Consider the following 57,671-nt stretch of genomic DNA (forward strand, 5'->3'; position numbering starts at 1 on the left):
AAAGATTTTCTCTTTTTTGATCTGCTGTTCCTTTCGGTAAAATTATATGTTTACCAATAGGCACATAAGCCCTCTCTTCATTAATATATTTATTTTCAACGGTAAAGCCATTTTCAATATCCCCAGAATAAGTTACTAAAAAGGCATCATTGGTTATTTCAATTCTTCCGTCTTTTTCACCAATTTCTTTAACTGTATACTTACTTACACTTGAATTTTCTGTATCTTCTATTTGTCCAAAGGAAGCGGTCCACTCATTAGCATCGTTAAGTGTAACTACCTTTCCAGTAGCTTTCCCATCTTTGTATAATTCTACTTCTACTTTTTCTTCAACACTATCTATTTCAGTGCCATCAGTATTTTTCCATATTTTTTTTACAGGAATAGATATTTTTTTATCTTCAGCTTTTTTTAATTTATTATAAAACGCACAACGGGATGGTAATGACTGAGCTTGCCTTACAGATGTGGTATCGTATCCCATATACTCCTTTAAATCTTCTCCAGTAAAACTTTTGAAAATTTCAAATAGATTATCTTGTCTATTTTGAGCATTGTCTTCTCTATCCAATTTTTCATATGATTCTGCGCAGTTCCAATATGTTTGATAAGTGCCATCATTTTCAATGGTTGTTTTTACATAGTAATATCTTTCATTGTATTGATCATCTACAATGTCTGAATACTCACTTGGAAGTTCTGTTACTCTAAATAAATAATCCTCAGTATAGCCATCAATCTCTTCTAATATTTTATCTTCCAAATAGAACTCAGCATAACCATATCCAGAAAATAAATATTGTCTAGCTAAAGTATATGCTCGACTGATTTCCTGATTGTTTAAATCATCTAGACTTGTTACTTCCCTATCTAGATAGTAAGACAAATCATCATAAAAATCTTGTTTATTAGTTTTAACCAAATTCTCTACTGTTAATGTGATGTAATCATATGTTTTGATAACCGTATCTTTATCTTTTAGTTCTTCAAGTTTATACTTAAACGTCCAACTATCTGGTTGATCATTCATCAAATCTAAAAGATTCTCTTTTTCTTTCTCTGGACTCACTGTAGGAAGAATAATCATCTTACCGAATGGAATTTTTGCATAGGACACAATCCCTTTTGAAACTTTATTAGTAACTACAAAGCCATTTTTTGCATCTCCTTCGTAAATTACTCTATACCTGTTGTCATTTATTAAAACAGAGTGCTTACTTTCTCCAATTTCCTTTACTGAATATTCTGCAAGTTCATCATTTGTTCCCGAAACATCAAACACGCCTATCCAGTTATTTTCTTTAGTTTATTTTAATTTTTCACCAGTCGTTACGCCATTCTTATATAGTTCTACTTCTATTTTTTCTTCTGGTGCATCTATTTCAAATCCTTTTTCATTTTTCCAAATCTTTTTTACACTAATACTGCTTTCTTTATATGTCGGAGACTTTAACTTTGCTATATTCGATTCATTAAGCTTATTTTTATGTAGTGTGCTACCTTCGATAGCAATACTACCTTTTACATCTGTTTTATCCTCTGCTAGGCTTGTAAATACTACCTTTAGAGTACCCCCTCCCAATTCAGAATTAAGGTTATTTACTTGTGCTTTTGCAACTTGCACTCCATCAAGAGTACGTACTGCAAAGTTGCTTTTTGATGCCTTAAAACCTTTAGGAAGAGTGACATTAAAATAGTCTCCTTCTTTAATATCTGCTCCATATTCACTGGCATCCCAGTCTATTTCTAGTCTACAGTCCTTATCTTCCTCAATTTTCTCATTAAGATCAATGGTATTACCTTTTCGATCTTTGACTTCTATCCTACTAACTCTTGTTTTTGTTAACTCATTTGCTCCCTGTGCAAATGCATCTCCAATTGGTACAATTGTACCTAACAACATTAAACAAGCTAAAAAAAATGCTGTTATTTTTTTACATTTTAACATTATTTCCTCCTTTTCTTTCTTTTCCTCAGCGACATCCTATATACAAAGAAGTTCTTTTCCAAAGAAAGAGAACCTATATACATCAAATGGTACCACTTTTCAAGATTTTTTTCCACTTTTTGTGCGTTTTTACATCAGTTTCACAAGACACTATTTTTGGTTTACATAGTTAGAAAAGTTAACTATAATACTTTGTGATATCTTAAATCATTAAATTAGATTGAGTAAATAAAAAAAGGCCCTGTCATACATAATTGTCTGCACTGACCCCCAAAAGTTGGACCAAGAAATCCAACCTTTGGGGGTCTTTTAATGGCAAAATACAGTTATGAATTGAAGAAGAAAATCGTCGAAGAATACCTGTCCGGGAAGACAAGCTATCCCGTCTTAGAAAATAAGTATCAAATCGGCGAATCGCAGATCAGACGCTGGGTGAACAATTACAAACAATTTGGCGATGAAGGCTTAATGCGCTCTAGAAATAATCGTGCGTACAGTGTAGAGTTTAAGTTAGAAGCCATCACACGCTACGAAACGAGCGACCGCAATCAAGCACCAAATCCTTCAAAGTCGAGTGAAGATCTTGATGCTTCCACACGGGAGGCATTGGAAAATCGCATCAAAGAATTAGAAGCGGAGAACGAAATACTCACCATTCAAAAGATGTTCTGGGAGCAGCTAAGGAGTTTGGCGAGGGAAGAAAAAACGAACAAAAGGCGAAGATCGTCGCCAAACTCCGAGAACAATTCCAACTAACCGAGATCCTCGCCGCCATCAACTTTCCAAAATCCACTTTCATGTATTGGCAGAAAAAGTGGAACGAAGAAGATAAGGACCAAGCCTTGAAAGACGAGATCCTGGCCATACGGCGCGAACACAAAGACTACGGCTATCGAAGGATCCATCTGGAGCTGAAGAACCGGGGATGGGCGATCAACAAAAAGAAAGTTCAACGGCTGGTTCAGGTCATGGGCCTTCAAGTCCGCGCCTACGGCAGGAAATACAAGAAGTACAACTCCTACAAAGGCGTTGTCGGTAAAATCAAGAAGAATCGCATCAACCGCCGCTTCAACACCTCCATCCCCTACCAAAAAATTACCACCGACACCACGGAATTCAAATACTACGTCGAAGATAAAGCAGGGAAACTTCAAACAAAGAAACTCTACCTCGATCCGTACATGGACATGTACAATCTGGAAATCATCAGCTACGTCCTCTCCGATCAGCCCAACGGCGTCACCATGCTACAAGGCTTAGAAGAAGCCATCGAACGAACCAGCGGCTGCCCCTACCGCCGCACCTTCCACTCCGATCGCGGGTGGGGCTACCAAATGACCGCCTATCAAGCCATGCTGAAAGAACACCACATCTTCCAAAGCATGTCGAGAAAAGGCAACTGCTACGACAACGCACCCATGGAAAACTTCTTCAGCATCCTGAAAAGAGAAATCTACGACGGATATGTTTACCGAAGTCGGGGAGAACTCGTCCGGACCATCGAGTGCTTTATCCGCTACTACAACAACGATCGAATCAAAGAAAAGTTAGGAGGCCTGAGTCCGAAACAATACCGTGAACGCATGCAATCCGCATAGAACGAATGTTATGTAAAACAAAATCGAGCAAGCTAAATGCTTACTCGATTTTGTCCAACTTTATGGGGTCACTCTAGGCAGCCCTCGCTTTTTTGTTGCAAGAAATCCACCCGCTTCATGTCCGATCGCCAGTTGTTTTTCCCCTTCACAAAAATTTCCGCAAAAAAAGGGTAGGCCGAAGCCTACCCGATTTTGTATGACAGAAGCTCTTGAAAGCCTCAATTTGAATAGATTAGTCGTATTTGTAGAAGCCTTCGCCGCTCTTACGACCCAATTTGCCGCCGCGAACCATTTTGCGCAGAAGAACGTGTGCGCGGTATTTGCTGTCGTGGTAGTCGTTGTAGAGAACGTCCATAATGGCGAGGCAAACGTCCAAGCCGATTAAGTCAGCTAAAGCCAAGGGGCCCATGGGGTGGTTTGCGCCTAATTTCATGGCGGTGTCCACGTCTTCAACGGAAGCGACGCCGTCGCCGACGATGCCGATACCTTCGTTGATCATGGGGATCAAGATGCGGTTTACGACGAAGCCGGGAGCTTCTTCGACTTCGACCGGAGTCTTGCCGATTTCGTTGGTTAAGTCGATGATGGTCTTCTTGGTTTCTTCGTCGGTGTGCAGACCGCAGATGATTTCAACTAATTTCATTGCGGGAACCGGGTTGAAGAAGTGCATGCCGATAACTTTTGCGGGACGGTTGGTCACTGCAGCGATGTCGGTGATGCTCAAGGAAGAGGTGTTGGTTGCGAGGATGGTCTTTGCGTCGCAAAGTTCGTCGCATTGTCTGAAGTAGTCTTTTTTAACTTCGGGATCTTCCGAAGCGGCTTCAATAACGATGTCGCAGTCGGAAAGGTCTTTAAATTCTTCCACGATGGAGATGCGTTTCATGGCAGCGTCCATGTCTTCTTGCGTCATGCGTTCTTTCGAAACATTCTTCGCGTAAGCTTTTTCTACCTTGCCCATGATCTTTGCGATCTTTTCGTCGGTAAGGTTTCTACTCTTGATGACGACTTCGTGGAAACGTGCGGCAACTTGAACGATGCCAAGACCCATAGTACCCGAACCGATAACTCCGATTTTCATAAGAATTCCTCCTGTTCTCTATTTAAAGATTGTTTATTTACCTGTAAATTCCGGAGCCCGTTTGCCCAGGAATGCGCCCATGCCTTCTTTTTGATCTTCGGTGGCGAAGCAGAGAGCAAAGGCCGATTTTTCAATGTCCATACCCGTTTGAATGTCCGCTTGCAGACCGTCTACAATAGCGCCCTTGGCGTAGGATACGGCGCGAGCACCCTTGGATGCGATGGTTTCGGCGAGTTTCATCGCTTCGTTCATCAATTCTTCCGGTGCGACCACGGCGTTGACCAAGCCGATTTCATAGGCGCGGTCGGCCTTAATGTTTTTGGCCGTGTAGATCAATTCTTTCGCGATGCCGACGCCGACGGTTCTCGGCAGGCGTTGGGTGCCGCCGAAGCCCGGGGTGATCCCGAGGCCCACTTCCGGTTGGCCGAAGACGGCTTTTTCGGAAGCGATGCGAATGTCGCAGGCGAGGGACAGTTCACAGCCGCCGCCCAGGGCGAAGCCGTTTACTGCAGCGATAACGGGCTTGGAAAGCCGTTCGATTAACATAAAGGTATCCATGCCGAGTTTTGCAAATGCGTGGGCTTCTGCCGCATTAAGCGGTTGCATTTCAGAAATATCGGCGCCGGCGACAAAGGCCTTGCCTTCGCCGGTGAGAATCACGACGGCTACTTCATCGTCCGTTTCCAGGGCGCTAAAGCAGCGGTTTAATTCGGTTAATACCTCGGTGTTCAGGGCGTTTAAGCTCTTGGGCTTATTGACCTTGACCGTGGCAATGGCGTTTTGTTTTTCGACAATCAGATATTGAAAGTCCACTATGGCACTTCCTTTCAGTTAATCCCGATTAGCGTTCGACGGTAAGTGCGGTACCCATACCTCCGCCGATACAGAGGGTAGCGAGACCCTTCTTGGCGTCGCGACGTTTCATTTCGTATAAGAGGGTGGTGAGGATACGTGCACCGGAAGCTCCGATGGGGTGACCGATGGCGATTGCCCCGCCGTTGACATTGGTTTTTTCCATGTCGAGGCCTAAGGTCTTAGCAACTGCGCCTGCTTGTGCTGCGAAAGCTTCGTTTGCTTCAACGAGGTCGAGTTCGGAGAATTCCCAGCCGGCTTTTTCCATTGCTTTTCTGGAAGAGGGGATCGGGCCGGTACCCATGATCTTGGGATCGACGCCTGCGGATGCGTAGCTGGCGATCTTAGCCATGGGCTCAACGCCTAATTCTTTGGCTTTTTCTTCGCTCATAACGATAACCATGGCAGCGCCGTCGTTGATACCGGATGCGTTGGCTGCGGTAACGGTACCGTCTTTAATGAATGCGGGCTTCATGCCGCTGATGCTTTCTTTGGTTACGCCGTCGCGGATGTATTCGTCTTTGTCGACGACGGTAACTTTGCCCTTGCGGCCTTTAACTTCTACCGGAACGATTTCTTCGTCGAAGATGCCTTCTGCACGGGCCTTGCTTGCACGTTGTTGGCTGACTGCGGCGATTTCGTCTTGATCGTCTCTGGTGACGTCGTATTCTTTCGATACATTTTCAGCGGTAACGCCCATGTGGTAGTCGTTGAATGCATCCCACAGACCGTCTTTAATCATTTCGTCGACGAGTTTCTTTTCGCCCATGCGAGCGCCCCAGCGAGCGTCGTTTAAGATGAAGGGTGCGCAGCTCATGGATTCGGTACCGCCGGCCAATACGATATCGGCGTCGCCTGCTTTAATGATTTGTGCTGCGAGGGATACGGCACGTAAACCGGAACCGCAAACCTTGTTGATGGTCATTGCCGGCGTGGTTTCGGGCAGACCTGCGTGAAGGATTACTTGACGAGCCACGTTTTGGCCGAGACCTGCTTGAAGTACGTTGCCGATGATGGCTTCATCGACATCTTCTGCTTTGATGCCTGCGCGTGCGATGGCTTCTTTTGCTGCAACAACGCCCAAATCGACGGCACTTACGCTTTTGAATGCGCCCCCGAAGGAACCCACGGGTGTTCTTGCTGCACTTGCGATGACGACATTTTTCATTATATAGCCTCCCTTATAGATATGTTCTGCTTGCTCGGTTGTTTTGCAATTGTTTTCCAACTTCTATCTGCATTATAAAATATAAATACAGGCGCGTCAATAGATTTGGTGAAAATTTGTTAATTATCTTTCAAGAAAATATTCGAGCAAGTCCCATGAATTAGGGATAATTATTTTTTACACAATCAGAAACGGGACTTTTACCCCCTCTTAACCGCGACTCGTTATGTTTTTTACATATCTTCCGGCTTGCGGGAAAATGATTTGCACCGCTTTCATGGTGTTTCATCCGCAAAAAAAAGAGAGGCGCCGATGCTCTCTCTTTTCTTAAAATCTCGGGCCTTGACTCGGCCGTTTTTTGTGCGCTTTTTCGAAAAGCTCCGGGCCCCTCCGCCGATCTTGACAGGCCTCCTTGGAAGGAGTAAAATACAGTTTACTTATGCGGGTGTAGCTCAGTGGCAGAGCCTCGGCTTCCCAAGCCGATCGCGAGGGTTCGATTCCCTTCACCCGCTCCACGGCCTTTGGGCCGTTTTTTTATTGCCTAAGCGGGAAATTCCATAAGGGAGTAGACGGGCACGGGCATTTTGTCCCGGCCGTTTAATCCGTCGAGCTCGATCAAAACCAAGCAGCCGATGACATCGGCGCCGGCGTTTTTACATATTTCCACCGCCGCGCTTCCCGTGCCGCCGGTGGCCAAGAGATCGTCGACGATGAGTACCTTCTCTCCTTTTTCGATGGCATCCACGTGCATTTCCACCGTGTCGGAGCCGTATTCCAATTCGTATTCGGCGGAGTGAGTGTCCGCGGGAAGCTTGCCAGGCTTTCGGATGGGCACAAAGCCCACGCCGAGATCGTAGGCCAGTGGCGCGCCCAAGATAAATCCCCGTGCTTCGATGCCCACCACTTTGTCGATGGCTTCATCCTTCACCAAATCCTTCATGGCGTCGATGGCTTCGCGAAAGGCCTCGCCGTCTTTTAAAAGGGTGGTAATGTCCCGAAAGGTAATGCCTTCTTTCGGGTAGTCTTTTATGCTTCTGATTTTCTCTTTAAAATCCATAGTCGCCTCTCTTTCTTTTCTATTCATTTATACCCCAAAACTGGGTATAGGACAAGTAAGGAGGGGACTATGGAGCAATTATCCCAATTACAGAAAAACTACTACCGCCTCTTGGCCGAGAAGTACCCGTCTCGAGACCGGGTCCTGGCCGAGGCACTCTTACTTGAAAGCGGTCTGAACCTGCCGAAGCCCACGGAGCATTTCGTCAGCGATCTCCACGGGGAGTACCGGGCCTTTACCCACGTGATTCGAAACGCATCGGGGGTGCTGCGCCGCTACATCGACGAACTTTTCCCGGAAAAATCCGAAGCAGACAGAAAGCGTCTGGCCACGATTTTGTATTACCCGGAAGAAAAGCTGAAGCTTTTAAAAGAAGCCATGGCGCCTGAGGACTACGACGCCCTTTTAAAGACCACCCTGGCCGATCTCATTCTCGTGGCGAAGCGGGTGGCGGCGAAGTACGACCACGATCAAATCGAGGCCACTTTCCCGGTCGACCGAAAGAAGATTTTGAATCTCCTTTTATTAGAAGAGGCCGGGCTGCGCCACAAGGCGGGCTATGTGAAGACCCTCCACGAAAAAATCGTGGCCTACGGCGAAGGGGAAATCTACATTCGCGACTTGGCGGATCTTTCCGTACGCTACGCCGTAGACACCCTTCACGTCATCGGCGACATTTACGACCGAGGCGAGGAGGCGGAAAAGATCATGGACTACCTCATGGCCTCGCCGAAGGTGGACATTCAATGGGGCAATCACGACATCGCCTGGATCGGCGCCTGCGCCGGGAATTTCGCCCTCATCGCCAATGTGATTCGCATCGCCTTGCGCTACAATGTGCTTCACACCATCGAAGACGGCTACGGCATCAATCTCATGCCTCTGGTGCGCTACGCGAGAAAATACAAGGCCACGGCGCCCTTCTATCCGAAAAATCCCGATCCCCACGAGGCCCAAAACGAAAGCTTGGCGAAGCTCCACAAGGCCATGGCCGTGTTGCAATTTAAGGCGGAAGGCCAGCTCATCGCCAAACATCCGGAATACGGCATGGACGGTATGCGCCTCTTGCACCGCATGGACCTCGAGGCGGGCACAGTGGAAGTGGGCGGAAAAACCTATCCCCTTTTGGACACGGATTTTCCCACGGTGGATCCCGCCGATCCCTACGCCTTTACGGAAGAGGAAAAACAGGTGGCGGCCCGTCTCACGGAAAGCTTCACCAACGGGGAGCGGCTGCGGAAGCACATTCGCTTTCTGATCGAATCGGGAAGCATGTACTTGATCCGAAACGACAATCTCCTCTTCCACGGCTGTCTGCCCACAGACGAGGCGGGCAACTTTGCCCCCACGTCCGTCTTAGGAAAGCCCCTGGCCGGCCGGGAGCTCTTGGATGCTTTCGATACCGCCGTACGGGACAGCTTCTTCGCCCGAGGCGAAAAGCAAAAAGCGGCGGCGGATCTCATGTTTTACTTGTGGTGCGGCGAAGCCTCGCCCCTTTTCGGCAAAGAGCGGATCACCACCTTCGAGCGCTACTTTATTGCCGACGAAGCCACCCACAAGGAAGAGAAGAATCCTTACTACCGCCTGAGAGAAGAGGCGGATTTCGCGGAAAAAATCCTCCGCGCCTTTCACATCGACCCGGACCGGGGCAAAATCATTAACGGCCACACCCCGGTGAAGCGCATGAAAGGCGAAGAGCCCGTGAAGGCCGAGGGGAAGGTCCTCGTCATCGACGGCGGCTTCGCCCACGCCTACCGAAAGACCACGGGCACGGCGGGCTACACTTTAATCTCCAATTCCTACGGCATCCTCCTCGCCACGCACAGCCCCATGAAAGACGAAGAGCGCCGCATTACCGACGACATCGATGTTACTTCCTCCTTGGCCTTCGTCACGGAATACGAGGAAAGACGCCTTGTGAAAGATACCGACGGCGGAAAAAAAGGGTTGGAAACCATTAAAGAGCTCACAACCCTGGCAAAACTTTACGAAACCGGCGAAATCAAGACACAAAAATAAGGCCCCGCGAGGCCTTATTTTATTGCGCGTAAATTCAATTTAATCTCTGTACGCCCGCACGTGATAGGTTTTTCCCCGGCTCTTAATGCCGTCTAATTGCTCGATGGCGGTTTTGGCAGCTTTTTTCGGCACTTCGATCACGGTGTGGTGGTCGCGAATTAAGATATTGCCCACCACGTCGGCGCCGAGGTCTGTTTCTTTTTTAAAGATGGCGAGGATGGCTTTGGGAGTGATGCCGTCTTTTCTGCCTTTGTCCATGTAGAGTTTGGCGTTATTGGAGAAGCGCTTTTTGTTGCCCTTGCCCTTTTTCTCTTTGCCCTTGCGGTCTTTTCTCAGGCCCCGTGCGCGGAATTTCTTGCCGTAGTCCACCTCATCCAATGCGTCGTGTTTTTTCGACTGGGTGCTGTCGTCTAAAAGCTTTAAGAGGGCGGCGGAAATTTCCACGGCGCCGTATTCCAGGCGGAGCATGCTTTCCACCATGGGCTTGTACTCGGAAAGGTCCGCATCGGCGTCCAAGATCTCGGCCACTTTGCCTTCCAAGTTTTCCCGCTTGTTTACGTCCATTTGCTCCATGGTGGGCAGTTCCATGTAGGCGAGGTCGGCCTTGGTGTAGCGGACGATGTCTTCCAGCTTGTAGATGTCCCGGCCCACGATAAAGGAGAAGGACAGGCCCTTGCGCCCGGCCCGCGCCGTGCGGCCGATGCGGTGCACATAGTATTCCTCGTCTTGGGGCAGGTCGTAGTTCACCACCATGTCCACGTCGCCCACGTCGATCCCCCGCGCCGCCACGTCCGTAGCCACGAGCATGTCGATGGAGGAATTTCTGAAGCGCTTCATGACGGCGTCCCGTTGGTTTTGCTTCAAATCCCCGTGGAGGCCGTCCACGGCGTAGCCGCGGGATGCCATTTCGCTGACCAGGGCGTCCACCCGCTTTTTCGTGTTGCAGAAGACGATGGCCAGGGTGGGGTCGTAAATATCCACGAGGCGGCTTAAAATTTCCGGCTTCATGGATGCCTTCATTTCCAAATAGTATTGCTCGATGTTTTCCACGGTGAGCTGTTTGTGCTTGATGCGAATGATCTCCGGATCCCGCTGGAATTTACGGGAGAAATCCATAATGTCTTTTTCCATGGTGGCGGAGAAGAAACAGGTCTGGCGAGTTTCCGGCGTTTCGTCTAAAATGGTGCGCATATCGTCGCGAAAGCCCATGTCGAACATTTCGTCGGCCTCATCCAAAATGGCCACGGCGAGGTCGTCGAAGCGCAGGGTTTTTCGGCGCATGTGGTCCATGACCCGCCCCGGCGTGCCCACGACGATTTGCACGCCGCCTTTTAAGGCGCGGATTTGCCGATCGATGCTGGTGCCGCCGTAGACGGGGAGAATTTTCACGCCTTTTTTGTAGGCGCCTAAATTGGCCAGCTCGTTGGCCACTTGCAGACACAGCTCACGGGTGGGGCAGAGCACCAGGCCTTGAAGGGGGCCCTTTTTTTCTACCCGCTCCAGCATGGGAATGCCGTAGGCGGCGGTTTTGCCCGTGCCCGTTTGGGCCTGGGCGATCACGTCTTTGCCTTCTAAGAGAGGCGCCATGCTCTCGGCCTGAATGGGGGATGCTTCCTCAAAGCCCATGGCCTCGATGCCTTTTAAAATGGCTTCCGACAGATTAAATTCATTAAATTTCAAACGTTCCTCCTCGTTTCAAAAAAAAAGCAGTCCCGCGGACCACTCAGTTTGCTTATCTGATTATTTCACTTCTTTCCATTATGGGAGATGGGGCGGACAATTGCAAGGCTTTCGGCAAAAGAATTAATGTTTAAGTATCGGTAAAGATTTTTTAAAAGGCGAAAAAACTCCCCGCAATTTTTTGCCTTATGCTAAACTTAAAGTAGACTGCTTTGGATAAAAACAAGGCGTGAAAGGAGTTTCGGGATTGAAAGATAAAAATGCCATTGAAAAATTTGTGGACCGCGCCATGGAAGACGACGACTTTCAGGACGTGGCCGATGTCATAGAAAAAAGCGTGGAAAGCGCCATCCATTACTCGAAAATGGGCGCCGGCGCCCTGATGCGGGGGGTGAAAAAGGGCTTCGGTCCGAAGGAGCCTGTGCGCCTTCCCGTAAACCGGGATCCCGCCAAGGTAAAGCAGAAAGTGACGGCGCCGAACACCTGGTTCTGGCTGAGAAATGCAGCCGGACTTTCGGCCTTGAGCTCCTTTGTTTGCGCCCTCATGGTCTTTATCGACGACATCGCCTATGGTGTCTTCTCCTCCGACACCATTGCCGCGTTCCTCTTTCTTATGATCTCGGCTGTGGTATTCGCCGCAGGCACCGTCGTCAGCCAGCGCAATATGATTTTGGCGCGGGATTTCTTCCGCATTCGCCGGGAGATTCAGGACCAATCGGTCCTCGCCACAGAAGACCTGGTCACGGCGCTGAATAAACCTCAACAAACGGTGGCCGCCGAAATCAATCACATGATCCGAAAAGACTACCTGCCCCAGGCCCGCCTGGTGGAAGGAGGCGATCTGCTCCTCATCGATCACGCCGCCTACAAGGCCTACAAGGACAATTACATGGGCCGCACCATTCCCGTGAAGGAAAATGTGCCGGAAATCGAAGAGACGGAGGCGCCTACGGACGACGATCGGGCCACCGCCATGGAGGATTACGAAAAGACGCTAAAAGAGCAGCGGGACCGCACCGGCGACGGCGTCCTGAAGGACAAGATTTCCGCCCTCTTGAAGCTTTTGGATGCCATTCGCCATGCGGTGAACACGGATCCCGGCCGGGTGGAAAGCTTAAACAAATTTGTGGACTACTACACCCCCACCACCATTAAGCTCATCGAGCGGTATCTCCAGTTTGAATCCTCCTCGGTGATTACCGAGGCCATTCGAAAGACCATGGACGATATTTTGCGCTCCCTGGACAAAGTCATCGACGGCTACGAAAAATTATTGGACACTTTGTATAAAGACGACCTCTTGGACCTCAATGCCGAGATGGACGTCATGGAAACGGTGATGAAGCAAGACGGACTCATCGAAGAATCGGAAGGAGACGAATTCCATGAGTGATGAAATCAAATTGACCCTGGACGGCACCACGGACGCGGACATCGAATCGGAACTGACCTTGGAACCCAAGGAAGTGGAGGCCCAAGTAAAGCTTTCTGCGGCGGAGCAAAAGCAGGTGGATGAATTTGCCAAGACCATCGACCTGACCAATTCCTCGGTGATCCTTCAATACGGCGTGGGGGCACAGAAAAAGATTTCGAACTTTTCCGAGAAAACCCTAAACTCCGTGCGCACGAAAGATCTCGGCGAAGTGGGGGGGCTCCTTTCCCAAGTGGTGACGGAGCTGAAGAGCTTTGAAGACGAAGACGAAAAGGGCCTGAAGGGCTTTTTGAAGCGCTCCACCAACAAGGTGACCGCCATGAAGGCCAAGTACGACAAGGCGGAAAAAAATGTGGACGACATCGCCCGGGTGCTTGAAGGCCATCAAATCACCTTGATGAAAGATATCTCCATGTTGGATCAAATGTATGATCTTAACGAAAAGTATTTTAAAGAACTTTCCATGTACATTCTCGCCGGCAACAAAAAGCTGGAAGACGTCAGAAATCGCGAGCTCCCCGCCCTTATGGCATCGGCCACGGAGGGAAGCCTGGAAGCCCAAAAAGCCAACGACCTGCAAAACATGGCCAATCGCTTCGAAAAAAAGATCCACGATTTGGAACTGACCCGCATGGTGAGCCTCCAGATGGCGCCGCAAATCCGCATGGTACAGGCATCGAACACGGTCATGGCGGAAAAAATTCAATCCACGGTGGTCAACACCATTCCCATTTGGAAAAACCAAATGGTTTTAGCCCTCGGCGTGCATCATTCCGAGCAAGCCGCCGAAGCCCAAAAGAAAGTGGCGGATCTCACCAATCAGCTCCTGAAGAAAAACGCCGAAACTCTGCGCCAAAGCACGGTGAACGTGGCAAGAGAAAGCGAGCGGGGCATCGTGGATGTGGACACCATTCGCTACACCAACGAGCAGCTGATCTCCGCGCTGGATGAGGTGCGTAAGATTCAAATCGAAGGCCACGAAAACAGAGAAAAGGCCAAGCGGGAACTGGAAGCACTGGAAGCGGATCTCAAGCACCGCCTCTTACCCCAAAACAATTAACAAAAAAGACTCCACATGCATTGACCCCCAAAAGTCGGACAGCAAATCCAACCTTTGGGGGTCTTTTTGTTGGGCAAATTTATTTGTATGGAATTACCAAAAATCCTTTGTCTTTTCGTAAATGATCTTTCCCACTTGCACCGCGAGAATGGCGCAGGCGAGGTAAAACAAGAGATTCAGCGGATAGATTCTTACATAGTAGACGGGATTGGCGAAACAACTTCCGTCCTGACGAAAATCCAGCTCTTGATAAACCGGCGTTAAGAGAAAGCAGATTAAAAACAAGAGGACATCCATGGCAAGGATAATCTCGCGCCTCGTAAAAAGTTTTTTCTGTCCTCTGCGGCCATGATCCACGGTTCCTTCCCCCGTCAAATCATCCATGGTCACGTCAAAAAACGTGCAAAGCTTCAGCAGATTGCTCGTGTCGGGCACGGCCAAATCCTGTTCCCATTTCGATATGGCTTGACGGGACACATGAATGGAACCTGCCAATTCTTCTTGGGAAATGCCCCGCTCTTTTCTAAGGGAGTAAATCCTTTCTCCTATTGTCATGGTTCCTCCTTTCTTTTCCCTTGTATTTTGCCGTTATTTTATCTTTTTCGCCGCCCATTTTCTATCTATTTCAGTTGGCAATGAGGCAACCGGACTTTCCAATTCAATGTTTCTCTCTGAATCGAAGGATTTTTCATCCGATTATTCGCTGAATATAGGAAATGGGGCCGCCCCCACGGGAACTTGTTCTTCGACTGATTGAGTTAGTTACCTGGATCCCTTCGCCTTGTCGTAAATAATCTTTCCCACTTGCGCCACGAAAATAATGCAGGCGAAGGCGAGGAGAATGTTTAGGGGGAAGTGTTGTAAGTATTCCCTCGAATCAGTAAGGTATTGGCCATACACCTTGCAGTCCACCCACTGAAAGAGAGGCGCCAGGAGAAAACACAAGAGGAACAAAACCCCGTCCAGGATAAAAATAATCTCCGCCTTTGAAAAGCGGTCCTGCTTCACAGGTCCCGCCTCTTCCCTGCCCTCGAGGTAGGCCGTGGTCGTGTGAAAATAGCCGCAAAGCTTTAAGAGCTCGCCCCGACTCGGCACCTGCGTGCCCTGTTCCCATTCCCGCAAATCATCTGCGGGCACCTCAATGGCTTCCGCCAAGGTTTCTAAGGACATGCCCTTTTCTTTTCGTAAATTCGCGATACGTTCGCCTAATGTCATTCGCGCCTCCTTTTTGCATTTTATTTAATATATTTTATCAAAATCTGCGCCCTTACGCCATGTTCTCCGCAAAAAAACGGCTCTATGCTATCCATTGAGGAGTTTACTCCTTAGGGCGACCCATAAAGTTGGACTTAATCGAGCAAGCAAAAATACTACTTTTAATAACATGAAGATGGAATTGAAAAATTATCGACCTTTTTATTTGACGCGAAGAACCCATCTCGGTATGGAAATCCTGGCGTTGAATGGTATGCCTACACATAGCTCCAAAGCAAAACGACCGGCTATTATCTAAGTTTTTTAAAGATTGCTGCCGGACGGGCAAATTATGATCGATGTTTGGGTATCACATCATTGAATGAATCTCACCAAGCTGAGTTACGAGCAATTCAAATCAGATAAGGAGATTAGACATGAAAAGCAAAATGATTCGCTTCGCCCTATATGTTACCGCACTATGTCTTATTCTATCGGATCCTGTATGGGCTTATAGGGGAAGCCGTGACCCTATGAAAGAGCCATGGTATACCCCTGCAGTGAACTACCGTTTTCGTAAGGGCTGCTTGGGAGAAGAGGTGGCCGAGGACCTAAACAACTTGCAAAAGCAGGTGACCTGGTCTGACCTGGCCGAGACCTTGTCTAAGCTGGACAAGAATTATTCTGATGCCAACTACCAAACTGACTTATCTTCCGGTCCGGTGGCTTGGGCCAAGGACCTCGCCATAATGGACCGGAATTTAGGAGGGGATGATGAAGTCACCCGACTTGACGGAGCTAGGGCGCTTGCTACTTTCCTAAAGAAATCCTGCGCCAAAAGCCAAGCCCCTTTGAGTAGCACAGGCTTTTCGGATTTTTCCGACATTCCCCGGGTCGACCGGGAAGCTGTCCTCTTTGTAAAGGCTAATGGATTGATGAAGGGCCATGCTGACGGGCACTTTGGAGGAAATGAGCCCCTGCTTGTCTGCCAGCTGGTCCAAATTCTCTACAATGGGAGAGAGCTTTTTTCAGATATTCGGCTGGACAAGCTCTTTTTATTGGACCCGGCCCGGGTAGATTCTATTGAAATCCAAGATGGAACTACCGGAGATGTAAAGGTCATTAGGGAAAGGGACCAAGTCGCCAAGCTGGTAAAGCTCCTTAACAGCTTCCGGTTTCATAAGGCAGAATTTTCAGACCGCGACGGCTGGACTTGCCGGATGAAATTATATTCTTCTTCCGGCTTGGAGACAGATTTTACCTTGTCTGTCGACAGCGTGACCCTTGACCGGACCCGGTATCTATCGAATGACCCTCATTTTTCCACCATCGTTAAGTAACCGGATCCTGCACAAGGGGCTTAAGAAACGGCACTCCCTAAGGCATAGAGTCTCTCTCTTTCCTATGGGATAATCCTTGTGCTGTGCCTTCAACTGATATAATGACCTTGAACACGTCATCTTTCCTATTTTCGGAGGTCGCCCATGAAGCCCGCATTCAAAGACTTACTTATCGACATCATCCTGTTGTTTCTCGTCACAACCATCGCCCTGGTTCTTTCCTTTGCATTTACCGTCACGGACATGACGCCCGATCTGCTCTTGCTCTTTTTTCAAGAGAAAACCGTCGTCCTTTATAATTTTCTTCCGCTTTTTCTCATAGCCCTGTTTTTCTACTTTGCCCTGGGAAAAATCCGATCAAGCGCCGCCGCCCTCTTTCTTCTCGTCGCCCTTATGGGCGTGGTGCAGGCATCGAAGCTCCACTACCGCTACGAAAATTTTAAATTCGCCGACTTGGCCACGGCGAGAGAAGGCGCAAAAATGGTGGCCAATCAATTCAGCCCGGTGTTGCCGCCCTATTTTGTTCCCTCCGTCGTCTTGATGGTTCTTATCGTCGCTTTTCTGATTTGGCTGAAGCGCCCCCGCCTTCATCTTTCCTATCGCCTCGCGGGGGCGCCGGGGAATTAAGCGGCTATTTAAATCGTTGCCGCACCCCCTACATCCTGTGGGCCAATCGCGCCTTAAAAGAAAAGATGCAGAAGCCCTTCCTCGGCGAAGGGCCCGATTTGTCGCCCCAATATTTAATGAATTATACCTTCCGGTACCTGGGCTGGACGGGCCCGAAATACATGCAGATTATGGAAGAGAAGCTGCCAGAGGTCACCGTGGTCAACGATCAGGTGATTAAAAACGAAGGGCGCTACCTTTTTTCGAAAGACGAGGAATTTGACGCCGTTCAACAGTTTGTAAAATCCCTGGATTACTACAACAACAAACATTTTTATTATTTCGGACAATAAAAAACAGACCCTTTCGGATCTGTCAGGCGAATCGAGGAAGGCTTGCCTCCCTCGATTTTTAATGGATTTTCACTCTCTTTTTATATTTTACATAAACATTCCCATAATAGCCCGAGCAATAATCACCACGACAAAGGTCGGAAGCATATTGGCCACCGGCACCTTTTTTATATCCATAAGCCCCAGGCCGATGGCGAAGACCATGATTCCTCCGGCGGAAGTGAGATCCGCCACCAGAGCGTCTGAAATGTAGGGGGCAATGGCGTGGGCAAAGAGCACCATGGTCCCTTGGTAGATGAAAAGGGGCAGGGCGGAAAAACCGACCCCCATGCCCAAGGCCGCCGCCATCACCAGGGCGGTAAGACCGTCCAACACACTTTTAATAAGCAGCGTGTCATTGTTTCCGGAAACGCCCGCCTGAAGAGAGCCTACGATGGCCATGGCACCTACACAGAAGAGTAGACTCGCCTGAATGGCCGCCGTCATGGGCCCGCCGTTTTCCGTGCCGGCCTTTTCGAAGCGCTTGTCGATTTTTTCGCCGAAGCGGGCCAAGCCGCCGTCGATATCCAATGCAGCGCCGATGCCTGTCCCCAGGGCCATCGACAGAATCACCACGATAAATTGATCCGCCTTCATGCCCATTTGAATCCCCATAATCGACGCACACAACGCCAGCGCAGTCATGACCTGGGTCTGTACTTTATCGGAAATTCGCTGTCCTACGTAAACGCCGATTAGAGACAAAATAAACACAGCTCCTGAATTGGCCAATACGCCGATCATGTTTCCCTCCTTCGCTGGTCCATAAATAACAACTGCTGAATGTAGCCGGCGTCTTCGCCGAAGCGCTCAATGGCGTAATCCGACGCGGCCTCTCTGCTTTTAAATTCGCCGAAGCGTTTCATGGCACGTGCGATCCACACGTCCACGGGAAAGGCGTCTTTTTTTCCGTAGCCGAAGAGCAAAATGCAATCCGCCACTTTGGGCCCCACCCCGGGAAGCTGCATCAGATACTTCTTGGCTTCATTATACGCTAATTCATAGGGCCAGTGTAAGTCGAATTCTCCCGCGGCCACCATGTGGGCCACCTCGATTAAATACTTATCCCGATAGCCCGCTCCGAGGGCGCGCAGCGCATCCGAAGAAAGGTCCGCCATCACTTCCGGTGCCGGCAAGCTGTAAGCTACAAGGCCATGGGCCTCCGCCAGTTTGTTTCCGTAGTTTTTCGAAAGATCCAAGACGGTCTTTCGAATGCGAAAGAGATTGTTGTTGGAAGAGAGGATAAAGCCTACGACGGCTTCCCAGGGATCCTGCTTTAAAATCCGAAGGGATAAATAGGGCGCGAGATCCTTTAAATCCTCGGCGCTTCGCACCAGCTCGGCGGCTCGGGCGTAATCGTGGCCCTCGTCGAAAAAAATCTCGGCGGCGGCCCTGTCTCCTGAAATGCACTCCCCTGCTTTGAGAAAAAAGGCGTCTTTTCCGTTTACGGCACAGATCCTATCTTTCTCCTCTTCCCAATGGTGAAACTGCCCGCTTTTTATGGTCATCACCGGATCGAACACGTGCTCCTCCTTCCAAAAAAATAAGAGCGAGGCATTTGCCCGCTCGTAAATCCTACCGGCCTAGCGATCCCGCTCCGTTAAGTAATAGCTCAATGTCAAGAGGCTGTCCGTGAGACGAATATTTTCCACGATGACCCCTTCCGGCGCCTCCAAATCTTCCGGCGCGAAGTTCCAAATGCCGCGAATGCCCGCTTCAACCAGGCGATCGGCAATGGCTTGAGCCCCTTCTTTCGGCACGGTTAAAATGGCCACTTCCACTTCTTCATGGTCCTTCATAAACTGTTCCAATTCGTCGACGGAACGAACCACTTGATTGCCCACGGTGGAGCCGATAACCCGCTCGTCTCGGTCGAACATGGCGACGATTTCAAAGCCGCTGTCCAAAAAGCCCTTGTAATTGCAAATGACCGTCCCCAAGCGACCGGCGCCGATTAATATGGTTTTGTAAATGGTCGGAATGCCCAATATGTTTTCCAATTCGGACTTTAATACGGCCACCTTGTATCCGTAGCCCTGTTGGCCGAAGCCGCCGAAATTATTTAAATCCTGACGAATTTGTGACGCCGTAAATCCCGTTAACTCACTTAATTCTTGGGAAGAAATACGGTCTTCGCCTCGATCATCCAATTCGATTAAATATCTATAATATTTCGGAAGCCTTCTTATGACGGTTTCTGAAACTTTTCCTTTACGTATAGCCAAATTTATCACCTTTCACTGTCTCTATTCGGAAGAGTGTTATGAATTTATCTAACTCTAAGGACTAGTATACAAAAAAAACCATCAATTGAAAAGCTTTTTCCGCTATTTCGCCGACTTTTTCTCCCCGCCCTTTTCTGCTATGATATTTTTAGCAAGGAGGAGAGGCATTTGGCAATCGTATCGGCACAAGGCTTAGAAAAGACGTTTTACATCGACCCCATATTAAAGGACGTGGGATTTTTAATCGAAGCGGGAGAAAAAATCGGGCTCATCGGAAACAACGGCAGCGGCAAAACCACCCTTATGGCCATGTTGGCCGGGGAGCTCACCCCGGACGGGGGAAGCATTTCCACCACCAAGGACTTGGAGGTGGGCTATTTGGCCCAACACGTGGCCGTCACCGAAGGGGCCAGCATTTACGACGAGTGCATGGCGTCGTTTCAGGCGGTGATCGAGCTTGAAGAAAGGCTCCGCGCCATGGAAATGGAAATGGCCCATCTCGAGGGCGAGGCCCTGGAAGAACACATCGCCCGCTACCAGGTGTTGGTGGATCGCTACGAAAAAAGCGGCGGCTACAGCCGGGAGAGTGCCGTCACCGGCGCCCTTCGGGGCCTGGGCTTTTCCGAAGAGGAAATGGCGATGCCGGCGGAAAATCTCTCCGGGGGCCAAAAATCCCGCCTGGCCCTGGCCAAGCTCCTTCTCCACGAGCCGGATCTCCTCCTTTTGGATGAGCCCACCAACCACCTGGACATGGATTCCATCGCCTGGCTGGAAAAGTTTTTAAAGGCCTTTAAGGGCGCCGTGGTCGTTATCAGCCACGACCGCTACTTCTTAGACGCCATTGTGGATCGCATTCTCTATTTAAGAGACGGTGTGGTGAAAAGCTATCAGGGAGATTACACCAATTTCGTGCGCCGCAGGCAGGAAGAGGAAGAGCAGATGCGCCACGCCTATGTGATGCAGCAGAAGGAAATTAAGCGCCAAGAGGAAATGATCAAGCGCTTCGCCTCCTGGAACCGGGAAAAAAGCGTGCGGGCCGCGAGAAGCAAGCAGAAACAATTGGACAAGATGGAGCGGCTGGAAGATGTGAAGGGCGAAAAAAACCTGCTCCTTTCTTTCGCGCCGGCCACGGAAAGCGGCCGCGATGTGCTCCACGCGGAGCATCTCTCGAAATCCTTTCCCACGAAGCAACTCTTCGACGACGTCACTTTCCCCATTTACAAAGGGGAGCGGGTGGGGCTCATCGGGCCCAACGGCATCGGAAAAAGTACCCTGTTTAAAATCATCATGAACGAAATCGCCCCCACATCCGGCGAGGTGCAATTGGGAAAAGGCGTTACCATCGCCTATTTCGATCAGGAAATGAAGACCCTGGACGCAAATAAAACCGTGGCGGAAGAGCTCTGGGACCGCTATCCGAAGCTGGACCGCTTTCAAATTCACGCCTACCTGGCCCGCTTCCTCTTTACCGGCGACGATTTGGACAAACGCATCGGCGATCTCTCCGGCGGGGAAAAGGGGCGGCTGTCTCTTTTAATCATTATGCTCTCAGGCGCCAATTTCCTCCTCTTGGACGAGCCCACCAACCACCTGGACATCGAGAGCAAGGAATCCTTGGAGGCGGCTTTGAAGGACTACACGGGCACCATTCTTACCATTAGCCACGACCGCTACTTCCTGGATCGAGTGGCGACAAAGATCGTCTGCCTTTCCGAGGAGGGCACCTTTATGGTGGACGGAGACTACACCTACTTCCTGAAGAAATGGGAAGATGCCCACACCGTGGAGGAAGAGGAAGAAGAGATCACGAAGACGCAAATCGTGAAGGAAAAGAAAAAATCCCGAGAGGAACAAAAGGAAGCCCGCCGGCGAAAAAAAGCCTTGCGGGATACGGAGGCCGAGATTCACGCCCTGGAGGCGGAGATCGAATCCATGGATGAAACCCTGGCGGATCCCGCCACCTACGAAGACCATCGGGCGGCGTTGGAGCTTTCTCAAAAGCGGGATGCCACCCAAGAAAAATTGGACGCCCTCTACGACGAGTGGTTCGCCCTTTCGGCGGAAGAAGAGTAAAAACGGCACCGACGTGTCGTTTTTTTATTGGAAGAAACGCCCTGAATTCTCCTCGAAGATTTCGCCGGCGCAATGGATGCCCGCCGATTCATAGACAAAGGGAAATAAAGGCGGTGCATCCGCCCTCAAGGCAAGAATTTAACGCGGGGAAAAGAAAAAAGGAAAAAAACGCCTTCCCTTTATTAAGCTTCCCTTTCTTCCCCTTTTTGTCTCGTTCTCATTTTCAGTCTCTCTTTATTTTCATATTTTGTTTTTTTAATCCACATGTTCTTCACAGTATACACAGATCTGTCCACAGCTCATGGCCCTTATTCACCGAATTTAAAAAAGTTATCCACCTTATCCACAGGCTTATACACGTTTTCCCGAATCCCCTCGCGTCGATCGCCGCAATCTCTAAGATCCGTCTATTTGTCGGGGATTGTCGCCTTTTTGCCCGCTCGTGCACTATTTTTCCCGCATCTTCGTCTATTCTCATTCTCAGCTTAACATAGGCAAAACAAAACCGCAGCCTTTTCGCTGCGGTCATTTTCTTTTATTCCAGGCCCAGATTCGGATCGGCATAGACCGAGCCCGCCTCGCCTTTTAAGTGGCTGTAATAGCCCACAGAGGCGATCATGGCGGCGTTATCGGTGCAGAGGATGGGATCCGGGTAGTAAATGGCCACGCCTTCTTTTTCCCCGCGGCTTTCCATGGCGGCGCGGAGGCCCGAATTGGCGCTGACCCCGCCGGCGAGAACGATGGTCTTCTCCCCGAGTTCCCTCGCCAGGCGGAAAGATTTTTCCACGAGGACGTCGATGACGGCGGCCTGAAAGGATGCGGCCATATCCGCCACGCGAATTTCCTCGCCTTTTTGCTTCGCCTGATTCAATTCGTTTAATACGGCGGTCTTAAGGCCGGAGAAACTGAAGTCGTAGCTGTCCGCTTCCAACATGACCCGAGGCAGGTCGTAGGTCTTCTCGCCTTCTTTCGCCAGCTTGTCGATGACCGGCCCGCCGGGGTAGCCGATGCCCATGGCCCGGGCAACCTTGTCGAAGGCCTCGCCGGCGGCGTCGTCCCGCGTCTTGCCGTAGAGGGTGAAGTCCACGTAGTCGGTGACGTGGATCAAATAGCTGTGGCCCCCGGAAACGATGAGCCCGACAAAGGGCGGCTCGAGATCCTTGTGGGTCAGGTAATTGGCGCAGATGTGGCCCCGAATGTGGTTCACCCCCACAAAGGGCTTGTGACTCGCCAGGGCCAGCCCCCTCGCCGCCGTAAGGCCTACGAGAAGGGCGCCGATGAGCCCCGGGCCGCGAGTGGCGCAGATAAGATCCACATCCTCCATGGTAATCCCCGCCTCTTCCAAGGCCAGATCCAGCATGGGCAAAATGGCGGAGACGTGTTTGCGGGATGCGATCTCCGGCACCACGCCGCCGAAGAGCCTGTGAATTTCGATTTGTGATGAAATCATATTGGACAAAATCTCCCGGCCGTCTCGTACGACAGCCACGGAGGTTTCGTCGCAGGACGATTCCACGCCCAGTGTCAACATACTACCACCTCTTCCAATAAATCAGCCCGTCGCGCTTCACGTGGGCGTAGTAATTTTTTCGTACCCCTTCCAATTGAAAGCCCAAAGATTCGTAGAGATTAATGGCCGGGATATTGTCGTCCCGCACTTCCAGTGTGGCTGAGGTCATGCCCTTTTCGTAAACGGCGAAAAGGTAATGATTCATCATGTAACGGCCGTAGCCGTTTGATCGAAATTCGCCGCCCACGGCCACATTGCCGATGTGGGCCTGATCCCCTAAAAGCCAGGCTCCCACGTAGCCGATGATGACGTCGTGGTAAAGGAGCACTTCGTAATAGGTGAGGGGATTGTTCAGCTCCCGCTCCCAGCTGTCCCGGGACCAGGGCGCGGTGAAACTTTCATCCTCAATGGCCATAATGTCGACCAGATCTTCAACCGTCGCTTCGCGCGTCGAGAGATTCTCCATGTTTCCTCCTGTATTCTCGCATGGCCTGTGTGGGCCGTAGGTAATTTGGCTCCAGGGCATAGGGATTGGACGGTCCTTCTTCTTCAAACTGCTGAGCGCCTTCAAAGGCGATGGCTGCCGCCGACACCCGGGACAGGTGATCGGGATAGAGAATGAAATCTTCCCGCGCAGAAAACGCGTCCCGGTACTTCTTCAGGCCGTCGCCGATTAAAATGGCTCCCTCGGGGGCCTCTTTTATAATGGATTCCACCGGGTAGGCGTCGTCTTTTTTCAGGCGCACAAGCCCCTCGCCCTTTTTTTCAAAGAATGCGGCGTACACCCGCTCCCTCCGCGCGTCGAATAGGGGAATCACCACGCCGTCGGTGGCCACTTCCCGGGCCAGGGCCTTTAAGGTGGAGACGCCGACGACGGGAATATCCAGTGTGCGGCCGAGGACTTTGGCGAGGACCACGGAGATCCTGAGTCCCGTAAAGGAGCCGGGGCCCACTCCGGTGGCGATGAGATCCACATCTTCCATGGCCCAGCCCGCCGCACAAAGCATGTTTTGAATCATATTGATTAGCCCTTCCGAGTGGCTCGCGCGGCTGTTTACCGAGGCTTCCGCCACGACTTTTCCGTCTTCCGTGAGGGCGCAGGTGGTCTCCATGGTGGCCGTATCAAAGGCGAGAATTTTCATAAGCCGCCACCTCCTCTTCCAGTTCCTTTCCCCGAGGACCGAAGCCTGTGGCCTTCACGTCCCTCGTATCTTCGTCGACGCGCGTAAATTGCAGGCGCAACACATCCTCCGGGAGGCTGTCCGCGATAATGTCCGCCCATTCCACGGCACAGACGGCGCCGGAGTCCAGCATGTCTTCCCCGCCCATGTCGAAAAATTCATCTTCGTCTTTCAGACGGTACACGTCGAAATGGTAAAGGGGCAGTTCCCCCTCGTATATATTTAAAATGGCGAAGGTGGCGCTGGTCACCTCCGAGGAAAGGCCCATGCCCTTGGCCAAGGCCTTGACGAAGGTGGTCTTTCCCGTGCCCAGGTCCCCGACGAGAGCCAGAACGTCGTAGGCTTTTAATTTTTTTCCTAAATACAAACCGAAAGCTTCGGTTTGTGCGGTGGTTTTCAGTATCATAGCTTCCTCCTGCTTCTTATTATAGTCAATCTATGGAAAAGAGAAAAGCGGCCACGACATCGGACTTTGCGAAATCAAAATAATATTCTTCTTGTTTTTCAATTTGTTCGTGTTTCATTGCACGAAAAATCGAGTAAGCAAAATGCTTACTCGATTTTATAGGTCCACGCTAAATGCTGATTTCGCTTTCGTGAAATTCAATGGAAATTTTTGCGCCAAGTCATAAAAGACTAGCGCCGTGTGATAATGACATCCTCGTCAAAGCTTCCATACCAAGATCCTTCCGTAATCACAGTATGTGACGGTAATTCCACACTTTTCAATCTCTTATTTAACTGAAAGGCACCATCCCCAATCTTTGCTACAGAATCGGGAATTCGAACAAGGTGTAAGTCATTATTATAAAATGCAGTTTCACCAATCTCAGTTACCGTGTTCGGTATGGTTAATTCACTTAATTTATTGGTACTGAATGCACCTCTCTCAATAACTTCGAGATTGCTCGGCAATCTTAGTTCCACAAGACCATTCCTCCAAAATGCACTGTCCCCAATTCGAGTGACTGAATTCGATATCTCCAGACGAATCATGGCCTCGTTACGGGCAAAGGCTCTCTCCCCAATCGTTACGATTGATCTGGGAATATACAACTCTGTCAGATCATTCGATTCGAATGCGCTGGTACCAATCGTGAGCTCTTTCCCTTCCGTTTCCGCATCGTAGTCAGGCAGTGTTAACTTCGTTATTCCGCTCTGATAGAATGCATCCGACTCAATTCTTTCGACGGAATCAGGGATGATCAGTTCTCCTATTTTCGTGTCAGAGTAATCATCTCCCTTAAAGGTGTATTTTCCAATTACCGTCATCTTATTTGAAATTTTCACCTTTCTTAACGGGTTATAACTGAAGGCGCCATCTCCCACTCTTTCAACGGAATCAGGAAGAATCGCCCTAGATAGTTTATTTCGTCGGAACGCACCGTCTTCAATCTCAATAACCGATTCGGGGATACTGACCCTTATCAATTGATTAAATGCAAAGGCATCATCTCCAATGGTATGCAGACCATTGGGCAATCCAATCGATTGCAACTTATTCTGCATAAATGCACCCTTTTGTATTTCTTCAACTGTCTCAGGTATGCTCACAGACGTCAATACCGGCCTTTCCGTATGCGACGGCCTAAAAGCATAATCGCCGATAACTCTAACCTCTACACCTGCTATTTGACTCGGGATGTTCACCCTGGTCTTTTCGCCTATATATTCAACGATGGTTCCCGTTGAACGATCAAATCTGAAATCGCCTACAGTGACCACGTCCGGCTCTTTAGGCTCGTCCGGATTCGGTGCGGGCGGATTCGGCGGTTTAGGTTCGCCCGGATCAGGTGCGGGAGGATTCGGCGGATTCGGCGGCGTGGGTTCCTCTTCTTGTTTGTCTTGAATTTTTTGAATGATACTTTCCAGGCTTTCAATCCATGTGTTAACCTTCTTATTTGATGCTGCCGCCTTTTCATCGTTTGACCAATCCCCATAGTTGTTTCCTATGGCATACACGCGGGACTGCGTTTCTATTTCTTTTAAAGCATCCTTATCCGTCTGATCAATCTTTTGGTATGCGGCCGTCCGTCTCAGCGCCTTTGCTTGCTCTAACAGCCGAACAAGTTCATTTAGCTTTGAAGTTAACTGATTATATAATCCCTGTACTTGATCCAGAGAAACGTCCAGCTTTTTCATGGTCGCTTGGTATTTGCTCGGCGTTCTGTTTGCCTTGTTTTTTGCGTAAAGCACTGTGTCTTTTGCTCTGGTTTTTAACGTGTCGATTTGCTTGATCGACGGAGACTTTTGTGTCTGTTTAAAATCCGCTCTCTCTTCAATCGCCTCGATTTTAGCCAAGTACTCTTCTATCGCCTTGATCTTCTTGTCCAGTTGTTCTGCCTTATCGGCCGTTAACGCCGTTTCTCTTTTTAGCTCATAGATTTGTTCTTCCAACAATGTGTGATGACCCTGATAAAGTCCTGCAAGATCGAAATCCGCATACATGTAAACCCAAGCCCCGTGGCTTACCATTCCATACATATCAAGATCATTCAATTTTTCATTTCCATTTTGGTAGCTTTGTTTTATATCGATGTGTCCACGATAGATGGCTTTATGGCGTAAGCCTCCATCAAGCCATACCGGACGTGTGCCTAGCAATAATAGGGAGAATTCCGCACCGAGATCAGCGTTTGTTTCAAGTTGACCCTCTAATCTTTTGTGCTTCTTTTCCTCTAAATCCTTTTTTGTAATCGCGATCATTTTAAATCGCTTGCCGACATCTCGATTGCTTATATGCACATCTTTTTCTTGTTGAATCTGTTGAATTAGATAAACGGTCTCGTTCTCAAACTTTTTATCGAAAACATTGACATTTACAGATGAACTGTCCGTTAACTGACTTTCGCTAATCAGTTCCACTTCTAATTCTCCGTAAACATTGATATAAACTGCTGCCAATAATGCCAGCATATCGCTAACTTCGCCAATAGAACCTTTTTGAGATTGCTCAATTGCCACCGGCCCTCCGGGGTACAAGGGAATTTTGGCATAACCTAAAAAGTATTTATCCTTAGAAAAATTATTCGTTTGTTTTAATTTTTTCGTTATAAAGTCATTTGATTTTTCTTGACCCAAACTTCTGAGAAAGCGCGTAAAATTAACCTTTTCTTTGAACTTTAGATCCAACTTCATGTCCATTTGTTGCCGTTCTGCCAAACCGGCATGAAGCAATTTTAGTCCTTCCCTCGAATGCTGAATTTTTACATCGGCAAGTGTTTGCGCCAAATAGTTATAAAAAATCTCCCCATTTAAAGTCGATTGGGCTGAGTCTCCGTCCATCGAATTGTTGATATTTGTGCCGGCGGCTACATTCAGCGCCACCTCGGAATAAGCCTCATGGCTGACGTCTTTTCCCATCACCCAATTGAATGCTTTTTGTGCCCATTCCCAGTATTCCTTTGGCAATTCTTTTAATTTTACCGAATTGGCCATTCCACCATGGATCGATCCCCAGTAGCTAACTTTGGTGTCATTCAGTTTTTTCTCGTGTTCAAAACCTTTTCCTTTTAATTGCAGTTTTCCACCGCGTAGAGAGTTAACATCAATAGTTTCTTTTCCCTTAGGAGACGGCGGCAATTGGATGAAATCTTCTGCGTTACTCTTTTCCACGAGTTTTGCTGTTTTTTGACCTTCCGCATCCATTAACTTATCAGCGGGGCTACCCACTAGCTGATTGCTTGCAAAGTCAACATGTGCCAAGGCCTCCTGAATACCTTCTTGATCAATAAAAAGCTCAATCTCCCCGGCATTGGTATTGGAAGTAGCGCTAATGTTTAGCGCTTTATCCGCTAACAACTCGTCAAACTTGGCGTCCGTCACCGCATAAAATACTTTGTCAGCTTGGATCGGATCATTGTATTTATTGTCATTTTTAACATCCTGATGCGCGATAGTATTTTTATCCGCAATCTTAAATGACTGTTTCACGCCAAAATCTACCATGACAATTGGGTGGGCGTCTGTTTTTAAAGATTCCTGAATCTTCTTAAAAACATCCGATGTCCGGTTGACACCCAAGTAATATTTTCCTTTCGTTTTAGAAAATATCATCTGAATATCTTTCGGTTGATTGCTTCCTTTCTCTTTTGGCACAACGACCAAGCTGTCTTTTACCGTAATTGTTTTCGACTCTTTTTCTAAGAAGAAGGTTTTCCGAACAAGTTCATTGCGGTCTGTAAGGGCATAAACATCGACTTTGTTTGAACCGATGGCGTAATCCTTAAGATTCAACGTAAAGTTCTTCCCGTTTACCGTTACATCGACCTCTTTCGCCTCTTTTTTTGACGGATCGATGATTCTTGCTCGAACTGACTTGAGTTCGTCTCCGGAAATTAACTTCCCTTTTGCCTGAACGGCATCTTCTTGCGTCTTTAAACTGTATGAAGTGTCAAGATTTTCAATAACGATCTGCGACTCATTCAGCTTTTTACCAATGTCTTTTAAGCTGTCGGATTCTTTTTCTCGTTTAATCTCTTCTTCAATTTTTTGTTCAGGTGAGCCCGGCTTTTTCCCCGGATTCGGTTGAGGATTTGGAGTATTTCTCCCATTGGATTCATCACCCGGAGGAATTATTACATTAGGCACAAATTCGGGAACCTTCGATGTGCCCTCTCCGTAACGACTCAAAGCATTGTAAAGTGCCACAAAAGCATCTTGTCTTGTTGCTGGGGCATTTGGAAGTATGCTTTTGTTAATTCCACTATTATCTCCAATGATTTTTAACTCTATCGCCCATCGAATCCAATCAAAGGGCCACTGTGCCTTGGCAACATCTTCGGATTTTAGATCTTCCTTCGTTAAAGCAACCAACATCTTCAATACTTCAGCATTGGATATGTTCTTTTCAGGCTTAAATGTTTTGTCCGGATACCCATTCACCATGGTGACATCATTCTTCGCATTCTTATTTTTAGCTGCAAATTGAATAACACCTTTTGCCCAATGGTTTTCGATATCACTGAAGAGAGCAGGGTCTTGCTCCATTAGCTTAGCTGCATCTTTTTTTCCTAAGCTATAAACGATGATCTTAGTAATTTCACTCCGCTTAATCGGGCGCTCCAAGGCCAAATCGCCATTGCCATAGCCCTCAATAATGCCTTCATGTTTCAAATAGTTAATTTTTTCCTGATTGCTTTTCTTCTCACTATCCGAAGGGAAAGCTAAGGCCAGCGCATTGCTTGACGAGACTGCAAGCATGAGAAAAGCTAAAAACAATGACAGTATTTTCTTCATTTCATACTCCTTTCTGAAATTCGATAATGAAAATACCCGCGCTCTTTTAATAGCCTCATTAACTTTTTAGTTGATTGAAGCATAAAGAACACTTTTTAATCCTTCTTCAGCTTAGCATAGCACATTACCCCCCCCGTCAATATTTTAACGTAAAATAGCAATCTTCTTTTTTCTCGTCTTTTTATTCTTACGATCGCAAGAAAAAAGACCTTGCCGAAACAAGGTCTCTCCCTTAATTGTTTAAGCCCGGAATCAGGCGGCGCAGGCCTTCTTCTTGGCCCACCGCGGGGACTTGGTAGTCCGTGAAGGTGAGCTTCAGGTTTTCTTTCTTGCCGTTTCTCGACACGACGACATCCACGGTATCGCCAGCCTTGTACTTGTAGAGCTCGCGCCTCAGTTGGCTCATGCTTTGGATTTCCGTATCGCCCATTTTCAGAATAATGTCGTTGACCTTCAGGCCCGATGCGGCGGCCGGGGATTCGGCTTCCACCCCGCCGACGATGACGCCCTTGCCGCCGGTGCCTAAATCGTAGCCGCTACGCTCGACGGCGCTCACGGTGTAGCCGCTCATCCCGAGGGCCACAGATTTAAAGTCGCCGGTTTTCATGACCTGTTCCACAATGGGTTTCGCCGTGTTAATGGGAATGGAAAAGCCCAGGCCTTCCGCCGAAGAAATCTTCACGGTGTTAATGCCGATGACTTGGCCTTCGCTGTTTAAAAGGGGCCCGCCGGAGTTGCCGGCGTTAATGGAGGCGTCGGTTTGGATCAGGCCGTCCATGTAATTACCCTGTACTTCGCCGATGTTTCGGTTCAGGCCGGAGATGACCCCACTGGTGACGGAGCGCTGAAAGTCGAGGCCCAGGGGATTGCCGATGGCCACGGCGGTCTCGCCGATGTTGATGCTGTCGCTGTCGCCCATGGGAAGGGGCGTGAGGCCTTTCTTTTCGATCTTCACGAGGCCCAAATCCATGGTCTCGTCGGACCACACGACTTTGCCCTCGGCTTCCGATTGGTCGTTTAAAAGCACCTTGACCTTGTTGCCCTTGGCGCCGACCACGTGGGCGTTTGAGAGGATAAAGCCGTCTTCCGAAAGAATAAAGCCGCTGCCGCTCCCCTGCACGGCCATGGGACCCATGAGGGTGTTTTTCGTCGTGGAGGTGGTGATCCCCACCACGGAGGGCATGGCGTATTGTGCCACGCTTTCCACGACGCCGGCTTCGTGCTTTCTCGTCTTGTCCGCCGGTGGCTCAACTTGCGGCTTCAGCCCTTCCGACACGGCGGGCTTCGGCATGTATTTGTAGGTGACGACGCTTCCCACTGCGCCGCCGATCAAAGAAAAGATCAGGGCCCAGAGGATGAGAAAGCCGCCTCGCTTCTTTTTTCTTCCGTAATGATAGCTTGTGGGGCGGTTTTCGCCGCCGAAGTCTCTGTTTGGTTCCATGGGATTCCTTTCTATTTTTATCTGTTCCGTTTCACTTCGTTTATTTACTATGACTATACCCATCGAAATTGAACTTCTTGTGAAACCTTTACAAAGATATTTATTGGGTATAAGTAAAAAAGATACGAAACGATTCCCGCGAGCTTTTCGCGACTAAAGGAGGTTATTTATGGATTTTAAACAAATGGTAAAGAAAAGACGCTCCATGCGCAAGTACAAACAAGATCAAAAAATGGACGACGAGGCCTTATTGGAACTGTTCACCTACGCGTCCATGGGCCCGAGTAAATCCAACGCCCACCCGGTGGAATTTCTCGTGGTGGAAGATCCCGAAAAGAAGAAGGCTCTGGCCGAATTAAAGCGCTTCGGCACGAAGTATTTGGCCGATGCGCCGCAAATTATCGTGGTCATGGGCAACGACACCTCGGAGCCCACCTGGATCGAAGAAGCCACCATTACCTCGGCTTATTTGGGCCTCTTGCTCCACGCCGAAGGCTACGCATCCAGCTGGATCAATATTCGCGAACAAACCAATTCGGCAGGGGAAAGCTCCGAAGAAATCGTGAAAAAGCTCTTTAATATTCCCGAAAACTACGGCATTTTGTGTCTGATCCCCTTCGGCATCCCCGACGAATGGATCCAAAGCAGAAAATACTTCGACATTTCCTCCAAGGTACACAAAGATACCTTCTAAATAGAAAAGCGGCCACGAAGCCTTTCGCTTCCGGCCGCTGTTTTAATGCCCTTCTTTAAAAGTAATCCGTTGATTTTCCGAATCGATGGCCTCGATGCGCACGATGGAATACACGTCGAGCCCCGCCTCTTCCAGGCGCCCGCGGCCCGGCTGAAAGGATTTTTCCACGCAAATACCCACGCCGGCCACCTTGGCCCCGGCCTGTCTCACGATGTCCACCAGGCCCAAGGACGCTTCCCCGTTGGCGAGAAAGTCGTCGATAATCAAGACGGAATCATCCGCTGTCAAATAGGCCTTGTTCACCATGACTTTGGAGGTGATTTTTTTCGTGTAGGAATACACGTCGGTGGTATAGGCATCTTCCGCTTTTAATGTAGCGGGACGCGCCTTTTTGGCGAAGAGCATGGGCACGTCGAAATGGGCCGCCACCATAATGGCCGGCGCAATGCCCGAGGCCTCCACGGTGAGCACCTTCGTCACCTTTCGGTCCTTGAAATAGTCGTAAAATTCCGCCTCGATCTCCTTCATCACCTTGGGATCGATTTGATGATTGAGAAAAGAATCGATCTTCAACACATTTCCCGGGTAGATGACCCCGTCCGCTTCGATTCGCTTTTGTAAATAACCCATGGTTCCTCCTCGCTGGTATTTATTAAACAGTGTAACACAAGCACGTCCTTCCTCCACGAAAAAAATCAGCTTGCGACGGAAAAATTTTTGATGAGGGATTTCAACTCGGCCAGGCCTTCTTTTAATTGATCCACACTCATGTTGCCGTAGCCCACGATGAGGCGGGGATAGCCTTCCTGTGCTTGCCCTTGGGAGAAATCCGAGAGCCCCTTCATGTGAACGCGGTGTTTTTTTAAATAGGCCAAGAGATCCGCCTCGCTCCTGTTCACCTTGCAGGTCAGAATAAAGTGCATGCCGGCCCGCTTATCGTCCACGGAAAAGAGATCGTCGCCTAAAAAGGCCTCCGCGGCGATTTTTCTCCGCTCGTCGTAAATTTTCCGCTGGCGATTGAGCCGGCGCTCGAAATGGCCTTCTCTCATGTACCGGGCCAGAGCCAGCTGCACGAGATTGGGAATGGGGCAGTTCATCCCCGGACTTAAGTGGCGATAACGGGCCATAAGGGGCCTCGGCAGCACCATAAAGGAGATGCGCAAAGTGGGCGAGAGGGATTTTGAAAAGTTGGACATATAGATCACCCGGTCCACACCGTCCAGGCTCTTTAGGGCGGGAATGGGCCGGCCGTAATACTTGTATTCGCTGTCGTAATCGTCTTCGATGATGTAGCTTCCCGTGGCCTTTACGTGATTTAAAAGCTTGATGCGCCGGTCCACCCGAAGAATGCTCCCCGTGGGAAACTGATGGGAGGGGGTCACGAGATAAATGCTCCTTTCACCTGTAAGGGCGTCGGGATCCACGCCGGCCTCGTCCACGGCCATGAAATCGTAGGGAACGCGGTTTTGCTCGAAGATTTTCTTCAGGCCAATGTAGCCCGGATTTTCCAGGCGAAAGGGCGCATCTTTCGGCAAGAGGGCAAAGAGAATCAAAAGCAGATACTCCATGCCCGCGCTTAAAAGAATGTCTTCCGCCGAAACGTCCACGCCCCGGGAGGCCTTGAGGTAATCGGCCACGGCGCCCCTGAGCTCCGCGAGCCCTTCTTTTTCCCTGCGGTTTAAAGGCTCCTTTTGCTCCGCCGCCCACTGAAGGCATTTTTTGAAATGATTGTCCGGAAAGCGGTAGTCGGCATTTTTATTTAAATCGAAATCGTAATCGTAGGCCGGCGCTTCGCGGGCGGGCGCCGCCGGCGCCGAGGCGATTTTCTTGTGGAGATTTTCGATCTCCGCCACGAAATAGCCCACCCGCTCCTTGGCGATGAGGTAGCCCTCGTCCACCAATTGATCGTAGGCGGCGGTGACCGTGTTCACGGACAGGCCCAAGTGCCGCGCCAGGTCCCGCTTCGAGGGAAGCTTCTCCCCTTCCCTCATGGCGCCTGTGGCCACGGCGTCTTTAATGTGTTCGTACAGGGCCTCGTAGAGGGGTTCGTCCCCGTTAAAGTGCATGGTAAACAATCTGGTCCCTCCAAATTTTATTTATTTGATCCTTTTGATGATACCAAATCTAGCCTACAATGTCACTGTAAAGATTACATAAATCACAAGGAGGATGACATGAACGAAGCATTTATTAAACTCACCGATTCCCTGAAAGGCGGCGTCATCATGGACGTCACCAGCCCCGAACAAGCGAAGATCGCAGAAAGTGCCGGCGCCGTGGCCGTCATGGCTCTGGAGCGGATTCCCGCAGACATTCGCGCCGCCGGCGGCGTGAGCCGCATGAGCGATCCCAAAATGATCAAAGAAATTCAAAAGACGGTGAAGATCCCCGTCATGGCCAAAGTGCGCATCGGCCACTTTGTGGAAGCATCCGTGCTTCAAGCCATCGGCATCGACTACATCGACGAATCGGAAGTCCTCACTCCGGCGGACACCACCTTCCACATCGAAAAGAAGAAATTCGACACGCCCTTCGTCTGTGGCGCGCGGAATCTCTCCGAAGCCCTTCGCCGCATCGAAGAAGGGGCGGCCATGATCCGCACCAAGGGCGAAGCCGGTACCGGCGACGTGTCCCAAGCCGTGGATCACATGCGCTCCATTATGGGCGAAATCGCCTATGTGAAAAGCGCCAAATCCGATGAGCTCTACGCCCTGGCCAAGGAAATGGGCGTGAGCTACGATCTTTTGGTTTACGTTCACGAAAACGGCAAGCTCCCCGTGGCCAACTTCTCCGCCGGCGGCGTCGCCACCCCCGCCGATGCCGCCCTTATGCGCCGCCTCGGTGCCGAAGGCGTCTTCGTGGGAAGCGGGATCTTTAAGTCCAATAACCCCGAAAAGCGCGCCAAGGCCATCGTAAAGGCCGTGGAAAACTACATGGACGACAGCGTCATCGCCGAAGTGAGCGAAGACATCGGCGAGGCCATGGTGGGCATCAATCCCGACGAAATCGAAACCATTATGGCGGAACGATAAACGACACAGTCTCTCTCTCAACATCAATACATGAAAAAAGCGGATCTCCTTTTCGGAAATCCGCTTTTTTATTATCGTCCCGCGGCGCTTGTTTTGTGTTTCTTCGCCAGGTCGTTGTTTATGAATTTATTTTTCTCCGCCTGTGCCATCATGAGCTTGATGCGATTGGTTTGGTTGACCGCCGAGGCGGAGGCGTCGTAGTCGATGGGAATGATATTGGCCGTGGGATAGGCTTCCCGCACGGATTTAATCACGCCTTTGCCCGTAATGTGGTTGGGCAGACAGCCGAAGGGCTGCACGCAGACGATGTTGCCGGCGCCGGAGCGAATGAGTTCCACCATTTCCGCCGTGAGCAGCCAGCCTTCGCCGTATTGATTTCCCAGATCCACAAATTCTTCGGCATAGGCCATGAGGGTCTCGACGGTTTCGGGCCCGTCGTAGACGGAATCCACCAGGGCGTCGCGAATGGTGCGGCGATAGCTTTCCACGTAGCGAATCGTGATTTCCGCAAAGAAGCTGCCCATTTTCGACGTGCCGTAGCGATGTTCTTTGATCTTCGCGTTTTTAAAGGAGTAGATCATAAAGTCCGTCAGATCCGGCACCACCACTTCCGCGCCTTCTTCTTCCAATTGGCGCTGCACGTGGTTGTTGGCCTCGGGCAGATATTTCACGAGGATTTCCCCGACGACGCCCACTTTCGGACGCACTTCTTCCCGCCTTTCGATGGCGGAGTAATCCCGAATCATGGCGTCGATGTTTTTCTTAAATTCCGCCCGGGAATAGCGGCGATTTTTCCTATTTAATTGATCGAGCCACTTTTCCGTTACGGCCTTCGTGGCCCCGGCCTCGACTTCGTAGGGTCGGGTGGCGTTTGAAAGGCGCATGATTAAATCGCCGTAAAGCAAATTCTGCACGGCTTTTTTCCCGAGGCGCACCATCTGACGCTTGCTCAGTTGAAAGCCCGGGTGCCGCTCGATTCCTTGGAAGGAGGCGCCCAGCACGGGAATGTGACCGTAACCCGCATCCTTCAGGGCCTTTCTGATAAAGCCGACGTAATTGCTGGCCCGGCAGGCACCGCCGGTTTGGCTCATCAAGAGGGTTAAGTTGTCGGTGTCGTAGCGGCCGCTTTTCACCGCTTCCATAAATTGCCCCACGACAAAGATGGAGGGGTAGCAGGCGTCGTTGTTGACGTACTTGAGCCCTTCGTCCACGACGTGATTGGAAAGATCCGGCAACACTTCCACATTGAAGCCCTCGCTCTTTAGCATGGGCGCCAACAAGCTGAAGTGGATCGGCGCCATTTGCGGAATGAGAATGGTGTGGGTCTTGCGCATGTCTTCCGTAAAGAGCACGGGGTCTTTGTACATGGATTCGGCTTCTTTGTCCAAGGTGCGGTTTTGCACGGCCTGAATCAAGGAGCGCAGGCGAATTTTCGCTGCCCCCAGATTGTTTACCTCGTCGATTTTTAAGACGGTGTAGATTTTGTGGTGGGCCTCCAGAATTTCGTTGACCTGATCCGTGGTGACGGCGTCCAGGCCGCAGCCGAAGGAGTTCAGCTGCACCATTTCCAAATGCTCGCTTTCTCCGACGATTTTCGCCGCCCGGTACAGGCGGGAGTGGTAGTTCCACTGGTCCAGAACGCGGAGCTTGCCGTCGATGTTTTCCTCATCCACAATGCTGTCTTCCGACAAAACGGGAAGGCCCAGGCCGGTGATCATTTCCGCCATGCCGTGGTTGATCTCGGGATCCACGTGGTAAGGCCGTCCGGCGAGGACGATGCCCACGCTGTCCGTTTCCTCGAGAAAATCCAACGCCCGCTTGCCTGCTGCGCGCACATCGGCGCGGTAGCGGTCTTCTTCGTCGTAGGCGGCGGCCACGGCGTCTTTCACGGCCTTTTTGTCGTGCTCGGGGAAGACTTCCGAAAGGCGCTCGGCGAGTTTTTCCCGATTGTCGAAGGAGAGGAAGGGATTCAGGTAGCGGATCCCGCTTTTCTCGATGCTCTCCACATTGTTTTTAATGACTTCGCTGTAACCCGCCACCACCGGACAGTTTAAGGTGTTGTCCGCATGGGCCATTTTTTGTTCTTCGTAGAAGATGGCCGGATAGAAGATCGCGTCCACCTGTTTTTCCACGAGGTTTTCGATGTGGCCGTGGGTGATCTTCGCCGGATAACAGGCCGTCTCCGAGGTAATGGATTCCAACCCCTTTTCGTAAAGGTCTCTGGAAGAGGTGTCGGAGAGGACGACGCGGTAGCCCAGCTTCGTAAAGAAGGTGTGCCAGAACGGGTAGTTTTCGTACATGTTCAGCACCCGGGGAATGCCCATAGTGGGCGCGCCCTCGGGAAGACTTTCGTAGTCGAAGACGCGCTTTAATTTATAGGCGTAGAGATTGGGCAGGGCTTCGTCTTCGCCCCGCACGATGCCCGCGCCCCGCTCGCAGCGATTGCCGGTAATGTAGCGGCTGCCGTCTTTAAAGATATTGACGGCGAGGGCGCAGTTATTGGCGCATTGGCCGCAGCGGGCGTGTTTCGTGGTGTAGGTAAATTCGTCCAATTCCTCACGGGAGAGAAGGGTGCTCTCCTCACCCCCCTCTTCTTTGGCAATAAGGGCCATGCCGATGGCGCCCATGGTGCCGCTCATTTTCGGACGCACCACGTTTCTTCCCGTGATCTTTTCGAAGGCGCGGAGCACGGCGTCGCTGTAGAAAGTGCCGCCCTGAACCACGATGTGCTCGCCCAGTTTTTTCGGGTCGCGAATTTTAATGACTTTTTGGATGGCGTTTCGAATGACGGAATAGGCGAGACCCGCGGAAATATCCGCCACGCTCGCCCCTTCTTTTTGAGCCTGCTTCACCTTGGAGTTCATAAACACGGTGCAGCGGCTGCCGAGATCCACCGGCGCGTCGCTTTTGAGGGCCACGGCGGCGAAATCCTCCACACTTAAGTCCACGCCGCCGGCGAAGGTTTGAAGGAAGGAGCCGCAGCCCGAGGAACAGGCCTCGTTTAAGAGAATGGACTCGATGACATCGCCCTTCACTTTCATGGCCTTCATGTCCTGGCCGCCGATATCCAAAATGAAATCCACGTCGGGCTCGAAGTAGCGGGCAGCGCGGAAGTGGGCGATGGTTTCCACTTCTCCCCGATCCACTTTCAGAGCCGCCTTAATAAAGTCCTCGCCGTAGCCCGTGACGCCGGAGGAGGCCACGTAGGCGTCGGCTGCCATGCGGTCGTAGAGATCCATGAGATAGACCTTCACCCGATCCAGGGGCGAGCCGTTGTTGGGGCCGTAGGCTTCGTACAGGACCTCGCCCTCATCGGAGAGGGCCACCATTTTCGTCGTGGTGCTCCCGGCATCGATCCCCACGTAAAGGGGGCCGGCGTAGGTCGCAAGATCCCGCCTCGGCAGATCGCAGCCGGCGTGGCGGGCGCGGAAGGCCGCAAGGGCCGCTTCGTCTTCAAAAAGAGGTTCCAGAAGGGCGTCGGCATCCACGTGGACGTCCTCTTCCTGCCCCAGCCGTTCGTAGAGATCTTTTACCTTCACCGGGGCGTGATCCACGCTCTTTAAGGCGGCGCCCAGGGCCACAAAGATCTGGCCGTTTTCCGGCGCCAGGATCTCGTCGTCTGAGAGATTCAGGGTTTCGATAAAGCGCTTTTTCAATTCATCCAGGAATGTAAGGGGACCGCCTAAAAAAGCGACCTTCCCGCGAATGGGGCGGCCGCAGGCCAAATTGGAGATGGTCTGATTGACCACGGATTGAAAAACCGACACGGCAATGTCGGCTTTCGTCGCTCCCTGATTTAAAAGAGCCTGCACGTCGGTCTTGGCAAAGACCCCGCAGCGGGATGCGATGGGATAAATTTTTGTATGTTCCTTGGCCAGTTCATTGAGGCCTGCAGCGTCGGTTTTCAGGAGGGAGGCCATTTGGTCGATAAAGGCCCCTGTGCCTCCGGCGCAAATGCTGTTCATGCGCTGTTCCAGGCTGCCCCGCAGGTAGGTGATTTTCGAATCCTCCCCGCCCAGTTCGATGGCCACGTCCGTCTCCGGCAAATAGGCCTCGATGGCGGCGGTGCCGGCCACCACTTCCTGAATAAAGGGAACATTCAGAAATTCCGCCACGGCGATTCCGCCGGAGCCGGTGACGCTGATGGTGGTTTCGTCGTCGGGAAATTTATTGGATACCGTCGTTAGAATGTCGGCGACGGTTTTTTTCATATCGGAAAAATGTCGTTGATAAGTAGAATATAAGACCTCCGACTTATCGTTTAATGCCACAAGTTTTACCGTGGTGGAGCCCACGTCCAAGCCCATGTGCAGCAACATTTCACTACCTTCTTTCTTATATATACTGTTCGCTTTTGCCGTTGGACTAGATTATAACATCTTTTTTATGAAAAGGCAGTATTGTTTTGCTCTCACTCCACATTATTTTTTCACGGACTTTGCCTGCATCAGTCTTCCGATTTTCCGTCGCTTTTCCCCTTATTCAAAAAGTACACGGCGGCGATGGCGGCGGCTGAAATGGCGATTTTTATGAGCATGAGGAGAATGAAGGGCTTGGACAGGGGATTTAAAATCACATCCCCCAAAAGGGTGTTGGTCACCACGCCGATGCTGCACCCGATCAGTGACGCCGTGAGGTAGGTGATGTAGGGCGTCTTGGAGGCGCCGAAGTAGAAACTTAAAATATCGCAGGGAAACCAGCCGATGAGCCTGACGATAAAATTGGCGAAAAACTCGTTTTTCTTTTGAAACTCAAGGACTTTTTCTATTTTCGGGTAATTGGCCGTAATGTAGTCGATTCCTTCGCCGCCGGCCCAGCGCCCGAGGATGTAGGGGATGGTCAGGGTAATGGCCAGGCCCACGTAGCTGATGCACACCGCCTTTACGGGCTGAAACAAAAGGCCGCTCGCCAAGTACAGCGACGGCAGGGGGATGACCACGGAAAGGCTTTTGATGGCGAAAAGAAGCCACAAAAACCCCGCCGCTCGGGCGGAGTTTCCTTCCACGCCGGCGGTGAGGCTTTCGATGGTTACATGTTCTTTTACGCTGAGAAAAATAGCGATCAGGGCGATGGCGAATGAAATAACGGCGACGATTTGTACTTTTTTAAACTGCGCCTTCATGACAGATGTATCGGCCGCGTTATTTTCCGCTTTCTTTTGCGTCTTCTTTTCGAATTTCTTAAACAGTGCCACGCCCCGTCCTCCTTTTACAAATCGCGATTTCCTTCCCACACCATACCGTACAGGCGCTCCATCCGCGCATCCATGGCCGCTCCCATTTCCGCGCATTCGTTGAGTTCTTTTTCGATAAAGTCCGAATCGGGCAAGTCTTTTTTGTAGCGAATCGTCTGTTCCAAGCTGGCCCACCAGTCCATGGAAATGGTTCTGAGTTGCACCTCCACCTTCATGGTTTTCTTGTGGTCGTGGAGAAAAATGGGGATCTCCACGATTAAGTGGAGGCTGCGGTAGCCGTTGGCCTTCGGGTGTTTGATGTAATCTTTTTTCTCGATCAGGCGCACGTCGTCTTGCTTTAAAAGGGCCTCGGCCAAGGTGTAAATGTCCGAGGGGAAGGAGCAGATCACCCGCACACCGGCGATGTCGTGGAGATTTTCCTCGATGCTCTCCACGGTGAGAGGATAGCCCTTGCGTACCATCTTCTCCCGAATGCTCTCCGGCGTCTTCAACCGGGTGCGAATGGATTCGATGGGATTGCGGTCGTCGCGCATGGAGAGCTCCTCGCTTAAGACCTTAAATTTCATCTCCACTTCCATCATGGCGCAGCTGTAATAGCTCATAAGTTCCTTGTAGGGCTGAATGGATTTTCGCACCATGGAGGAGATTTTTTGATTCTGGAGTTGTTCCAAAAAGTGTACGGTGAGTCGATTGTATAGGTATTCCGGTTCCATTCCGTCTCCTTTTTTATCGGCGCCCTACCCCCGGCTTATTTTCCTTCCGCCTGCTTTTCTTCCTGCCACAGGCGATCGGCTACGGGCTTCCAGCTGCTTGCATAGCCTTCGCATTTGCCGCAGAGGTGTTCCGCCGATTCCGGCGACTGGAGATCCGTGGACACGGCGCCGGTTTCTTTTACCAGGCGCTGAAGAATTTCCGGATTTTCCAGCATGGGACAGGGGCGCAAATGATTGTCGTTAAAGGGTTGATTGTCGTGGTATGCCATAAACAGCGGGCTCTTCAAAATCTCCAAGAGGGACGAATCGTGAATATTGGCATTGGAGTAGTGAATAAACACGCAGGGTTCCGCGTCGCCGTTGGCGTTGATGTGGAAGTAGTTTCGTCCGCCGGCGATGCAGCCGTCCATGTATTCCCCGTCGTTTTGGAAGTCCATGGTAAAGAGGCCTTCCCCATGGGAAAGATTGCGGATGGCCCGAATGCGATTTTTCGTCGCCACCCGTTGTTCGGGAGAGGGCAAAAGTTCCACCGACGCGTCGTTGCCTACGGGCATGTAGTGGAAATACAGGGCGTAGCGACAGCCTTTGTCCACCATGAGCTGAATAAAGTCTTTATCCGTGACGGACTCGCAGTTTTTCGAGGTGTAGCAAATGGAGGTGCCGAAGATCAGGCCGTTTTTCTTCAGGCGGTCCATGGCGGCCATGACTTTTTCATAGACCCCCTCACCTCGACGCAGGTCGTTGACTTCCGGCGAGCCTTCCAAGCTGATGGCCAGCATTAAATTGCCTACCCGCTTCATTTCTTCGCAGAAGGCATCGTCCACCAAGGTGCCGTTGGTAAAGGCCAGGAATTGACAGTCGCGGTGCTCGTCGCAAAGCTTAATAATATCGTCTTTTCGCACCAAAGGTTCGCCGCCGGTAAACATGTAGAAATGAATCCCCAGCTCCTTGCCTTCTCTCACCACTTTGGTCAAGTCGTCGTAGCTCAGATTTAATTTGTTGCCGTATTCCGCCGCCCAGCAGCCGGTACAGTGGAGATTACAGGCACTGGTCGGGTCCATTAAGATGAGCCAGGGAATATTGCATCCGTGCTCTTTTCGCATGGCGTGCATGGTCTTTGTGCCGGAAAGCATGGCTTCAAAACCCAGGTTTAATACCGTGGTCTTGACCACGTTGGGATCCAATTCGTCGAAGGCGCGGTTTAAGTAGCCGTTCAAGGCGGTGTTTTCGTCGCCGACGAGCCCGCGAATCCAATCGTAATCCAGGGCGAGCTCGTCGCCTTCCATGAATTTTTCCATGAGGTCCACGAGCTTCAGCATTTCCTCGTTTCGATCCTTTTTATTGACTTTCTTTAAAATAACATCGACGCCGAGTCCGGCTGCTTTTCGTGCCGATGCGTGTGTTAATTTACCCATATTTACCTCCTAAAGGTGGAAACGGTGCACTGCACAACGAAGAGATTGAGCAGACCATCGATCATTAAGTTTAGCCCCACCAACATGACCAGGGCTCCCGTGGCTTGGGTCGGCTTCATAAAGAGCAAGACCCCGCAGGCGGCGGTCAACAAAGCCATAATCAACAGCATGCGCCAGCGCCTGATGCCCATGCGCCGCGCATCCAAGGCCGTTTGCACCCTGAGCAGGGCATCCAGAATCATAAACAGGCCGATTGCGATGACGACGATGTCCAGAAGCTGATTCGTCCGAAACAGCATGACCAGCCCCAACAGGGCCGAGGCGATGCCCATGGCGAAGTCGAACTGAAAGGCAAGCTCCATGGAATCCGGCGAGAAGTAGCCCACCAGCTTGACGATGCCGAAGAGCACGAGCAAGACGCCGATGATCTTGAAAAAGACGTCGGCGGCCATGTTCGGCCATATTAAGAGCATGGCACCTAAGAAAATCAGCCCGACGGAAAACAGGGTGTACATTTGCCTAACTTTTTTTAATCGTTTCATTGACTCACCTCCACCTTTATCCTATCTATAAAAGCCCCGTTTTCGTACATGCAAAAAAGACAAAGTGTTCGAAATCTAAACACTTTGCCTTAATTGTCTTATAAATTTAGTAATTTACGCCCTTTTTTCATTGGCACGGAGGAAAAATCCGCCCCGCTTCCCTTAACGGCTTTCGCTCACGGCGGCGCCGAGCTTGGGCACCATTTGCTTCTTTCGGGACAGGAGCCCTTTTGCCGTAAATTTGTCTCCTTCAAGGGCCGCGCCGAATTGCCGGGCCAGGGCTTCTTTAAAGTCGCCGACGACGATGACCTCGGAAAGCTCGCTGAAAATGTCGGTAATCATTAAGACGTAAGACGACGCATCTTCTTTTTGAATGTAAGCCTCCATGGCCGCCTTCAGCTCCGTTTCCACCGAGGCGATGCTCTCTAAATCCATGGTAAAGATCTGGCTTATACGCACCACTCGTCCGTCGAAGGTAAAGTTTTTTACGTCGGTATTTAAGAGCTCTTCCGGCTTTTTCCCTTCCAAACCGGTGCCTGCTTTGAACATTTTCATGGCGAAATCCTCCACGTCCAGGGCGGCGATTTTGCTCATTTTATCTAAAATGTAGCGGTCTGTGGCTGTGGACGTGGGGGAGCGGAACAGGAGCGTGTCGGAAATAATGGCGGCGCACAAAAGCCCGGCCACGCGCTTCGACGGCACGATGCCGTTTTCGAAATACATTTTCGAGACGATGGTGGCGGTGGAGCCCACGGGTTCGTTTCGGAAGTAAATAGGCGATGCGGTCGCCACATTGGCCACTCGGTGATGGTCCACGATCTGCAGAATTTCCGCGCTGTCCAAGTCGTCGATGGATTGATTGCGCTCGTTGTGATCCACGAGAATGATCTTCTTCTTTAAATCCGTAATCAAATGGTAGCGGGAAATGCTCCCGATGACCCGATGTTTGTCGTCTAAGACGGGATAGGAGCGGAAGCGGGATTCCGCCATTTTCTCCCGCACCTCGTCGATTAAATCGTCTTTATGAAAGACCACCAGATTTTCTTTCGTCATGACGTGGCCGATGGGCACGGCCTGAGGCAAAATCCGCGCCACCATGAAGGTGGAAAGGCCCGTAGAAATCACGGCCACATTTCGCTCTTTCGCCAGGGCCAACAGGTTCTCGTCCAATTCAGTGGAGATGGTGAGAATCAAAAGGGAGACATTTTTCTCAATGGAGGCCTTTTGATCGTCCACGTCGTCGCCGACGATGACCACGTCTCCTTCCTCGATAAGGTTTTGATTCTTAATGGCTTTAATGGCCATCTTCCCGGTCAGAGGCCGCGGCACCTCCGGCAAATGGAGCCACCGGCCCTTTAAAACGTCCTTGATATTTTCCAGGCCCGTGTCCGAGCGGCCCATGATGCGATCGTCCCAAATTTCCATGTAGGAAGCGGCGATATTCGAAAGGCTAACGATACCGACTAAATTTTCCTCCCCGTCCACCACGGGCAGAGAAGACATATTGTTTTTCTGCATAATTTCCATGGCGCCGGCCATGGAAAGTTCGGGATTCACGCAGTAGGCCCCGTCCATATCCAGGTCGCGAATTTGCGGCGTAATGGACGTCTTGAGCCGCGGCGCCTCCACGCCGAAGTAATTCAAGACGAAGGCCGTTTCCCGACTGATTTCCCCTAAGCGAATGGGCTCCGCCTGATGGCCCGTTTTGTTTTTCAATTCCGCCAGAGCGATGGCCGATGCGATGCTGTCCGTGTCCGGATTCTTGTGTCCGGTAATGTAAATTTTATTCTTCATAAACCCTCCAAGTTCGGCTATTATACCACGATTTTTTCTCCCTTCGCCGCGAAAAAATCCCCTTGGCGGGAAAATTTCCACAACAAAAAAGCCCGATCCGCCACCGGGGGCGCGTGATCGATAAAGCCATCATTCACTAATATATAGTATAATTGAAAAATAAGGATGTGCATCGCCCTTTAAAATTTCGTCCCGTCAACTTTTCATGGAACATTCGGAGGTCTTCGATGAAAAAAAAGATTTTTCTTGCCGGCATCATTCTATCCGCCATCTTATTGATCCTCGTGGAATCTAATCCGAATAAAAGGGTGCGCATGAAAGAGGTCAGGCAATTTACAGAAACCATGTGCCTGTCCGACGAACATATAAAAGATTTAAAGTTCTACTTTCGAAGGCCCACTTTGAGGGCGGAGATGGTCTATGAGGGTCCCTTGGAAAAAGAAAAACTGATCTCCATTATGAAGGATTTTAAGGACTTAGTCGATGTGGAATTCATGCAAAAAATCGGCGATAACTATTGGGACGGCGCTCGACCCTCCGATTTTGAGTTGTACATTTATTCCGACAAAGATAAAGAGGGAAATGATTACGATTACTTGATTTACAGTCAATACAATAAGACGTACAGATCCGATGAAAATCCCGACAATATTGACGGCTATAAGACTTGGACGATCTCCGGCGCAGAAAATGAAGGGGTACTATATAAGGATTAAATCGATCAGAACCACCGCCATCCGGTGGTTTTTTTCATGGAAAAGCACACAAAAAAGCCCGACCCCGCAGGATCGGACTTTTTAATCTAAAGTTTATGCTTGTGCTTTTTCTTTTTCTTCCTTGATTTTTTCGAAGGATTCCATAATGGAATCAGCCAAGGCATCCAATTCTTTTTCCGTGGAGTCGTTCAGGGAAGAAGTAACGGTGACTTCGCCGCCCAAGGTATCCATGAGTTTCATGTTCTTGTCCAGGAATTCTTCCATGAGGGTACCGGCTTGGGGTGTCCATGTGCCGTTTTCGATAATGCCGACGGTGCGGTTTTGCAGGTTCAGCATGCGAATTTCGTCCAGGAATTGGTGCATAACGGGATAGATTTCCAGGTTATAGGTTACCGATGCCAAGACGATGTGGCTCAGGCGGAAAGCTTCCGATACCAGGTAGCTGACGTGGGTTTTGGACACGTCGTACATGTGGATGTTGGTCATGCCCCGTTCGCAAAGCTTGGTAGCCAGGCATTGTGCGGCGTATTCCGTGTTGCCGTACATGGAGGCGTAAACCAAGAGCACGCCGTCTTCTTCCGGTTCGTAGCGGGACCATTTGTCGTATTTTTCGATGAAGTAGCCCAGATCTTCTCTCCAGACCGGTCCGTGCAAGGGGCAGATCATCTTAATGTCGATGGTGCCGGCTTTTTTCAGAAGGTCTTGAACGTGGGGGCCGTACTTACCGACGATGTTGGTCAGGTAGCGGCGGGCGTCGTCGATCCAATCGCGATCGAAGTTCACTTCATCGGCAAAGAGCTTGCCGTCCAATGCGCCGAAGGATCCGAAAGCGTCGGCGGAGAAGAGGACGCCGTTGGTGGTATCGAAGCTGACCATGGCTTCAGGCCAGTGAACCATGGGCGCTGCGACCCAGGTAATTTCGTGTTGACCGAAGCTCATGGCGTCTCCTTCGGCTACTTCGATTTCCTTGCCGTCGACGTCAAATCCGAATTGGCGCATCATCATGAAGGCCCGTTCGTTGGAAATGACTTTGGCGTTGGGGTAGCGAATCAACACTTCGTCCAGGGATGCGGCGTGGTCCGGTTCCAAGTGATTGATGATTACATAGTCCAGATCTCTGCCGTCCAAGACGTGTTCGATGTTGTTTAAGAATTCCCGGCATACAGCCCAGTCTACCGTATCGAAGAGGACGGTTTTTTCGTCCATGAGCAGATAGGAGTTGTAGCTGACGCCGCGGGGAATCGGGTGAATATTTTCAAACAGGTGCAGGCGGTGTTCGTTGGCGCCTACCCAGTATAAATCTTCGGTTACTTTTCTTACGGTATACATTACTTACCTCCTAATGCTTATTTAAAGGTACGGTCTTCGGGGAAATCGACCTTGATGAAATTGTCTTTTTCTTCGCCGCATTTCGGGCAGATGTATTCTTCAGGCAATTTGTCGAAGGGCGTTCCTTCTTCGATTTCGCTTTCTTCGTCGCCGCGTTCGGGATTGTATTCGTAGCCGCAGCCTTGGCAGACGTAGATGTCGTCCTTCGGTGCAGTCTTTCTCGGTTTGGAACGTTTCATCTTGACCATTTCAGGTGCTTCGCCCTTGCCTTCCGTACCCAGTGCTTCGATAATCAGAGGCGCAACTTCTTCGATGTCGCCGACGATGCCGTAGTCGCAGTTTTTGAAGATCATGGCGTTGGGGGCATTGTTAATGGCCACGATGGTGGCGGCGTCTTTAATGCCCTTCAAGTGTTGGCCGGCACCGGAGATACCGCAGGCTACATAAAGGTTGCCGCGGAATTTTTGACCGGACATACCGACGTAACGTTCGATAGGAAGAACCTTGTCGGTTTCTGCGACGGGACGGGAAGAACCGATGGCGGCGCCGAATGCGCGTGCCAAATCTTCGGCCAGTTCTTTGTTTCCGTTAAAGCCTTTACCCATGGAGACCACCCGTTCGGAGTCGACGATGGGCGTCATCAAGTCGATGCCGACGCTGAAGTCGTAACCGTCTTTTTCCAGAGCGGCGATGAGGTTCTTGACGTTTTCTTCTTGATTGTCGCTGTCGAAAATTTCTTTCTTGCGCACGCCGGTGATGGGGCCTTTGCCCGCTTTCTTCTTGCCGCCGCCGGAAGAACGTGCGGCCTTGCCGATAATATTGGCTGCGATGACGACGCGTTGAATTTCGTTGGTACCTTCGTAGATGGTGGTAATCTTCGCATCTCTGTAAGCGCGTTCAACTTCCATGCCCTTCATGAAGCCGCTGCCGCCGTAAATTTGCAGGGCGTCGTTGACCACTTCGAGGGCGATGTCTGAGGCAAACATCTTCGCTTCAGCTGCTTGGAGGCCATAGCGTTCGCCGTTGGTCTTCATTTCAGCTGCACGATAGACTAAGAGACGTGCGGCGTCGATCTTCGTGTACATGTCGGCGAGCTTAAAGGAAATGCCTTGATTGGCTGCCAAGGGTTGACCGAATTGAATCCGTTCCTTGGAATAAGCCAGGGCGTGTTCGTAAGCCCCTTGAGCGATACCTAAAGCTTGTGCGGCGATGCCGATGCGGCCGCCGTCCAAGGTGGCCATGGCGATGTTGAAGCCCTTGCCTTCTTTACCTAAGAGGTTTTCTTTCGGTACGCGGACATTGTTGAAGTGAAGTTCCGCCGTGGTGGAGGAACGAATGCCCAATTTGTCGTAGTGATCGGAAAAGGTGAAGCCTTCGAAATCTTTTTCTACGATAAAGGCACTGATGCCGTGGGTGCCGATGCCCGGTGTGGTAACGGCAAAGACGACGTAAGTGTCTGCGGCAGGCGCATTGGTGATGAAAATCTTTTGGCCGTTTAAAATGTAGTGATCTCCGTCTAAAACAGCGGTGGTTTCCGTTTCACCGGCGTCGGATCCGGCATTGGTTTCCGTCAAGCCGAAGGCGCCGAGCTTTTCGCCCTTTGCCAAGGGAAGCAGATATTTTTGTTTTTGCTCTTCCGTTCCGAAGTGATCGATGGGATAAGTACCCAAGGAGGTGTGCGCCGATAAAATAACGCCGACGCCGCCATCCACGCGAGCCAGTTCTTCTACGGCAATGGCGTAGGAAATGACATCGGCTCCTGCGCCGCCGTATTCTTCGGCGGTGGGAAGACCCATAATGCCTAAATCAGCCATTTGGGCGACGATATCTTCCGGGAATTTGTTTTCGCGGTCAAGCTCAAAAGCGACCGGTGCGACAACGGTTTCCGCGAACTCGCGAACTTTCTTTCTAAGCGCCTCGTGCGCTTCATTGGTTTTAAATAACATATTTCCTCCTTGCAATCAATGACAGAGACGACAATGGATACGAACGGCCGAGAATAAGCCGGTACAGAAAACTGCACCTCTTGTGTATAGTTTTACTATAGCACAGGCTTTTACCGTTGTAAAGGCATTCCACCTTTTGTTTTTTCGAAAAAATACAAAATTTCCCGATTATTTTCGCCCGTTCCCAAATCATGTATTAAGAAGTTACCCCACGACCTTGAATTTAAGCGGTCTTTTTTATAAAAACCGCGGAATCCGAAGACAAAAAGAAAACTTTTTCTCGAAGGCGCCCCATTTATTATTTCCCTTTTTTCACTTCATAAATACAAAATCCATCGTTCGGAAAAAATTTATCGACATTGTACTTTGCATTTTTCCCTTAATTTACGTGATTATTACCCATTTTTTATTTATTATTTTGTCGACCTTATTATTTCTCCCGAAAAGTAAATTTTCCGTTTTTCCCCTTCCCTTTTTGCCTTTCGCCGTCTATAATAAAAATTAATTGAAAAGATAATAACGATTCAGGAGGTTCTTCACATGAGCAATATGATTCAAAACCCGAACGCAAAAGTAATTCTCGTCGGCGACGGTTCCGTCGGCTCTTCCTTCGCATTCGCCATGACCTTAAAGGGCCTGGGCCGCGAACTGGGCATCATCGACGTGAACACGAGAAAGGCCCAAGGCGACGCCATGGACTTAACCGCCGCCTTGACCTACAACTCCGCAAAAACCATTTACGCCGCCGAATACAGCGACTGCTCCGATGCGGACATCGTCGTACTTACCGCAGGCGCACCCCAAAAACCCGGCGAAACCCGCTTGGACCTCGTTCACAAGAACCTGGCCATCGTGAAAGATGTCGTGGAACAAATCATGGAATCCGGCTTCAACGGCATCTTCCTCGTCGCCGCCAACCCGGTGGACATCTTGACCTACGCCGTACTCAAAATCTCCGGCTTCCCGAAAGAACGCGTTATCTCTTCCGGTACGTCCTTAGACTCCGCTCGCTTCTGCGACGAAATCGCTCGCTACCTGGATCTTGATCCCCGCGACGTTTCCGCCAGCATCATGGGCGAACACGGCGACACCTCCTTCCCCTTATGGAGCCAAGCTTCCATCGGCGGCCGCCACATCGACGAATGGCTCGCCGACAAAACCGATGACATCGAAGGAGCCAAGAAGAAAATCTACACCGACGTTCGCGACAAGGCTTACCACATTATCGACGCCAAAGGCGCGACCTACTATGGCGTCGCCACGGTCCTTGCAAAGATCTGCCGCATCATTATCGAAGACTCCCACTCCATTATTACCGTGGGCGCTTACCTTGAAGGCGAATACGGCTGCGAAGACATCTACATGGGCACCCCCGTCGTTCTGAGCCGAAGCGGCATCCAAAAAGTAATCGAAGTTCCCTTGAACGAAAAGGAACAAGAACAAATGCAAACTTCCTACAAGGCATTGAAGGAAGTTCAAGACCAAGGCATGGCAAAGCTCGGTTTCTAATCGAGCCACATACGACTCCTTAGAAAATGAAAAAGCGTCCCGCGGGGCGCTTTTTTTATATTAAAAATCAAAAAACGAGCACCGAATGATGCCCGTTTATTCGACTTCTATTCTATTACAATGAAGCTTTTCCCAGGGACAATGGCTTCGTGAAGTGCCTCCTCGGTTTTTCCTTTTTCGCCGAAGATGATTTTGTATTCTCTTTCATCCAAGCCCTTTATCTCTTTCGCCTCGTCGGTGCCGTTGACGGCAAAGATGCGGCCTTCATTTTTTATAAGGATAAATCCCGCCTCTTCGCCCAAAATTTCGTGTCGAGAAAGATCCGTCTTGTGCCGGAGCTCGATAAGATCTTTGACATAACTCGCCAAACTTTTTTTCGCAAGAAGTTCTTCCCAATGAAGGGCCACGGCGGATGCGGGGCCGTTGTAGGGATTTTCTTTGTAGCGGCGACGCAGGTATTCGTCGCCTTCTGTGAAGAGCACGGGGCCCGGGGTTAAGAGGAGCACGGCGAAGGCCAGCTTGGCGACCCGCTCTTTATCTTCTTCCGATGCGTCCATGGCCTCGTCCAGAAAGTCCCCGAGGACGAGGTCGTCGTGGCAGGAGAAGTAGGCCAGGTTGTTTGCGTGCTTGCCGCCCCCCGAAAGGGCGCTCATGAGGTGATCTTGGGCGGAAAAATCGCCGCCGATCCAGCCCATGGTCTTTGAAAAGCTGTCGCCTCTCAAGCCGTTTCGGTAATCGTCGTCGAAAAAGGCCGTGGCCCTATCCTCGGTCTTCAACCGCAGGGATTCGTCCAGTGCGCTTTCAGCGGCCATCCAGGGCTCGCCGTAGAGAAGGGCATTGGGATTTCTTTCGTAGACGGCGTCCTCGATTTCGGCCATGGTCTCGTCGTCCATCAGGCCGCAAAGATCGAAGCGAAAGCCGTCCACGCCGAGTTTTTGAAAGTACTCGATGCTGTCTAAAATCAGTTTTCTCATGTGGGGCTCTTCCGTGGCCACTTCCGTGCCCGTGCCGCTGCCGTTTGAAAGTGTGCCGTCTTCGAAGCGGCGCACGGCATAAGGATTTAAGCGGGCCACGGAGGATTTTTCTCCCAGGTACAAATGATTGTACACCACGTCCATGACGACGCCGATGCCGGCGGCGTGGGCGGCGCGAATCAGCTCCCCAAAGCCCGTGAGGGCCGATGCGGGATCGGCGGAGTTTTCGGCATAGCTGTTTTCGAGGGCGAAGTAGTGGTCGGGATCGTAGCCCCAATTGTAATTGGCCTCGTCTCGTTTCGATTCGGCCTCTTCGAAGACCGTGAGGTAATTGTGCACGGGCATGAGGTGGATGTAGTCCACGCCGAGATTTTTCAAATGATCGAAGCCCACCGGCGTACCCTCAACGGTTATGGAATCCGCCAGGGCGCAGAAGGTGCCCGGCGAAGCCTCTGTCTCCAGCTCGTAGGTAAAGTCCTTTACGTGAAGTTCGTAGATCACGGGATGTTCTTTCTTCTCCACGTAGTCCTCGGAGAAATAGCTTTCGATGCCGTCGAAGGCGTAGCCCCGCCTGCCGTTCAGCGAAAGGGCCTTGGCATAGGGATCCACGAATTCTTCTTCGCCGTCGCCGAAATTGTAGTAGACAGGGAGGCGCGCCATGGGAATCTGGACGTAAAAGGTGTCTTCCCGCTTTTCCATGGAGATGCGGATCCGGTCCATGGTAAATTCATCCTCGTAAAGGTAGAGGGCCATGGCTTCTTTTTCCGGGGCGTAGACGTGAAATTCGTAGCCCACGTCGGGGGCCTCCTCTTCTTCTTTTCTGAAGCGCCGCAGGTCGCGGAAAAGATTCACATCTTTTACCACTGAAGCCCCCATGGCCGCCATAGCCGCCGCCCGATAGGGATCGTCCGTAAGGTAAATATCCGGCAGCACATCTTCCGGCACGACTTTTATTTTGTGCCCGGCGGCAAGATCCCGATTGATCTCTTCATCTTCCGCCCCTTCCGCCGCCACGACCACGTCGGGCACGTCCAGAGTGGGACGCTTTTTCAGGGCATCGTAGAGAGCGCGGGCGCTTTTTTTCAGGCTCTCGATTTTTTCCTCATCGCAGCCGACCACGACGGCCTCGGGATTGGGATAACCCCATTCTTTTTTTCGAATCCCTTGCCGCTTTTCGGCGAGCCGGGCCTTTAACTTTTCCACGTCACTTTTTATGGCTTTTTCGATTTTCCGCGCCAGGGCATCTTCCAGGGCACTCATTTCTTTTCCCTCGTAGATGTATAGAGTTCGCGGTAGGCCGCCGCAGATCTCTTCCAGCTGAAATCTTGGGCCATGGCGCTTTTTCGGTGGAGCGCGTCCACAGGCCTGTGGTAATCGGCCAATGCCCGGTCTACGGCATTTAAAAGATCCCATGCCTCCGTCCGCTTAAATGTGTAGCCGCCGCCACGCCCCGCTTCGTCGAAGGGAATTACCGTGTCCGCCAAGCCGCCGGTTTCCCGCACGACGGGAAGATTGCCGTAGGTCATGGCGATCATTTGGGCCAGGCCGCAGGGCTCCGTCAGAGAAGGCATGAGGAAGAAATCCCCGCCGGCGTAGATGCGATGGCTCGCCGCGGAATCGAAGGCGATATGCACGGCGCAGTTGTCATGGATCCAGGCCAGGGCGCGAAAACCCTCTTCGATGCGCGCATCCCCCGTGCCCACCACGAGAAGGTCCAGATCTTTTTTCAGCAGCTCTTCCGCCGCGTCCAAAACCAAATCCATGCCCTTAATGTCCACGAGGCGGCTCACGATGGTAAAGAGGGGGCGATTCCCGGGCACCAAGCCGTATTCTTCCTTCAGGGCCTTTTTGTTTTCCGCCTTCTGTTCCAAATTCTCCCCGTCGTAATTTTTCACGATCAAAGGATCCGTCGCCGGATCGTATTCCTCGGTGTCGATGCCGTTTTGTATCCCCGCCATTTTGTCTTTGTGGCGGCGAATGAGCCCGGCCATGTCCAATCCGTAGGCGGGATCTTCCAGCTCTCGGGCGTAGGTTTTCGACACGGTGGTCACGGCGTCGGCAAATTGAATCCCCGCCTTCATAAAATTCACCCCGTCGTAATACTTCACGCCCTCTTCCGTAAAGTACTCCCGACTTAAATCGGCGTAGGAAAAGACGGCCTCGTCGAAGACGCCTTGGTAGTTTATGTTGTGAATGGTGAAAACCGTGGCGGTCTTCGAAAAGCGCGGATCTCCCTTGGCGAAATCCTTCACGTAAAGGGGCACGAGGCCCGTGTGCCAGTCGTTGGCGTGAACCACGTCGGGCACCATGTCTAAATAGGCCATGAGCCGCACGCAGGCCTTGGAGAAAAAGGCGAAGCGGTAGCCGTCGTCGTCTTCCCCGTAGACTTTGTCTCTGAAAAACATATCCCGGTCGTCGATAAAGTAGTAATCCACGCCCTTTTCTTTGAGATGCAGGACGCCCATGTACATGTCCGCGCCGCCCATGTGGATGTAGTCGAAGCCCATGTAGTCCATGGCGGCCTTGTATTTCTCGGGAATCTGCCCGTAAAGGGGCATAATCACCGACACAGAATCCCCGGGCCCTTTCACGGCCCCCGGAAGAGCCCCCATGACATCGGCCAGGCCTCCGGTCTTTAAATAGGGGTGCACTTCCCCTGCGCAATAGACGATGTTCATCGGCTTTCACCGATTTTCAAATTCTTTTCCAGGACGTAGGGGGATTGAGCGGAGCCGATAAGGTGTTCTCCTTCGCCGACGACGACGTTTTTGTCCAAAATGGCATTGACCACCACGGCGTCTTTTTCGATGCGGCACTTCTGCATAATAATGGAATTTTTCACCACGGCTCCTTCTTCGATGACCACGCCGCGGAAGATCAGGGAGTTGGTGACGGAGCCGTCGATAAAGGCCCCGTTAGCGGAAAGGGAGTTGACGGACTCGCCGGTTTTCGTGTAGAAGGTGGAGGGTTCGTCCTTGGTCTTGGTGTAGACCCGGCCGCCTTCGTAAAAAATTTCGTCGAAGTAGTCGGGATCCAAAAGACGCATATTGGCGTCGTAATAGGATTTCACACTGTCGATTTTTTCGAAGAGGCCCTCGTATTCGTAGCCGATAATGCGGAGTTTCTTCTTGTAATTGAAGAGCACATCTTCCATGGTGGAGATGTCTCCGCGCTCCAGGGCCTTTCGCACCAAAAGGGTGAAGATGTCTTTTTTCAGAAGAATCATGTTCATGTAGAGGCTCACGGTTTTGTCGCTGCCGAAGTGGTAGCCCAAGTTTTCCAGGCCGCCCTCTTCGTTAAAGAACAAGCTCTGTGCCCCGGCGTAGGCCATGGCCTCGTCTTCCACCTGCTTGTAGACCACGGCGGCGTCGGCATCTTCGGCGAGAAGTTTTTCCTGAAGGGCGGTGAGGTCCACTTTCGTCAAAATCCCCGGGCGCATGTAGAGGACGTACTCTTCCTTGGCCCGCTCGTAGAAGTTGGCGGTGGATTGAAATTCCGCCATTTCCCCGTACTTGTTCAGCTCGTCTTCGCTGATCGTGGGCGGAAAGAGAAACAGACCGTTGAAGCGGCGATTTAAATTCCACGGCACCCCCATGTTCAAATGGTCCATGTAGGAGCGGATCTTTTTTCCCGTGTAGACGGCCACGGAGCGAATGCCGTGGGCGGTCATATTAGAAAGGGGCAAATCGATGAGACGGTAGCGGCAGCCATAGGGCAACATGGATATATTTCTGGAGCGGGTCAAGCTGTCGAAGGCCGAATCGTCGTAGGTCGGCGCAATAATTCCCAGTGTCGAATACATAAGTCCCTCCTATTCCACTCGTATGCCGTCGTCGGAAACCAAGCTCACCGTGGCGCTGTCGCCGATGACCTGATCTCCCTCAACGGTAATATTTTCCATGACGATGGCGTTTTCCACCCGTGCGCCGGATTTCACCACCACATTGGATTGAAGCACGGAATTGATCACCGTGGCCCCTTCCTCGATGCGGACGCCGGAAAAGAGAACGCATTTCGTCACATCGCCGTAGATTTCGCAGGCTTCGTTAATGAGGGCCTCGGAAATCTTGGCCTCTTTGCCGATGCGATGGGGCGGCAAGTTAGCGTTGTTGGTGTAGATGCGCCAGTCGCCGTCCAAGAGGCGCAGGCTGTTTTTTCGGTTCAGAAGATCCAAATTGCTTTCCCAGTAGCTGCGCACGGTGCCCACGTCTTTCCAGTAGCCGTCGAAGCGGTAGGCGAAAAGCCGTCGCCCTTCCCTCAACATGGTGGGCAGGATGTTTTTGCCGAAGTCGTGATCGCTCTCGCCTTGCTTTTCATCGGCGATTAAGTAATCCCTCAGCACCTTCCAGGTAAAGACGTAGATCCCCATGGAGGCCATGTTGTTTTTCGGCTGCTCGGGCTTTTCGTCGAATTCCTCGATGCGACTGCCTTCGTCGATGTTGACGATGCCGAAGCGCGGCGCATCTTCCCAAGGCACTTCGATGACGGAAATGGTGCCGTCGGCGCCTTTGGCCACGTGTTCTTTCACCATGGCCATGTAGTCCATCTTATAAATGTGGTCGCCCGACAAAATCACCACGTAGCGAGGATTCACCGAGTCGATGTAGTCGAGATTTTCGTAAATGGCATTGGCCGTTCCCGTAAACCAGCGGCCCCCTTCTTCCGAGGCGTAGGGGGAGAGGATTTTCATCCCCGCCGGGGCGTGGTTGTAGTCCCAGGGCTCGCCGATGCCCAAGTGTTCGTTGAGCTGCAGGGGCTTGTACTGAGTCAGTATGGCGATGGTGGGAATGCCGGAGTTGGCGGCGTTGGATAGGGCGAAGTCGATGATGCGGTACTTTCCGCCGTAGGGCACCGCCGGTTTCGCCGTGTGCTTGGTGAGCTCTTTCAGGCGGGAACCTTGTCCCCCTGCCAATAAAAGGGCCAATACATCGTTTTGAATGTCCATAATGCCTCCTTACGCTTTCATAAAGTAACTGCCTTCGTAAGGCGATAGCTTAATCAATAAATACCCATCCTTCGCCGTGAGGTCTTCTTTTTTCATGTGGGTGTCGAAGAGGCGCAGGTATGTCCCATCCAGGGGCAAGCGGAGGGTGGTCTCCGCCGGCGTGAAATTACAGGCCACGAGAATCTCTTCCTCTTTTGCGATGCGGGAAAAGGCGATGGACGATGTTTCTTTTTTGTCCACGGCCTGCCACTTGAAGCCCTCGTAGGCGGGAAGGGGACGGGAGAGGGCCGGATGCTCTCTGTGAATTTTAAGGAGCGATTGAACAAATTCCTTGAGGCTTTTGTGGCTGTCGTAGTTTAATAAAAACCATTCCAATTCCTCGTGATCCACCCATTCCTTGAACTGGCCGAATTCCTGGCCCATAAAGAGCAGCTTCTCTCCGGGCTGGGCCACCATGTAGAGGTAGAGGAGCCGCAGCTGGGCGAATTTTTCCTCGTAGCTGCCGTACATTTTATTCAACATGCTCTTTTTTCCGTGGACCACTTCGTCGTGGGAAAAGGGCAGGATGTACCTTTCGTTAAAGGCATAGACCATGGGGAAGGTGAGGGCGTCGTGGTGGTATTTTCTGTAAACGGGATCCATCTCCATGTATTTCAATGTGTCGTGCATCCAGCCCATGTTCCACTTTCGGTCGAAGCCCACGCCGCCGGATGCCTGAGGTGCCGTAAGGCCCGGGAAGTCTTCCGATTCCTCAGCGATCATTAAAAGCTTCGGGTGGCGGGCCTTTATGCGGCCCACGAGCTCTTTCAAAAAGTAGAGGCTCTCTTCCCGCACATTGGCGGGGTCCTTCGTGTCCGTGGCCTCTTCGCCGAAGCCCTTGTAGAGCATGTAGCTCACGGCGTCCACGCGAATGCCGTCGATGCCCAGGCGGGCGAAGTAATCGGCGGAGGAGTAGAGAAAGCTCCGCACGTGGGGCTTGGTAAAGTCGAAGGCCATGGTGTCCCAAATGCGGTTTTCCGCAAAATGGGGGGCATCGGATTCGTAGGTGGGCGTTCCGTCGAAATACCTGAGCCCCTGTTCGTCTTTGCAGAAGTGGGCGCAGGGCCAATCCAAAATCACGCCGATGCCCTGCTCGTGGGCGTAGCGAATGAAGTAGGCGAAATCCTGCGGGCTGCCGTAGCGGCCCGTGGCGGAGAAAAAGCCCGTCACCTGATAGCCCCAGCTGCCGTCGTAGGGATGCTCCATAATGGGCAAAAGCTCCACGTGGGAAAAATTCATTTCCTTCACGTAGTCGATGAGCTTGTGGGCGAGCTCCCGGTAGTTTAAAAAATCGTCGTCTTCTGAGCGCATCCAGCTGCCCAAATGGCATTCGTAAACGGAGTAAAGGGGCGGGGCCAAAATCTCGCCTTCGGGAATGGCTTCCAGGGGCACGGCCACGGAGGCGGTGCCGGGAATTTTTTCCGAGCTGAAGGCGAAGGGATCCGCCTTCCACATCCAGCCGTTCGGGCCCAAGATTTTAAATTTGTAGCTGTCCCCTTCCGGTACATCCGCCGTAATTTGAAAGAGGCCCGTGGCCGTATCCCGCTTCATGGGAAGGCCCTGCCAATCGTTGGATGCGGCGGCAAATTCCGCTTTCTCCGCACGCGGGGCGTAGAGGGTAAATGAAATCCCCCCGTCCCTTCGGTGGGGGCCGAAAAGCCCGTAGCTCTCGGCATTTTCTCCGCAGTGAAACAGATAGGCCGCCACATCGTCCACATCGTCGTAGCTGTATTTCAT

Annotated in this window: 47 protein-coding genes and 1 tRNA gene (1 of these 48 running past the window's edge); 14 read left to right on the top strand and 34 right to left on the bottom strand. The window is 51.0% G+C overall.

The features are described from left to right. Both OCV31_RS05960 and OCV31_RS05965 read right to left on the bottom strand, forming a co-directional pair. The coding region (locus OCV31_RS05960; RefSeq protein ID WP_148473415.1) for a Cna B-type domain-containing protein at positions 1-1,282 on the bottom strand (1,282 nt) is incomplete at its 3' end. Positions 1,283-1,306: 24 nt separating this feature from the next. Beyond that, positions 1,307-1,948, bottom strand: a complete 642-nt coding sequence (locus OCV31_RS05965) for an Ig-like domain-containing protein (RefSeq protein WP_148473417.1) — start codon at positions 1,946-1,948, stop codon at positions 1,307-1,309. A 312-nt stretch (positions 1,949-2,260) separates the two neighbouring features. On the opposite strand from OCV31_RS05965, the gene OCV31_RS05970 reads away from it, so the two are divergent. Continuing rightward, positions 2,261-2,704, top strand: a complete 444-nt coding sequence (locus OCV31_RS05970) for a helix-turn-helix domain-containing protein (RefSeq protein ID WP_267303832.1) — start codon at positions 2,261-2,263, stop codon at positions 2,702-2,704. Then, positions 2,617-3,546 carry an IS3 family transposase gene (locus OCV31_RS05975; RefSeq protein ID WP_267303844.1) on the top strand — a complete coding sequence of 310 codons (930 nt, stop codon included), beginning with the start codon at positions 2,617-2,619 and terminating at the stop codon, positions 3,544-3,546. The genes OCV31_RS05970 and OCV31_RS05975 overlap by 88 nt, the downstream gene beginning before the upstream one ends. 232 nt (positions 3,547-3,778) lie before the next feature. Here the strand turns inward: OCV31_RS05975 and OCV31_RS05980 are convergent, their stop codons facing one another. The 3 genes from OCV31_RS05980 to OCV31_RS05990 are packed head-to-tail and all read right to left on the bottom strand — an operon-like array spanning position 3,779 to position 6,647. Beyond that, positions 3,779-4,624: a 3-hydroxyacyl-CoA dehydrogenase NAD-binding domain-containing protein gene (locus tag OCV31_RS05980; protein ID WP_148473419.1), complete on the bottom strand. Its 846-nt coding sequence runs from the start codon at positions 4,622-4,624 to the stop codon at positions 3,779-3,781. A gap of 33 nt (positions 4,625-4,657) precedes the next feature. Then, entirely contained in the window at positions 4,658-5,437 is a 780-nt protein-coding gene (locus OCV31_RS05985) for an enoyl-CoA hydratase-related protein (protein ID WP_148473421.1), read from the bottom strand. 28 nt (positions 5,438-5,465) lie between these two features. Continuing rightward, positions 5,466-6,647 carry an acetyl-CoA C-acetyltransferase gene (locus OCV31_RS05990; protein ID WP_148473569.1) on the bottom strand — a complete coding sequence of 394 codons (1,182 nt, stop codon included), beginning with the start codon at positions 6,645-6,647 and terminating at the stop codon, positions 5,466-5,468. 438 nt (positions 6,648-7,085) lie between these two features. Between OCV31_RS05990 and OCV31_RS05995 the strand changes: the two genes are divergently transcribed. Continuing rightward, positions 7,086-7,159: transfer RNA gene (locus OCV31_RS05995), tRNA-Gly, on the top strand. Between the two features lie 26 nt (positions 7,160-7,185). On the opposite strand, the gene OCV31_RS06000 is transcribed toward OCV31_RS05995, so the two are convergent. Further along, positions 7,186-7,701: an adenine phosphoribosyltransferase gene (locus OCV31_RS06000; protein ID WP_108832029.1), complete on the bottom strand. Its 516-nt coding sequence runs from the start codon at positions 7,699-7,701 to the stop codon at positions 7,186-7,188. Positions 7,702-7,770: 69 nt separating this feature from the next. Between OCV31_RS06000 and OCV31_RS06005 the strand changes: the two genes are divergently transcribed. Further along, complete coding sequence (locus OCV31_RS06005) at positions 7,771-9,720, top strand: fructose-1,6-bisphosphatase (RefSeq protein WP_148473423.1); 1,950 nt, start codon at positions 7,771-7,773, stop codon at positions 9,718-9,720. Between the two features lie 39 nt (positions 9,721-9,759). On the opposite strand, the gene OCV31_RS06010 is transcribed toward OCV31_RS06005, so the two are convergent. Continuing rightward, positions 9,760-11,400: a DEAD/DEAH box helicase gene (locus OCV31_RS06010; RefSeq protein ID WP_267303834.1), complete on the bottom strand. Its 1,641-nt coding sequence runs from the start codon at positions 11,398-11,400 to the stop codon at positions 9,760-9,762. Positions 11,401-11,647: 247 nt separating this feature from the next. Here OCV31_RS06010 and OCV31_RS06015 point away from each other — a divergent pair, with 247 nt between their 5' ends. Then, positions 11,648-12,793 carry a 5-bromo-4-chloroindolyl phosphate hydrolysis family protein gene (locus tag OCV31_RS06015; protein WP_148473425.1) on the top strand — a complete coding sequence of 382 codons (1,146 nt, stop codon included), beginning with the start codon at positions 11,648-11,650 and terminating at the stop codon, positions 12,791-12,793. After that, complete coding sequence (locus tag OCV31_RS06020) at positions 12,786-13,892, top strand: toxic anion resistance protein (protein WP_148473426.1); 1,107 nt, start codon at positions 12,786-12,788, stop codon at positions 13,890-13,892. The genes OCV31_RS06015 and OCV31_RS06020 overlap by 8 nt, the downstream gene beginning before the upstream one ends. A gap of 93 nt (positions 13,893-13,985) precedes the next feature. Here the strand turns inward: OCV31_RS06020 and OCV31_RS06025 are convergent, their stop codons facing one another. Both OCV31_RS06025 and OCV31_RS06030 read right to left on the bottom strand, forming a co-directional pair. After that, positions 13,986-14,447 carry a helix-turn-helix domain-containing protein gene (locus tag OCV31_RS06025; protein ID WP_148473428.1) on the bottom strand — a complete coding sequence of 154 codons (462 nt, stop codon included), beginning with the start codon at positions 14,445-14,447 and terminating at the stop codon, positions 13,986-13,988. 207 nt (positions 14,448-14,654) lie between these two features. Further along, entirely contained in the window at positions 14,655-15,107 is a 453-nt protein-coding gene (locus OCV31_RS06030; protein WP_148473430.1) for a helix-turn-helix domain-containing protein, read from the bottom strand. A gap of 416 nt (positions 15,108-15,523) precedes the next feature. Between OCV31_RS06030 and OCV31_RS06035 the strand changes: the two genes are divergently transcribed. The 3 genes from OCV31_RS06035 (at position 15,524) to OCV31_RS06045 (ending at position 17,385) form a co-directional block, all read left to right on the top strand. After that, positions 15,524-16,426, top strand: coding sequence for an S-layer homology domain-containing protein (locus tag OCV31_RS06035; RefSeq protein WP_148473432.1), 903 nt, complete (start codon positions 15,524-15,526; stop codon positions 16,424-16,426). 144 nt (positions 16,427-16,570) lie between these two features. Then, positions 16,571-17,053: a hypothetical protein gene (locus OCV31_RS06040; RefSeq protein WP_148473434.1), complete on the top strand. Its 483-nt coding sequence runs from the start codon at positions 16,571-16,573 to the stop codon at positions 17,051-17,053. Next, complete coding sequence (locus OCV31_RS06045) at positions 16,993-17,385, top strand: hypothetical protein (RefSeq protein ID WP_267303835.1); 393 nt, start codon at positions 16,993-16,995, stop codon at positions 17,383-17,385. The genes OCV31_RS06040 and OCV31_RS06045 overlap by 61 nt, the downstream gene beginning before the upstream one ends. A gap of 87 nt (positions 17,386-17,472) precedes the next feature. Here the strand turns inward: OCV31_RS06045 and OCV31_RS06050 are convergent, their stop codons facing one another. The 3 genes from OCV31_RS06050 to OCV31_RS06060 are packed head-to-tail and all read right to left on the bottom strand — an operon-like array spanning position 17,473 to position 19,649. Further along, a complete protein-coding gene (locus OCV31_RS06050; RefSeq protein WP_148473438.1) occupies positions 17,473-18,168 on the bottom strand; it encodes a DUF554 domain-containing protein in 696 nt (231 codons plus the stop codon). Then, positions 18,165-18,947, bottom strand: coding sequence for a DNA-3-methyladenine glycosylase family protein (locus OCV31_RS06055; protein ID WP_148473440.1), 783 nt, complete (start codon positions 18,945-18,947; stop codon positions 18,165-18,167). The genes OCV31_RS06050 and OCV31_RS06055 overlap by 4 nt, the downstream gene beginning before the upstream one ends. A 60-nt stretch (positions 18,948-19,007) precedes the next feature. Continuing rightward, complete coding sequence (locus OCV31_RS06060) at positions 19,008-19,649, bottom strand: redox-sensing transcriptional repressor Rex (protein ID WP_148473442.1); 642 nt, start codon at positions 19,647-19,649, stop codon at positions 19,008-19,010. 168 nt (positions 19,650-19,817) lie between these two features. Here OCV31_RS06060 and OCV31_RS06065 point away from each other — a divergent pair, with 168 nt between their 5' ends. Beyond that, positions 19,818-21,722 (top strand): ABC-F family ATP-binding cassette domain-containing protein, encoded by a 1,905-nt coding sequence (locus OCV31_RS06065; RefSeq protein ID WP_148473444.1) that lies wholly within the window; start codon positions 19,818-19,820, stop codon positions 21,720-21,722. 535 nt (positions 21,723-22,257) lie between these two features. On the opposite strand, the gene tsaD is transcribed toward OCV31_RS06065, so the two are convergent. The 6 genes from tsaD to OCV31_RS06095 all read right to left on the bottom strand — a co-directional run bounded on the left by tsaD (position 22,258) and on the right by OCV31_RS06095 (position 31,092). Next, entirely contained in the window at positions 22,258-23,253 is a 996-nt protein-coding gene (gene tsaD / locus OCV31_RS06070; protein ID WP_148473446.1) for a tRNA (adenosine(37)-N6)-threonylcarbamoyltransferase complex transferase subunit TsaD, read from the bottom strand. A 1-nt stretch (position 23,254) separates the two neighbouring features. After that, a complete protein-coding gene (rimI, locus tag OCV31_RS06075) occupies positions 23,255-23,698 on the bottom strand; it encodes a ribosomal protein S18-alanine N-acetyltransferase (protein WP_267303836.1) in 444 nt (147 codons plus the stop codon). Further along, the gene (tsaB, locus tag OCV31_RS06080; RefSeq protein ID WP_148473450.1) at positions 23,664-24,374 is read right to left on the bottom strand and encodes a tRNA (adenosine(37)-N6)-threonylcarbamoyltransferase complex dimerization subunit type 1 TsaB; all 711 of its coding nucleotides are present in this window, start codon (positions 24,372-24,374) and stop codon (positions 23,664-23,666) included. The genes rimI and tsaB overlap by 35 nt, the downstream gene beginning before the upstream one ends. Further along, complete coding sequence (gene tsaE / locus OCV31_RS06085; protein ID WP_148473452.1) at positions 24,355-24,819, bottom strand: tRNA (adenosine(37)-N6)-threonylcarbamoyltransferase complex ATPase subunit type 1 TsaE; 465 nt, start codon at positions 24,817-24,819, stop codon at positions 24,355-24,357. Before tsaE ends, tsaB begins: the two co-directional genes overlap by 20 nt. A gap of 230 nt (positions 24,820-25,049) precedes the next feature. Continuing rightward, positions 25,050-29,651: a leucine-rich repeat protein gene (locus tag OCV31_RS06090; protein ID WP_148473454.1), complete on the bottom strand. Its 4,602-nt coding sequence runs from the start codon at positions 29,649-29,651 to the stop codon at positions 25,050-25,052. 232 nt (positions 29,652-29,883) lie between these two features. Further along, complete coding sequence (locus OCV31_RS06095) at positions 29,884-31,092, bottom strand: S1C family serine protease (RefSeq protein ID WP_148473457.1); 1,209 nt, start codon at positions 31,090-31,092, stop codon at positions 29,884-29,886. Between the two features lie 169 nt (positions 31,093-31,261). Here OCV31_RS06095 and OCV31_RS06100 point away from each other — a divergent pair, with 169 nt between their 5' ends. Further along, a complete protein-coding gene (locus OCV31_RS06100) occupies positions 31,262-31,786 on the top strand; it encodes a nitroreductase family protein (RefSeq protein WP_108831963.1) in 525 nt (174 codons plus the stop codon). A gap of 42 nt (positions 31,787-31,828) precedes the next feature. On the opposite strand, the gene OCV31_RS06105 is transcribed toward OCV31_RS06100, so the two are convergent. Then, positions 31,829-32,416 carry a xanthine phosphoribosyltransferase gene (locus OCV31_RS06105; RefSeq protein WP_148473459.1) on the bottom strand — a complete coding sequence of 196 codons (588 nt, stop codon included), beginning with the start codon at positions 32,414-32,416 and terminating at the stop codon, positions 31,829-31,831. Positions 32,417-32,481: 65 nt separating this feature from the next. Then, positions 32,482-33,852 carry a MocR-like pyridoxine biosynthesis transcription factor PdxR gene (gene pdxR, locus OCV31_RS06110; protein WP_267303846.1) on the bottom strand — a complete coding sequence of 457 codons (1,371 nt, stop codon included), beginning with the start codon at positions 33,850-33,852 and terminating at the stop codon, positions 32,482-32,484. A 108-nt stretch (positions 33,853-33,960) separates the two neighbouring features. Between pdxR and pdxS the strand changes: the two genes are divergently transcribed. Further along, positions 33,961-34,818 carry a pyridoxal 5'-phosphate synthase lyase subunit PdxS gene (gene pdxS, locus OCV31_RS06115; protein ID WP_148473463.1) on the top strand — a complete coding sequence of 286 codons (858 nt, stop codon included), beginning with the start codon at positions 33,961-33,963 and terminating at the stop codon, positions 34,816-34,818. Between the two features lie 71 nt (positions 34,819-34,889). Here pdxS and OCV31_RS06120 read toward each other — a convergent pair whose 3' ends face one another. The 6 genes from OCV31_RS06120 to OCV31_RS06145 all read right to left on the bottom strand — a co-directional run bounded on the left by OCV31_RS06120 (position 34,890) and on the right by OCV31_RS06145 (position 44,476). Further along, on the bottom strand, positions 34,890-39,137 hold the full coding sequence (locus tag OCV31_RS06120) for a 2-hydroxyacyl-CoA dehydratase (protein WP_148473465.1): 4,248 nt from the start codon (positions 39,135-39,137) through the stop codon (positions 34,890-34,892). Positions 39,138-39,265: 128 nt separating this feature from the next. Next, positions 39,266-40,012, bottom strand: coding sequence for a TVP38/TMEM64 family protein (locus tag OCV31_RS06125; protein ID WP_267303837.1), 747 nt, complete (start codon positions 40,010-40,012; stop codon positions 39,266-39,268). Between the two features lie 14 nt (positions 40,013-40,026). Then, positions 40,027-40,725, bottom strand: a complete 699-nt coding sequence (locus tag OCV31_RS06130; RefSeq protein ID WP_148473467.1) for a GTP pyrophosphokinase — start codon at positions 40,723-40,725, stop codon at positions 40,027-40,029. A 35-nt stretch (positions 40,726-40,760) separates the two neighbouring features. Then, complete coding sequence (locus OCV31_RS06135; RefSeq protein WP_148473469.1) at positions 40,761-42,140, bottom strand: radical SAM protein; 1,380 nt, start codon at positions 42,138-42,140, stop codon at positions 40,761-40,763. A 2-nt stretch (positions 42,141-42,142) separates the two neighbouring features. Then, complete coding sequence (locus OCV31_RS06140) at positions 42,143-42,682, bottom strand: HdeD family acid-resistance protein (RefSeq protein WP_148473471.1); 540 nt, start codon at positions 42,680-42,682, stop codon at positions 42,143-42,145. Between the two features lie 162 nt (positions 42,683-42,844). Further along, entirely contained in the window at positions 42,845-44,476 is a 1,632-nt protein-coding gene (locus OCV31_RS06145) for a putative manganese-dependent inorganic diphosphatase (protein WP_148473473.1), read from the bottom strand. A gap of 227 nt (positions 44,477-44,703) precedes the next feature. Between OCV31_RS06145 and OCV31_RS06150 the strand changes: the two genes are divergently transcribed. Next, on the top strand, positions 44,704-45,192 hold the full coding sequence (locus OCV31_RS06150) for a hypothetical protein (RefSeq protein ID WP_148473475.1): 489 nt from the start codon (positions 44,704-44,706) through the stop codon (positions 45,190-45,192). Positions 45,193-45,285: 93 nt separating this feature from the next. Here the strand turns inward: OCV31_RS06150 and OCV31_RS06155 are convergent, their stop codons facing one another. Then, positions 45,286-46,521 (bottom strand): FprA family A-type flavoprotein, encoded by a 1,236-nt coding sequence (locus OCV31_RS06155; RefSeq protein WP_148473477.1) that lies wholly within the window; start codon positions 46,519-46,521, stop codon positions 45,286-45,288. A 17-nt stretch (positions 46,522-46,538) separates the two neighbouring features. Continuing rightward, entirely contained in the window at positions 46,539-48,467 is a 1,929-nt protein-coding gene (locus tag OCV31_RS06160; RefSeq protein WP_148473479.1) for an acyl-CoA dehydrogenase family protein, read from the bottom strand. A gap of 549 nt (positions 48,468-49,016) precedes the next feature. On the opposite strand from OCV31_RS06160, the gene OCV31_RS06165 reads away from it, so the two are divergent. Then, positions 49,017-49,976, top strand: a complete 960-nt coding sequence (locus OCV31_RS06165) for an L-lactate dehydrogenase (protein ID WP_148473575.1) — start codon at positions 49,017-49,019, stop codon at positions 49,974-49,976. 107 nt (positions 49,977-50,083) lie between these two features. On the opposite strand, the gene OCV31_RS06170 is transcribed toward OCV31_RS06165, so the two are convergent. Continuing rightward, on the bottom strand, positions 50,084-52,210 hold the full coding sequence (locus OCV31_RS06170) for an alpha-amylase family glycosyl hydrolase (RefSeq protein ID WP_148473481.1): 2,127 nt from the start codon (positions 52,208-52,210) through the stop codon (positions 50,084-50,086). Further along, a complete protein-coding gene (locus tag OCV31_RS06175; protein WP_148473483.1) occupies positions 52,207-53,628 on the bottom strand; it encodes a glycogen synthase in 1,422 nt (473 codons plus the stop codon). Before OCV31_RS06175 ends, OCV31_RS06170 begins: the two co-directional genes overlap by 4 nt. Continuing rightward, a complete protein-coding gene (glgD, locus tag OCV31_RS06180) occupies positions 53,625-54,752 on the bottom strand; it encodes a glucose-1-phosphate adenylyltransferase subunit GlgD (RefSeq protein ID WP_148473485.1) in 1,128 nt (375 codons plus the stop codon). The genes OCV31_RS06175 and glgD overlap by 4 nt, the downstream gene beginning before the upstream one ends. 9 nt (positions 54,753-54,761) lie before the next feature. Further along, the gene (locus OCV31_RS06185; RefSeq protein WP_148473487.1) at positions 54,762-55,895 is read right to left on the bottom strand and encodes a glucose-1-phosphate adenylyltransferase; all 1,134 of its coding nucleotides are present in this window, start codon (positions 55,893-55,895) and stop codon (positions 54,762-54,764) included. A gap of 9 nt (positions 55,896-55,904) precedes the next feature. After that, complete coding sequence (glgB, locus tag OCV31_RS06190; protein WP_148473489.1) at positions 55,905-57,671, bottom strand: 1,4-alpha-glucan branching protein GlgB; 1,767 nt, start codon at positions 57,669-57,671, stop codon at positions 55,905-55,907. Continuing rightward, a protein-coding gene (locus tag OCV31_RS06195) for an ATP-binding protein (protein ID WP_267303847.1) crosses the window boundary here: on the bottom strand, positions 57,668-57,671 show its final stretch. The gene runs 1,832 nt beyond the window's last position; only the last 4 of its 1,836 coding nucleotides appear in the window; its start codon lies beyond the right edge, outside the window; it ends in the stop codon at positions 57,668-57,670. Before OCV31_RS06195 ends, glgB begins: the two co-directional genes overlap by 4 nt.

The sequence above is a fragment of the Aedoeadaptatus acetigenes genome, from assembly GCF_025566985.1.
GTDB lineage: Bacteria > Bacillota > Clostridia > Tissierellales > Peptoniphilaceae > Aedoeadaptatus > Aedoeadaptatus acetigenes.

Coding starts and splice junctions, on each gene's coding strand:
- OCV31_RS05965 (WP_148473417.1), bottom strand. CDS start 1,948: ATGTTAAAATGTAAAAAAATAACAGCATTTTTTTTAGCTTGTTTAATG.
- OCV31_RS05970 (WP_267303832.1), top strand. CDS start 2,261: ATGGCAAAATACAGTTATGAATTGAAGAAGAAAATCGTCGAAGAATAC.
- OCV31_RS05980 (WP_148473419.1), bottom strand. CDS start 4,624: ATGAAAATCGGAGTTATCGGTTCGGGTACTATGGGTCTTGGCATCGTT.
- OCV31_RS06000 (WP_108832029.1), bottom strand. CDS start 7,701: ATGGATTTTAAAGAGAAAATCAGAAGCATAAAAGACTACCCGAAAGAA.
- OCV31_RS06005 (WP_148473423.1), top strand. CDS start 7,771: ATGGAGCAATTATCCCAATTACAGAAAAACTACTACCGCCTCTTGGCC.
- OCV31_RS06020 (WP_148473426.1), top strand. CDS start 12,786: ATGAGTGATGAAATCAAATTGACCCTGGACGGCACCACGGACGCGGAC.
- OCV31_RS06025 (WP_148473428.1), bottom strand. CDS start 14,447: ATGACAATAGGAGAAAGGATTTACTCCCTTAGAAAAGAGCGGGGCATT.
- OCV31_RS06030 (WP_148473430.1), bottom strand. CDS start 15,107: ATGACATTAGGCGAACGTATCGCGAATTTACGAAAAGAAAAGGGCATG.
- OCV31_RS06035 (WP_148473432.1), top strand. CDS start 15,524: ATGAAAAGCAAAATGATTCGCTTCGCCCTATATGTTACCGCACTATGT.
- OCV31_RS06040 (WP_148473434.1), top strand. CDS start 16,571: ATGAAGCCCGCATTCAAAGACTTACTTATCGACATCATCCTGTTGTTT.
- OCV31_RS06050 (WP_148473438.1), bottom strand. CDS start 18,168: ATGATCGGCGTATTGGCCAATTCAGGAGCTGTGTTTATTTTGTCTCTA.
- tsaD (WP_148473446.1), bottom strand. CDS start 23,253: ATGTTGACACTGGGCGTGGAATCGTCCTGCGACGAAACCTCCGTGGCT.
- rimI (WP_267303836.1), bottom strand. CDS start 23,698: ATGGAGAATCTCTCGACGCGCGAAGCGACGGTTGAAGATCTGGTCGAC.
- tsaB (WP_148473450.1), bottom strand. CDS start 24,374: ATGAAAATTCTCGCCTTTGATACGGCCACCATGGAGACCACCTGCGCC.
- tsaE (WP_148473452.1), bottom strand. CDS start 24,819: ATGATACTGAAAACCACCGCACAAACCGAAGCTTTCGGTTTGTATTTA.
- OCV31_RS06090 (WP_148473454.1), bottom strand. CDS start 29,651: ATGAAGAAAATACTGTCATTGTTTTTAGCTTTTCTCATGCTTGCAGTC.
- OCV31_RS06095 (WP_148473457.1), bottom strand. CDS start 31,092: ATGGAACCAAACAGAGACTTCGGCGGCGAAAACCGCCCCACAAGCTAT.
- OCV31_RS06100 (WP_108831963.1), top strand. CDS start 31,262: ATGGATTTTAAACAAATGGTAAAGAAAAGACGCTCCATGCGCAAGTAC.
- OCV31_RS06105 (WP_148473459.1), bottom strand. CDS start 32,416: ATGGGTTATTTACAAAAGCGAATCGAAGCGGACGGGGTCATCTACCCG.
- pdxR (WP_267303846.1), bottom strand. CDS start 33,852: ATGCACTTTAACGGGGACGAACCCCTCTACGAGGCCCTGTACGAACAC.
- pdxS (WP_148473463.1), top strand. CDS start 33,961: ATGAACGAAGCATTTATTAAACTCACCGATTCCCTGAAAGGCGGCGTC.
- OCV31_RS06120 (WP_148473465.1), bottom strand. CDS start 39,137: ATGTTGCTGCACATGGGCTTGGACGTGGGCTCCACCACGGTAAAACTT.
- OCV31_RS06130 (WP_148473467.1), bottom strand. CDS start 40,725: ATGGAACCGGAATACCTATACAATCGACTCACCGTACACTTTTTGGAA.
- OCV31_RS06135 (WP_148473469.1), bottom strand. CDS start 42,140: ATGGGTAAATTAACACACGCATCGGCACGAAAAGCAGCCGGACTCGGC.
- OCV31_RS06140 (WP_148473471.1), bottom strand. CDS start 42,682: ATGAAACGATTAAAAAAAGTTAGGCAAATGTACACCCTGTTTTCCGTC.
- OCV31_RS06145 (WP_148473473.1), bottom strand. CDS start 44,476: ATGAAGAATAAAATTTACATTACCGGACACAAGAATCCGGACACGGAC.
- OCV31_RS06150 (WP_148473475.1), top strand. CDS start 44,704: ATGAAAAAAAAGATTTTTCTTGCCGGCATCATTCTATCCGCCATCTTA.
- OCV31_RS06155 (WP_148473477.1), bottom strand. CDS start 46,521: ATGTATACCGTAAGAAAAGTAACCGAAGATTTATACTGGGTAGGCGCC.
- OCV31_RS06160 (WP_148473479.1), bottom strand. CDS start 48,467: ATGTTATTTAAAACCAATGAAGCGCACGAGGCGCTTAGAAAGAAAGTT.
- OCV31_RS06165 (WP_148473575.1), top strand. CDS start 49,017: ATGATTCAAAACCCGAACGCAAAAGTAATTCTCGTCGGCGACGGTTCC.
- OCV31_RS06170 (WP_148473481.1), bottom strand. CDS start 52,210: ATGAGTGCCCTGGAAGATGCCCTGGCGCGGAAAATCGAAAAAGCCATA.
- OCV31_RS06175 (WP_148473483.1), bottom strand. CDS start 53,628: ATGAACATCGTCTATTGCGCAGGGGAAGTGCACCCCTATTTAAAGACC.
- glgD (WP_148473485.1), bottom strand. CDS start 54,752: ATGTATTCGACACTGGGAATTATTGCGCCGACCTACGACGATTCGGCC.
- OCV31_RS06185 (WP_148473487.1), bottom strand. CDS start 55,895: ATGGACATTCAAAACGATGTATTGGCCCTTTTATTGGCAGGGGGACAA.
- glgB (WP_148473489.1), bottom strand. CDS start 57,671: ATGAAATACAGCTACGACGATGTGGACGATGTGGCGGCCTATCTGTTT.